Annotated in this window: 38 protein-coding genes (1 of these 38 only partly in view); 15 read left to right on the top strand and 23 right to left on the bottom strand. The window is 71.1% G+C overall.

Translation table 11 applies throughout. The features are described from left to right. Together glnII and ACWD04_RS15900 are read right to left on the bottom strand one after the other, a co-directional pair. Nucleotides 1-309: the 5' end (the start) of a glutamine synthetase gene (glnII, locus tag ACWD04_RS15895; RefSeq protein WP_451132174.1), read on the bottom strand. It extends 726 nt beyond the left edge of the window; 309 of the gene's 1,035 nt are visible here — the first part of the coding sequence; it begins with the start codon at nucleotides 307-309; its stop codon lies beyond the left edge, outside the window. 342 nt (nucleotides 310-651) lie between these two features. Next, nucleotides 652-1,011: an arsenate reductase family protein gene (locus ACWD04_RS15900; protein ID WP_451132176.1), complete on the bottom strand. Its 360-nt coding sequence runs from the start codon at nucleotides 1,009-1,011 to the stop codon at nucleotides 652-654. A gap of 119 nt (nucleotides 1,012-1,130) precedes the next feature. Between ACWD04_RS15900 and ACWD04_RS15905 the strand changes: the two genes are divergently transcribed. The 4 genes from ACWD04_RS15905 (at nucleotide 1,131) to ACWD04_RS15920 (ending at nucleotide 5,158) form a co-directional block, all read left to right on the top strand. Beyond that, nucleotides 1,131-1,400: a hypothetical protein gene (locus tag ACWD04_RS15905; RefSeq protein WP_451132178.1), complete on the top strand. Its 270-nt coding sequence runs from the start codon at nucleotides 1,131-1,133 to the stop codon at nucleotides 1,398-1,400. A 164-nt stretch (nucleotides 1,401-1,564) separates the two neighbouring features. Then, a complete protein-coding gene (locus ACWD04_RS15910) occupies nucleotides 1,565-2,434 on the top strand; it encodes a HalD/BesD family halogenase (RefSeq protein ID WP_451132180.1) in 870 nt (289 codons plus the stop codon). Nucleotides 2,435-2,487: 53 nt separating this feature from the next. After that, nucleotides 2,488-3,294, top strand: coding sequence for a class I SAM-dependent methyltransferase (locus tag ACWD04_RS15915; RefSeq protein ID WP_451132182.1), 807 nt, complete (start codon nucleotides 2,488-2,490; stop codon nucleotides 3,292-3,294). A 52-nt stretch (nucleotides 3,295-3,346) separates the two neighbouring features. After that, nucleotides 3,347-5,158, top strand: a complete 1,812-nt coding sequence (locus ACWD04_RS15920) for a choline/carnitine O-acyltransferase (RefSeq protein WP_451132184.1) — start codon at nucleotides 3,347-3,349, stop codon at nucleotides 5,156-5,158. Nucleotides 5,159-5,402: 244 nt separating this feature from the next. On the opposite strand, the gene glnA is transcribed toward ACWD04_RS15920, so the two are convergent. Further along, entirely contained in the window at nucleotides 5,403-6,812 is a 1,410-nt protein-coding gene (glnA, locus tag ACWD04_RS15925) for a type I glutamate--ammonia ligase (protein ID WP_307127376.1), read from the bottom strand. Nucleotides 6,813-7,034: 222 nt separating this feature from the next. Between glnA and ACWD04_RS15930 the strand changes: the two genes are divergently transcribed. Beyond that, nucleotides 7,035-7,502 (top strand): RDD family protein, encoded by a 468-nt coding sequence (locus ACWD04_RS15930; RefSeq protein WP_451132187.1) that lies wholly within the window; start codon nucleotides 7,035-7,037, stop codon nucleotides 7,500-7,502. 80 nt (nucleotides 7,503-7,582) lie between these two features. Here the strand turns inward: ACWD04_RS15930 and ACWD04_RS15935 are convergent, their stop codons facing one another. The 4 genes from ACWD04_RS15935 to lipB all read right to left on the bottom strand — a co-directional run bounded on the left by ACWD04_RS15935 (nucleotide 7,583) and on the right by lipB (nucleotide 10,680). Further along, nucleotides 7,583-8,290, bottom strand: a complete 708-nt coding sequence (locus ACWD04_RS15935) for a DUF4191 domain-containing protein (protein ID WP_451132189.1) — start codon at nucleotides 8,288-8,290, stop codon at nucleotides 7,583-7,585. A gap of 30 nt (nucleotides 8,291-8,320) precedes the next feature. Beyond that, on the bottom strand, nucleotides 8,321-8,521 hold the full coding sequence (locus tag ACWD04_RS15940; RefSeq protein ID WP_451132191.1) for an SCO2195 family GlnR-regulated protein: 201 nt from the start codon (nucleotides 8,519-8,521) through the stop codon (nucleotides 8,321-8,323). A gap of 269 nt (nucleotides 8,522-8,790) precedes the next feature. Continuing rightward, nucleotides 8,791-9,759: a lipoyl synthase gene (lipA, locus tag ACWD04_RS15945; protein WP_451132193.1), complete on the bottom strand. Its 969-nt coding sequence runs from the start codon at nucleotides 9,757-9,759 to the stop codon at nucleotides 8,791-8,793. A 111-nt stretch (nucleotides 9,760-9,870) separates the two neighbouring features. Continuing rightward, nucleotides 9,871-10,680 (bottom strand): lipoyl(octanoyl) transferase LipB, encoded by an 810-nt coding sequence (gene lipB, locus ACWD04_RS15950; protein ID WP_451132195.1) that lies wholly within the window; start codon nucleotides 10,678-10,680, stop codon nucleotides 9,871-9,873. A 314-nt stretch (nucleotides 10,681-10,994) separates the two neighbouring features. Between lipB and ACWD04_RS15955 the strand changes: the two genes are divergently transcribed. Next, nucleotides 10,995-12,623: a regulator gene (locus ACWD04_RS15955; protein WP_451132197.1), complete on the top strand. Its 1,629-nt coding sequence runs from the start codon at nucleotides 10,995-10,997 to the stop codon at nucleotides 12,621-12,623. Between the two features lie 11 nt (nucleotides 12,624-12,634). Here ACWD04_RS15955 and ACWD04_RS15960 read toward each other — a convergent pair whose 3' ends face one another. Further along, complete coding sequence (locus ACWD04_RS15960) at nucleotides 12,635-13,948, bottom strand: NAD(P)/FAD-dependent oxidoreductase (protein ID WP_451132199.1); 1,314 nt, start codon at nucleotides 13,946-13,948, stop codon at nucleotides 12,635-12,637. Between the two features lie 185 nt (nucleotides 13,949-14,133). Continuing rightward, on the bottom strand, nucleotides 14,134-15,033 hold the full coding sequence (locus ACWD04_RS15965) for a TIGR01777 family oxidoreductase (RefSeq protein ID WP_451132201.1): 900 nt from the start codon (nucleotides 15,031-15,033) through the stop codon (nucleotides 14,134-14,136). Nucleotides 15,034-15,086: 53 nt separating this feature from the next. Here ACWD04_RS15965 and ACWD04_RS15970 point away from each other — a divergent pair, with 53 nt between their 5' ends. Beyond that, the gene (locus ACWD04_RS15970) at nucleotides 15,087-15,605 is read left to right on the top strand and encodes an N-acetyltransferase family protein (protein ID WP_451132203.1); all 519 of its coding nucleotides are present in this window, start codon (nucleotides 15,087-15,089) and stop codon (nucleotides 15,603-15,605) included. Between the two features lie 35 nt (nucleotides 15,606-15,640). Here the strand turns inward: ACWD04_RS15970 and ACWD04_RS15975 are convergent, their stop codons facing one another. From ACWD04_RS15975 to ACWD04_RS16010, 8 genes are all read right to left on the bottom strand, one after another. Continuing rightward, a complete protein-coding gene (locus ACWD04_RS15975; protein WP_451132272.1) occupies nucleotides 15,641-16,162 on the bottom strand; it encodes a DUF4240 domain-containing protein in 522 nt (173 codons plus the stop codon). 83 nt (nucleotides 16,163-16,245) lie between these two features. After that, nucleotides 16,246-17,214 carry a helix-turn-helix transcriptional regulator gene (locus ACWD04_RS15980; RefSeq protein ID WP_451132205.1) on the bottom strand — a complete coding sequence of 323 codons (969 nt, stop codon included), beginning with the start codon at nucleotides 17,212-17,214 and terminating at the stop codon, nucleotides 16,246-16,248. A 76-nt stretch (nucleotides 17,215-17,290) separates the two neighbouring features. Next, complete coding sequence (aceE, locus tag ACWD04_RS15985) at nucleotides 17,291-19,960, bottom strand: pyruvate dehydrogenase (acetyl-transferring), homodimeric type (RefSeq protein WP_451132207.1); 2,670 nt, start codon at nucleotides 19,958-19,960, stop codon at nucleotides 17,291-17,293. 268 nt (nucleotides 19,961-20,228) lie between these two features. Continuing rightward, nucleotides 20,229-20,852, bottom strand: coding sequence for a GntR family transcriptional regulator (locus ACWD04_RS15990; RefSeq protein WP_451132209.1), 624 nt, complete (start codon nucleotides 20,850-20,852; stop codon nucleotides 20,229-20,231). Nucleotides 20,853-21,000: 148 nt separating this feature from the next. Continuing rightward, nucleotides 21,001-22,779 carry a 2-oxoglutarate dehydrogenase, E2 component, dihydrolipoamide succinyltransferase gene (gene sucB / locus ACWD04_RS15995; RefSeq protein WP_451132211.1) on the bottom strand — a complete coding sequence of 593 codons (1,779 nt, stop codon included), beginning with the start codon at nucleotides 22,777-22,779 and terminating at the stop codon, nucleotides 21,001-21,003. Between the two features lie 56 nt (nucleotides 22,780-22,835). After that, complete coding sequence (lpdA, locus tag ACWD04_RS16000) at nucleotides 22,836-24,224, bottom strand: dihydrolipoyl dehydrogenase (RefSeq protein ID WP_451132215.1); 1,389 nt, start codon at nucleotides 24,222-24,224, stop codon at nucleotides 22,836-22,838. Between the two features lie 341 nt (nucleotides 24,225-24,565). Then, nucleotides 24,566-26,116: a leucyl aminopeptidase gene (locus tag ACWD04_RS16005; RefSeq protein WP_451132218.1), complete on the bottom strand. Its 1,551-nt coding sequence runs from the start codon at nucleotides 26,114-26,116 to the stop codon at nucleotides 24,566-24,568. A gap of 184 nt (nucleotides 26,117-26,300) precedes the next feature. Then, complete coding sequence (locus ACWD04_RS16010; protein ID WP_451132220.1) at nucleotides 26,301-27,083, bottom strand: adenosylcobinamide-GDP ribazoletransferase; 783 nt, start codon at nucleotides 27,081-27,083, stop codon at nucleotides 26,301-26,303. Between the two features lie 87 nt (nucleotides 27,084-27,170). Here ACWD04_RS16010 and ACWD04_RS16015 point away from each other — a divergent pair, with 87 nt between their 5' ends. After that, the gene (locus ACWD04_RS16015) at nucleotides 27,171-27,944 is read left to right on the top strand and encodes a hypothetical protein (protein WP_451132222.1); all 774 of its coding nucleotides are present in this window, start codon (nucleotides 27,171-27,173) and stop codon (nucleotides 27,942-27,944) included. A gap of 39 nt (nucleotides 27,945-27,983) precedes the next feature. On the opposite strand, the gene cobT is transcribed toward ACWD04_RS16015, so the two are convergent. Together cobT and ACWD04_RS16025 are read right to left on the bottom strand one after the other, a co-directional pair. Further along, the gene (gene cobT, locus ACWD04_RS16020) at nucleotides 27,984-29,087 is read right to left on the bottom strand and encodes a nicotinate-nucleotide--dimethylbenzimidazole phosphoribosyltransferase (protein ID WP_451132224.1); all 1,104 of its coding nucleotides are present in this window, start codon (nucleotides 29,085-29,087) and stop codon (nucleotides 27,984-27,986) included. 117 nt (nucleotides 29,088-29,204) lie between these two features. Then, nucleotides 29,205-30,407: a bifunctional adenosylcobinamide kinase/adenosylcobinamide-phosphate guanylyltransferase gene (locus tag ACWD04_RS16025; RefSeq protein ID WP_451132226.1), complete on the bottom strand. Its 1,203-nt coding sequence runs from the start codon at nucleotides 30,405-30,407 to the stop codon at nucleotides 29,205-29,207. 86 nt (nucleotides 30,408-30,493) lie between these two features. On the opposite strand from ACWD04_RS16025, the gene ACWD04_RS16030 reads away from it, so the two are divergent. Then, nucleotides 30,494-30,697, top strand: coding sequence for a hypothetical protein (locus ACWD04_RS16030; RefSeq protein ID WP_099176312.1), 204 nt, complete (start codon nucleotides 30,494-30,496; stop codon nucleotides 30,695-30,697). A 115-nt stretch (nucleotides 30,698-30,812) separates the two neighbouring features. On the opposite strand, the gene ACWD04_RS16035 is transcribed toward ACWD04_RS16030, so the two are convergent. The 3 genes from ACWD04_RS16035 to ACWD04_RS16045 form a co-directional block, all read right to left on the bottom strand. Further along, the gene (locus ACWD04_RS16035) at nucleotides 30,813-31,886 is read right to left on the bottom strand and encodes a S1C family serine protease (RefSeq protein WP_451132229.1); all 1,074 of its coding nucleotides are present in this window, start codon (nucleotides 31,884-31,886) and stop codon (nucleotides 30,813-30,815) included. Nucleotides 31,887-31,960: 74 nt separating this feature from the next. Beyond that, on the bottom strand, nucleotides 31,961-32,695 hold the full coding sequence (locus ACWD04_RS16040) for a class I SAM-dependent methyltransferase (RefSeq protein WP_451132274.1): 735 nt from the start codon (nucleotides 32,693-32,695) through the stop codon (nucleotides 31,961-31,963). Between the two features lie 59 nt (nucleotides 32,696-32,754). Next, nucleotides 32,755-33,354 (bottom strand): DUF3043 domain-containing protein, encoded by a 600-nt coding sequence (locus tag ACWD04_RS16045; RefSeq protein WP_451132231.1) that lies wholly within the window; start codon nucleotides 33,352-33,354, stop codon nucleotides 32,755-32,757. A gap of 296 nt (nucleotides 33,355-33,650) precedes the next feature. Here ACWD04_RS16045 and ACWD04_RS16050 point away from each other — a divergent pair, with 296 nt between their 5' ends. The 5 genes from ACWD04_RS16050 to ACWD04_RS16070 all read left to right on the top strand — a co-directional run bounded on the left by ACWD04_RS16050 (nucleotide 33,651) and on the right by ACWD04_RS16070 (nucleotide 40,146). Then, nucleotides 33,651-34,433: a PspA/IM30 family protein gene (locus ACWD04_RS16050; RefSeq protein ID WP_014156668.1), complete on the top strand. Its 783-nt coding sequence runs from the start codon at nucleotides 33,651-33,653 to the stop codon at nucleotides 34,431-34,433. A 10-nt stretch (nucleotides 34,434-34,443) separates the two neighbouring features. Then, the gene (pspAA, locus tag ACWD04_RS16055; RefSeq protein WP_203185748.1) at nucleotides 34,444-34,722 is read left to right on the top strand and encodes a PspA-associated protein PspAA; all 279 of its coding nucleotides are present in this window, start codon (nucleotides 34,444-34,446) and stop codon (nucleotides 34,720-34,722) included. Between the two features lie 144 nt (nucleotides 34,723-34,866). Beyond that, complete coding sequence (locus ACWD04_RS16060) at nucleotides 34,867-36,132, top strand: histidine kinase (protein WP_451132234.1); 1,266 nt, start codon at nucleotides 34,867-34,869, stop codon at nucleotides 36,130-36,132. Then, on the top strand, nucleotides 36,123-36,818 hold the full coding sequence (locus tag ACWD04_RS16065; protein ID WP_451132236.1) for a response regulator: 696 nt from the start codon (nucleotides 36,123-36,125) through the stop codon (nucleotides 36,816-36,818). The genes ACWD04_RS16060 and ACWD04_RS16065 overlap by 10 nt, the downstream gene beginning before the upstream one ends. Before the next feature lie 184 nt (nucleotides 36,819-37,002). Beyond that, nucleotides 37,003-40,146: an efflux RND transporter permease subunit gene (locus ACWD04_RS16070; protein WP_451132238.1), complete on the top strand. Its 3,144-nt coding sequence runs from the start codon at nucleotides 37,003-37,005 to the stop codon at nucleotides 40,144-40,146. 106 nt (nucleotides 40,147-40,252) lie between these two features. Here the strand turns inward: ACWD04_RS16070 and nadA are convergent, their stop codons facing one another. Further along, on the bottom strand, nucleotides 40,253-41,452 hold the full coding sequence (nadA, locus tag ACWD04_RS16075; RefSeq protein WP_451132240.1) for a quinolinate synthase NadA: 1,200 nt from the start codon (nucleotides 41,450-41,452) through the stop codon (nucleotides 40,253-40,255). Between the two features lie 220 nt (nucleotides 41,453-41,672). On the opposite strand from nadA, the gene ACWD04_RS16080 reads away from it, so the two are divergent. After that, nucleotides 41,673-42,029, top strand: coding sequence for a HesB/IscA family protein (locus ACWD04_RS16080; protein WP_451132242.1), 357 nt, complete (start codon nucleotides 41,673-41,675; stop codon nucleotides 42,027-42,029). Nucleotides 42,030-42,124: the final 95 nt, after the last annotated feature.

Genomic DNA, 42,124 nt, shown 5'->3' on the forward strand with positions numbered 1-42,124 from the left:
CTGCTCGGCGACCGGACGCAGCGAGGCGCGGGTGTTGGACTCGTGCGGAGTCATGTCGATGTGGAAGACCTCGCACAGCACCAGGATGTCGTCACCGCCGCGGATCGGGTCCGGACACGCGAAGACCGGCTTCAGCACCCGGTCGGAGGCGTGGCCCTCGGCCTGGTTGGTGCTCGAACCGTCGAAGCCCCAGATGGGCAGATCCGCCACGTCCTGCGAGGGGCTCCCCGACATGATCTTCGTCTTGGAACGGAGCTTGGCGGTCGGCTCGGTGCCGTCGATCCAGATGTACTCAGCCTTGAACGTCACGGACGCCATCCTTTGCGGGTGCTGCGGTCTGTGGTGCGCAGCTTCGCAAGGCGCGATTTCCCGGCCGTTGCCCGAATGTGAACCGCGTGTTACCGAGGTTTCCCCAGGGTGTCGCACGGCAGTTCTCCGCCGCCCCGGGGCGTCTCACCCTGCGGCGTACTGGATACGTTCCGCGCCGCCCGCCCGGGCCCGGGCAGGCGGGCGGCATGAGCACACGCCGCATCCGCCGGACCGCTGCGGGCCGGGCTCGTCGGGGCGAAGACCGGACGGCGGGAACCCTGAGCGGCCCGCGTGCGCCCCGCCTCCCGGCCGGCGGTCCTCACTCGGCGACGGCCGCCGTGCTCACCGCCCCAACGCGTCGCGTACCGCCTCGTCCGACCGCGCCACGACGGCCGTCCCGTCCTGCGCGGTGATGATCGGGCGCTGGATCAGCTTCGGGTGATCCGCCAGCGCCGTGATCCACCGCTCGCGCGACGCGGCGTCCTTCGGCCAGTCCTTGAGACCGAGTTCCCCTGCCTCCGCCTCCTGGGTCCGCGTGATGTCCCACGGCTCCAGCCCGAGACGGCCGAGCACGGCCCGGATCTCCTCGGACGACGGCACGTCCTCCAGGTAGCGGCGGACGGTGTAGTCGGCGCCCTCCGCGTCGAGCAGACTCACCGCGCTGCGGCATTTGGAACAGGCGGGATTGATCCAGATCTCCATGGGGCCCAGGATACGGGAGGGATCCTCGAAAAGGCCTCTGGCCAGGGGCGATTGTCAGTGGTGGGCAGTAAAATAGAGGGAGTTCGTGAGGGTTCCACCACTGTGCCAGGAGGTTGCCGATGGCCGTTGCCACAGCCACGACCGAGCCGCTCCACAAGCCCCTGCGGAAGAAGCGCCTGCCCGCGGGCCGGCCCCGCGAGTGGTACGTCTCCCACAACCGCCGCCTGAAGGCCATGCGCCTGGCGATCGCCCTGCTCGACGCAGGCGTGTACCAGCCGTCGAGCGCCCGCAACGCCCGGATCCGCGCAGCGGCGGACCGCCTCGCCATCCACCCGCCGTCCGACACCACCTGCCGCATGGTCCGTGCCCTGATCCGCGACGGCCGCTGACCCCGGCTTGCCTGTGCCCCCGGAAGTCCGGGGGCACAGGTGTGGTTCCGCCTGCCCGCGCGTCAGGAAGTGTGACGAGTCACAGACAACGCAGCGGAGGCTGTGGGAACTTCAACTCTGTTACTCCTCAGTTGAGTTGCCGACGTGCGAGTGGAGAGGGTCGAATGAGCACTCTGCAAGCCATCACGCTCGACCAGGTGGTCGACACGGACCAGTACCCCCTGTCGCACCCCGAAGGCGCCGAAACCCGCGCCGTGGTGACGCGGGCGAGGCGCGAACTGGCCGAAGCGGGCTGCACCGTACTGCCGGACTTCATCCGGCCCTCGCACCACGAGACGCTGCGACAGGAGTGCGCCGCCCTCGCCCCGCAGGCGTACTTCGACGTCGAGACGGTCAACGTCTACAACACCGACGTGGACGCGAACCTGCCCGAGCACCACCCCGGCCGGCGCACCTTCGAGCGCGGCAACGCGTTCGTCGCCCGCGACCGCATCCCCGGGGACTCCCTCATCGGCAGGCTGTACGCCCACGAGTCCTTCCAACGACTCGTCGCCGACTGCTTCGGGCTGCCGCACCTGTACGAGCTCGCCGACCCCCTCTCCGGGCTCGTGCTCAACGTCGTACGGCCGGGCATGGAACACCCCTGGCACTTCGACACCAACGAGTACACGGTCAGCATGCTGACCCAGGAGGCGCGGGAGGGCGGCTCCTTCGAGTACTGCCCGAACATCAGGTCCGCCACCGACGAGCACTTCGACGACGTCCGGGACGTCCTGGACGGCCGCGGCGCACGGAAGCCGGAGCGCCTGCCCCTGCGCCCGGGCGACCTGCAGCTGTTCAAGGGCCGCTACTCGCTGCACCGGGTCAGCCCCGTTCGGGGCGACCGCGCACGCCACAGCGCGATCTTCGCCTACAGCGAGCGCCCCGGCGTCATAGGGAGCGTGGCGCGTACCCGACAGCTCTTCGGCCGCGTACTGCCCGAACACCTGGCCGCGGGAAGCCGGGCGGTACGGGGCGACCAGCTGCTGGACTGAGACGACGGCGAACGGTTCCAGGCACTGCCACGCGCCCCACCGAGGAGAAGCCCTTGCGTCTCGACGCGTCCGGAAAAGTCTCGCTGGACCACATCTACACCGCGCCCGACCCCCGCACGTACTTCCAGGTGCTCCGCCCGCTCGGCTACTGCGTCCCCCAACTCGCCAAGCCCCACTTCGACGAGATCCTCGAGGAGTACCGGGAGGCCGAACAGGTGGCCGTGCCCCGGGTGCTGGACATCGGCTGTTCGTACGGGATCAACGCCGCTCTGCTCAAGTACGACATCACGATGGACGAGCTGTACGCCCGCTACGACGGCAGCGGCCCCGGCACCCGTGCCGCGCTGCTGGAGCGGGACCGGGACCTCTCCCGCTCCCGGCGCCCGGCGCGCACCCTGCGCTTCACCGGCCTGGACGCCTCCGCCAACGCCCTGGCCTACGCACACGAAGCGGGATTCCTCGACGACACCGTCAACGCCGACCTCGAGACGAACGACCCCACCCCCGCGCAGCGCGCCCGGCTCGCCGGGACGGACCTGGTGATGTCGACGGGCTGCATCGGCTACGTCACCGAGCGCACCCTCACCCGCGTCGTCCGCGCGCAGGACGGCCGCCTCCCCTGGATGGCGCACTTCGTGCTGCGGATGTTCCCCTTCGGACCCGTCGAGGACGCCCTGGAAGAGCTGGGCTACCGGACGGTCCGGGCCGACGGGGTCTTCAAGCAGCGGCGGTTCGCAGGCCCGGAGGAACAGCGAGGCGTCCTCGACAGCCTGGCCGCGGCCGACGTGGACGCGAGCGGTCTGGAGGAGGACGGCTGGCTCTACGCTCAGCTCTACCTCTCCAGGCCGCAGCACCGGTAGACCACAGCACCGGTAGACCACCCCACCCCCACTCACCGAGAAGAGAGCCGCATTGAACGTCAGCCAGGAAGCAGCAGCCGGCACGACCTTCGCCCGTGAAGGCAGCCTTCCGCGCGTGCCGCTGCCCACGCTCGAGGCGAGCTGCGAGAGGTTCCTCGCCTGGTGCGCCCCTCTGCTGACCGCCGAGGAGCGGGCGGCGACGGAGGCCGAGGTCACCGCCTTCCTGCGGCCCGGTGGCCCCGGGCGGACCCTGCACGCGGCGCTGGAGGAGTACGACGGGACGGAGGGCGTGCACAGCTGGCTCGACACCTTCTGGCCGTACCGCTACCTCGGCCGCCGGGACCGCATCGCGCTCAACGCCAACTTCTTCTTCCTGTTCCAGGACACCGGCCAGGGGCAGCTCGAACGGGCGGCCGGGCTCGTCGCGGGGGCGCTCCACTACAAGCGACAGCTCGACGAAGGGCTGATCGCGCCGGTGGAGCAGCGCGGCGTGCCCCAGTCGATGGTGCAGAACACGTACCTCTTCTCCACGACACGGATTCCCGGGGTGCCGCTGGACACCGTGCGCGCCCCCTACAGCGAGCAGGCGCCCGGGCCGTCGACGGCCCGGCACATCGTGGTGTTCTTCCGGGGCACGATGTTCCGGCTGGACGTGCTCGGCCCCGACGGCGTCCCGCACGGTCTCGACGAGATCGAGGCCGGCCTGCGTGCTGTCACCAAGGCCGACGCCCACACGGCCGAGGAGGACCGGGCCGGTCACCTCACCACCATGGCGCGGGCGGAATGGGCGGCCACCCGGGCGTCCCTCGTCGAAGGCCACCCCGGCAACGCCCGGACGCTGGACGACATCGAGACCGCCCTCTTCTGCGTGTGCCTGGAGGACTTCGCGCCCGAGGACACCCAGACCGCGTGCGACGAGCTGCTGCGCGGAGACCGCGGCAACCGCTGGTTCGACAAGGCCGTCTCCTTCGTCGTCTTCGCGGACGGCCGGGCCGGCATCAACGTCGAGCACTGCGAGCTGGACGGGACGACCATCCTCAGCTTCACCGACGCCCTGCTCGGCACCCCGCCGGACGAGCACTCCCGCCGGTCCGGCGCACGGCAGCAAGGCGTGCCGGTCCCGCACCCGCTCACCTTCGAGCTGGACGAGCCCCTGCGGGCCCAGGTGCGCACCGCCGCCGAGGCGTTCGCGGCGTACGGGAACGACACCGCCACCCGCACCGTGTCGTTCGGCGACTTCGGCAGCACCGCCGCCAAAGCGCTCGGAGTGTCCCCGGACGCCTTCGTCCAGGCCGCCTACCAGCTGGCCCACCAGCGCGCCAAGGGCCACCTGGGAGCGACGTACGAGTCGATCGCCACCCGCCAGTTCCGTCACGGCCGCACCGAGGCGATGCGGGTCGTCACCCCCGAGATGCCCGTCTTCGTCACGGCGATGGACGACCCGGCGGCCGACCGCGACACCCGCCGGGCCGCGTTCCGGGCCGCCGCGGGGGCCCATGTGGCACGGGCGAAAGAATGCCAGGCGGGCGAGGCCCCCGAGCAGCACCTCTGGGAACTGGAACTGATCCAGCGCCGCCGAGGCGACGAACTCGGCGTGCGCGAGCAGCCCGCCCTGTACCGCTCCCCGGGCTGGATCACCATGCGGGACGACTACCTGAGCACGAGCTCGGCGCCGTCCGAGAACATCCAGTACTTCGGCTTCGGCTCCACGAGCAGCCGCTGTATCGGCGTCGCCTACGTCCTGCTGCCGGACCGCTTCAACCTCTACCTGAGCACCCCGCTCGCGGTGGCCGACCAGATGCACGCCTTCGCGGAACGGCTCCGCGAGGCGGTGGCGGAGCTGCGCGATCTGCTGACGGACTGACCTGATGTGCGGGGGAGGGGACGCCCGGTGAGGACCCCCTCCCCTCACCTCATCCGGCCTTGCGCGCTCTCACCGCCATGACGACCGGCGTAGGGGCTCCGTGCTCGGCGAACCGCTCGAGCGTCAGCCCCGCGTCGAGGAAGCCGTGGTCGGACCTGACGACGGATCCGGCCGGGCACGCCGAAGGGCCGCCGTGCGGGACGGCGGCCCTTCGGCTGCTGGGGAGCTCGGGCTCCCGGACCGGCTAGAGGTCGAAGTACAGCTCGAACTCGTGCGGGTGCGGCCGCAGCTGGATCGGCGCGATCTCGTTGGTGCGCTTGTAGTCGATCCACGTCTCGATCAGGTCCGGCGTGAAGACGCCGCCGGCCTGGAGGTACTCGTGGTCCTGCTCCAGGGCCTCGAGAACCGCCGGGAGCGAGGTCGGGACCTGCTGGACGCCCGCGTGCTCCTCGGGGGCCAGTTCGTAGAGGTCCTTGTCGATCGGCTCCGGGGGCTCGATCTTGTTCTTCACACCGTCCAGGCCGGCCATCAGCAGGGCCGAGAACGCCAGGTACGGGTTCGAGGACGGGTCGGGGGCGCGGAACTCGACGCGCTTGGCCTTCGGGTTGGACCCCGTGATCGGGATACGCATCGCGGCGGAGCGGTTGCGCTGCGAGTACACCATGTTGACCGGGGCCTCGAAGCCGGGGACCAGTCGGTGGTAGGAGTTCACCGTCGGGTTGGTGAAGGCCAGCAGCGACGGGGCGTGCTTGAGGATGCCGCCGATGTAGTAGCGGGCCATGTCCGAGAGGCCCGCGTAGCCCTGCTCGTCGTAGAAGAGCGGCGTGCCACCCTGCCACAGCGACTGGTGGACGTGCATGCCCGAGCCGTTGTCGCCGAAGATCGGCTTCGGCATGAAGGTCGCGGTCTTGCCGTTGCGCCAGGCGACGTTCTTCACGATGTACTTGAAGAGCATCAGGTCGTCGGCCGCGGCGAGCAGCGTGTTGAACTTGTAGTTGATCTCGGCCTGGCCGGCGGTGCCGACCTCGTGGTGCTGGCGCTCGACCTGGAGGCCGTTCTTGTCCAGCTCCATGGAGATCTCGGCACGCAGGTCGGCGAAGTGGTCGACCGGCGGGGTCGGGAAGTAGCCGCCCTTGTAGCGGACCTTGTAACCACGGTTGTTCTCGACCGCACCGGTGTTCCAGGCGCCGGCCTCGGAGTCGATGTGGTAGAAGCTCTCGTTCGCCGACGTCTGGAAGCGGACGTTGTCGAAGACGTAGAACTCCGCCTCGGGGCCGAAGTACGCGGTGTCGGCGACGCCGGTCGAGGCGAGGTAGGCCTCGGCCTTCTTCGCCACGTTCCGCGGGTCACGGCTGTACTGCTCGCCGGTGATCGGGTCGTGGATGAAGAAGTTGACGTTCACCGTCTTGTCGCGGCGGAAGGGGTCGACCCGGGCCGTCGACAGGTCGGCGCGGAGCGCCATGTCGGACTCGTGGATGGCCTGGAAGCCGCGGATCGAGGATCCGTCGAAAGCCAGTTCCTCGGCCGGGTCGAAGGTCGCTGCCGGAATCGTGAAGTGCTGCATCACGCCCGGCAGGTCGCAGAACCGGACGTCGATGAACTTGACGTCGTTGTCGGCGATGTACTTCTGGACTTCGTCGGCGTTCTGGAACATCCAACTCCTCCTACTCCCGACCCGGGAAAGGGCGGGGTTGCAGCTCGTCTGTGTGGCCAGTGCGGTGGCACACGCTGGCCCCGACCATAGGTAGCCAGGATTTCTCCAGCATGACCCATTTGTTTCGCTCAAGTTAACCAGCCCGGTTGTGAGCGGCACCTCAGCGACGTGTTCGGTGCCCCGCCCGGCCAGGTGCAAACAGTGGCGCAGTACCGTGGACGGGTGGACAACAGGCAAGCAATCGGATCGTGGCTCTCGGGGCCGCGCGCGGCGGCCGAGGAGATGGGCGCCGACTTCGGTTACCGGGGCGAGCGCCTCGGTCTGCCCCAGGAGGGCCCGGGGTCCGTGGCCCCGCTCGGCCGACGTTTCGGGGCTCTCTTCGTGGACTGGGCCCTGTGCATGCTGATCGCATACGGGCTGCTCGCTCGCGGTGACCAGCAGGCGGCGGGGAACTGGGCGCTCGGTGTCTTCCTCGTCATGAGCCTGCTGACGGTCGGAACCCTCGGTTCCACTCCCGGTAAGCGGATTCTCGGCCTGCGGGTCATCGGCGAGGACGGCGGACGGCTCGGCGTCGTGCGGGTCGTCGTCCGGAGCGTGCTGCTCCTCCTGGTGATCCCGGCCCTCGTCTGGGACCGCGACAGCCGCGGCCTCCACGACCGGCTGGCCCGCGCCGTCCAGGTCCGCATCTGAGACGTAGGCGAAAGGCGTGAGCAGAAGAGAGAGCGGCCCCGGACGAGCACGTCGTCCGGGGCCGCTCTCCTCACATCTGCTCAGCGCATCTTTCCGCCGCGCGGCATCCGCATGCCCTTCGGCATCGGGCCCTTCGGCAGCGGCATGTTGCTCATCAGGTCGCCCATCGCCCGGAGCCGGTCATTGGCCGCGGTCACCTGCGGGCCGGTCAGGACCCGGGGGAGCTTCAGCATCGTGGTGCGCACCTTCTTCAGCGGTACCTGGCCCTCGCCGTCGCCGACGATGATGTCGTGCACCGGTACGTCGATGACGATGCGGGCCATCCGCCTCTTCTCGGCCGCCAGCAGGCTCTTCACCCGGTTCGGGTTGCCCTCCGCCACCAGCACGATGCCCGCCTTCCCGACCGCCCGGTGGACGACGTCCTGGCTGCGGTTCATCGCCACGGCCGGGGTCGTGGTCCACCCGCGGCCCACCCGGTCCAGTACCGCCGCGGCTGCGCCGGGCTGGCCCTCCATCTGGCCGAAGGCCGCGCGCTCGGCACGGCGCCCGAAGATGATCGCCATCGCGAGGAATGCCAGTACGAAGCCCAGGATTCCCGCGTAGACCGGGTGACCGATCAGGAAACCGATGGCGAGGAGGACACCGAAGGTGACGATTCCCACACCCGCGACGACAAGACCCACCTTGGGGTCCGACCGCCTGGTCATCTTGTAGGTCAGGGCGATCTGCTTGAGCCGCCCCGCGTTCTCGGCGCTGTCCGCGCCGTCAGTGTTTGCCTTCCTCGCCATGTACCGAAGTTTACGTGGCGCGGGGGTGACCTAGGAACGGTGGTCGGCCACAGCCTTCAGCACATGCTCCGCCGCGACCCGGTCCTGAGCCCTGCGGCGGTCCTCCAGGACTGCCGTCCAGGCGTTGCGGCGGGCGGTGCGCTGGCCGCCGCTCATGAGCAGTGACTCGACCGCGCGGAGCGCGGTGGTGACAGTCGGGATGGCGTTGGCTCGTACCGGTGCGGCGTGCATCGTGGGTGTTCCCCTCGGAGCGGAGGCGCGCGCCCGGCGCGCACTGAGTAGCGGGAAGCAATGACGACGGTGGCTGCGGGAACCACCGCTCATGTACCTAGGGTCACTGCTCGGTGTTACCAGTGCATGACCGGTCGGTCAAACACCAATGAAACTCTGATTCCGGCGTCGCGCACGCCGACGCGGCCCATACGGGCCCCCAACCTGCGGAGGACGTACGGGCCGCGTCGTCGAGGCCATTACCGCTCAGTAGCGTCTTGTGTGCCGATTCACACGGTGGACGCGGTCGCGGCGGTCGCGCCGCGCCGTTCCATCGCCTGCTGGAAGAGACGTCCCGCGCGGTACGAAGAACGCACCAGCGGTCCCGACATGACGCCGGAGTAACCGATCGCGTCGGCCTCGTCCTTCAGCTCCACGAATTCCTGCGGCTTCACCCAGCGCTCGACGGGGTGGTGGCGTGCGGAGGGCCGGAGGTACTGCGTAATCGTGATGAGCTCGCAACCCGCGTCGTGCAGGTCCCGGAGCGCCTCGCTGACTTCCTCGCGGGTCTCGCCCATGCCGAGGATCAGGTTGGACTTCGTCACCAGACCGGCCTCGCGGGCCCGCGTGATGACGTCCAGGGAGCGCTCGTAACGGAAACCGGGCCGGATCCGCTTGAAGATCCGCGGCACCGTCTCGACGTTGTGCGCGAGCACCTGGGGGCGCGAGGAGAAGACCTCGGCGAGCTGTTCCGGCTCCGCGTTGAAGTCGGGGATGAGCAGCTCCACCTTCGTGGCGCCGCCCTCCCGCTCCGCGGTCAGTGCGTGGATCTGGCGTACGGTCTCCGCGTACAACCAGGCGCCGCCGTCGTCCAGGTCGTCGCGCGCGACGCCGGTGATCGTGGCGTAGTTCAGGTCCATCGTCACGACGGACTCGCCCACGCGGCGGGGCTCGTCACGGTCCAGCGCCTGCGGCTTCCCCGTGTCGATCTGGCAGAAGTCACAGCGCCGGGTGCACTGGTCGCCGCCGATGAGGAACGTCGCCTCGCGGTCTTCCCAGCATTCGTAGATGTTCGGACAGCCCGCCTCCTGGCACACCGTGTGCAGACCTTCGCCCTTCACGAGCGCCTGCATCTTCGTGTACTCGGGGCCCATCTTCGCCCGGGTTTTGATCCACTCGGGCTTGCGCTCGATGGGGGTCTGGCTGTTTCGGACCTCCAGGCGCAGCATCTTGCGCCCGTCGGGTGCGACACCGGACACTCCGGCACCCCTTTGCTTTCGCTGCATTGGATTCTTCGGCGAACACCAGGGTACGCCCGTGGTTAGAACGGCCTTGCGTCTGGCCAACCTGTGGCCGACAGGGCCTATTCCCTAAACCGAGGCGGCCGGCTCCTTCGGTGCGACGACTCGGGGTGCGAGCTCCGCGTTCTCCAGGACCTCTCTGAGGTGTCTCTCGGCGACCGGGAGGACCTCGGCGATGGTGATCTCGCGGCCCGTTTCGTACGAGAGCGAGGTCACGCCCGCGTCCCGGATGCCGCAGGGCACGATCCGGTCGAACCAGGTGTTGTCCGGGTTCACGTTCAGCGCGAAGCCGTGCATGGTCACGCCCTTGGCGACCCGGATGCCGATCGCGGCGAGCTTTCGGTCCTCGCGGCGCTGGCCCGCGTTGGACGGCGCGTACTCGGGGCCGTTCAGCCGGGGGTCGAACTCCTCGTCGTGCAGCCGCGGGTCGAAGTCCAGGGAGAGCCCGCCGAGCGCCGGGCGGTTCTCGACCGGGTCGCCGAGGACCCAGACACCGCTGCGGCCCTCGACCCGGCTGGTCTCCACACCGAACTCCGCGGCCGTGCGGATCAGCGCGTCCTCCAGGCGGCGCACATGGGCGACCACGTCCACCGGGCGGGGGAGCTTCAGGATCGGGTAGCCGACGAGCTGCCCCGGGCCGTGCCAGGTGATCTTCCCGCCACGGTCGACGTCGATGACGGGGGTGCCGTCCAGCGGGCGTTCGCTCTCCGTGGTGCGCCGCCCCGCCGTGTAGACGGGCGGGTGCTCGAGGAGCAGGCAGGTGTCGGGGACGGTGTCCTCGAACCGGGCGGCATGCACCTCGCGCTGCTTCTGCCAGGCCTCCTGGTAGACGACCGCTTCCTCGCCGAAGCCCAGACGGACGAAACGCAGCTCACTCACTCGGGTGCCTCCCTACTCGCGGTGCCGGAGGGCCGGGGGTGTCCCCGGAGCCACGTCACCATGCACTGATGTGCGCCCTGAGCCACTGTACGACCGGTCCGGAACACGGGGTCGGGCAGGTCACGGGCGGGGTCCTTCCCGTCAGCGATCCGGCAATCCTCACACGATCGGATGAACGTGCGGCGAAGGGCGTAGGCGCCGCCGCCGGGGCAGTTAAGTTCGCGCCGTTCCATAACGGGCTCGCCCGCTCCCACTCGTGGTGGAGCCCGTAAGGGCTGCCCGTCCGGCGCCGAAGGCAGGAGACCTCACAGCTGATGTCGGAACGACCTCCGCAGCGCACCCCGAACCGGCGGCTCGCTGCCCTCATCGCGGAGGCCGGGTTCTCCCACGCAGGCCTGGCCCGCAGGGTGGACCAGCTCGGCCTCGAACACGGGCTCGACCTGCGCTACGACAAGACCTCGGTGACCCGCTGGCTGCGCGGCCAGCAGCCCCGGGGCACCACCCCCGCGCTGATCGCCGAGGTCTTCACCAGGCGGCTGGGCCGCCGGCTCTCCGCCCAGGACCTGGGCCTGGACGCGTGCGCGCCGGTCTACGCCGGCCTGGAGTTCGCGGCCACGCCCGCCGAGGCCGTCGACATCGTCAGCGGGCTGTGGCGCAAGGACTCGGGCAGCCATGCGGAGTTGCGCAAGATCGCGTTCACGCCCGCCGGGCTGGTCGTTCCCAGCAGGGACTGGCTGATCGGGCGGGCCGACGACTGGATCGGTCGCGGCGAGCCGCCGAGCCGCGTGAACGGCGCCACCGGTCTGCCCGCCCCGCGTACGCCTGCCGAGGCCAACGGCGCCCGGGCCCCGCACGGGCTCCGCCAGGCCCACGGGACCGGCACCCCGCAGGCGCCCGGCGCCCCCGGTGTGAGGCACGCGGCGGGCGGCCACGGCGTACGGGCCGGAGGTTCCCGGGGCCCCGGTCCCTCCCGTCCGCCCGCGCCGGCGGCCCCGCCCCTGGGAGTCCCGCGCCAGCGGCGGACCGACCGCGGCGCGGGCGAGCGGGTCGGCAGCGGCGACGTCGCAGCCCTCCGCTCGGTGGGCGAGCTCTTCCGCGCACTGGACAACGCCTACGGAGGCGGACACGCCAGGCAGGCCCTCGTCCGGTATCTGGAACACGAGGCCGAGCCCATGCTCCGTGGGAGCTACGGCGAGGCGATGGGCCGCCGGCTGTTCTCCGCAGCGGCCGATCTGACCCGGCTGGCGGGGTGGACCTCGTACGACATCGGGGCGCACGGCCTTGCCCAGCGCTATTTCGTCCAGGCGCTGCGGCTCGCCCAGGCCGCCGGGGACCGGGTGTACGGCGCCTTCGTCCTGATCACGATGAGCCGGCAGGCGGTCCATCTGGGGCACGGAAGGGAAGCCGTCCAGCTCGCCCGCGTCGCCCAGCAGGGCATCGGCTCCTCCGCACCGATCGTCGTCCTGGCCCTGCTGCACGCGGTGGAGGCGCGCGGACACGGTGTCCTCGGCGAGACCAGGGCCTGTGTCGCCGCGCTCGTACGGGCGGAACGCGCGCTGGGGATCTCCCGGCCCGGGGACGATGTGCCGCCCTGGGCCCGCTACTTCGACGAGGCCCAGCTCGCCGACGAGTTCGGCCACTGCCACCGCGATCTGCAGCAGTACCGCGTCGCCGCCCAGCACGCCGAGCGGTCGCTCCAGCTGCGCGCACCGGCGTACGCCCGGAGCAGGCTGTTCTGCCGGGTGGTACTCGCCTCCGCGCGGCTCGGGCTCGGCGAGCTGGACCAGGCGTGCCTGCTGGGCGCCGAGGCGGCCCAGCAGGCCGCCGAGATGCGGTCGGTGCGCGCGACGGAGTACGTACGGGACTTCGAGCGCCACCTGGAGCCCTACCGGGACGCCGCCGCCGTACGCGGCTACCGCGACAGGGTCGCCGCGCTGGGCTGACCAGGCCCGGCCTACGCGGCGGCGGGCAGCTCCGACCCGTCCGCCGGCCCCCGGCGCACCCCCAGGTCCGTGAGGATCGCCGAGGCGGCGCGCCGGCCGGAGCGCAGAGCGCCCTGGACCGTGCTGGTATCGCGGTGGTCACCGCACACGTACAGCCCGGCGAGCAGCCGGACCGGCCGCCGCGGATCGTGCGGCGGTGGCATGGCGGGGACCGCCTCCGGATCGTGGCGGGCGGCCAGCAGCTCCCAGTCGTCGGTGGGTGTGCCGTACAGCCTGGCGAGGTGGGCCCGCACCTCGCGGTCGAGGTCCGGCGGCGGCGGGCCGAGCACCGTCGAGGTGATGAGGGCCCGGCCGTGCGGGGCGCGCGAGGGGTCGACCTCGCTCATCACGGCGGTGTGCGCGACGGGCCCGGAGCGGTCCGCTTCCAGCAGCAGGCGGCCCCCGGTCGGTGGTGCCTCGCCGGTGGTGTGGTGCAGCACGGTCACCGGGTGGAACGCGGGCATCCGCAGCCCCGGCAGCAGTTCGGCGGCGGCTCCCGCGCCGGTGGCCAGCAGGAGCGACCGGCAGCCGAGCTCGCCGTGCTCCTTGGTGCGTACGGAGGTGATGTCGGCAGCCGTCACATGCACCCCCGTGCGTACGGTCCCGGGCGGCAGGGCTGCCGCCAACAGCTCGGGCAGCGTCGCGGAACCGCCCGCGGGAACACAGAGCCGGCCGCGCGCGTAATCCCGGAGGGTGAGGTCGGCCATGCGGCTCGACGTGGAGAGCCCGGGGTCGCCGAGCAGCGCAGAGAGCAGAGGACGCAGGAATCCGCTGACGACACGGGGCGAGAGGCCGCGCGTCGAGAGCGCGTCGAGCACGGACCTGTCGGGCCGGGCCAGGATCCGGGACTCCGGAGCGGCGGCGAGACGGGCCAGCCAGGCACCGAGCCTGGCCTGTTCGATGGCCCCGCCCAGGGGCGCGCGAGGGGCGCTCGACCGGAAGCGCACGGCACGGAGTGCACCCCGCGCGCTCCGTACGTCCCCGGCACGGTACTGCCGCCCCCCGCTGTGGACGAGCACCCCTGGAGCGAAGTCCCGCAGCACCAGGCCGTCGAGCCCCGGGGTGGTGCTCAGCTCCGGATACGCGGAACTGAGCAAGGGCCCCAGATGGTCGAGCCGGAACCCGTCCACCTCATGCGTGGCCATCCGGCCGCCCACGTGCGCTGCGGCCTCCAGAACGCTGACGCCCATTCCCGCGCTGATCAGTTGGTGGGCTGCCGACAGGCCGGCGATCCCGGCCCCGATGATGACCACATCCGCGTGGTCTGCTGTGTGTGCCGTGAGCACGTGCCCCTCCCCGAGTCGGTGCGACTGGTGGGGGGGTATTGCCCCCACCAGGCCCCCGGAATGCCCGAGTTCGGGTCGAGGCTAGGCGTATGGCCGAGAGAGGTGCAGTCGCGCGCACCCCGGGCACCGGTGCACGGGGTCGCACGGCGGCCCGGCGCCCGGGCCCCGGGCGGGCTAGGCCGTGGTCAGCGCAGTGCGGAGCGGATGGCGTCGTCGATCCCGGGAAAGGCGAACGCGAAGCCGGAGTCGAGAAGTTGGCCGGGCAGCACCCGCTGGCTGGCCAGGACGTCCCCGGCGAACTCCCCGAGTGCGGCCTTCAGCGCGGGTGCCGGCGCGGTGACCAGGGTCGGACGCCGTAGTACCCGCCCCATGGCGGCCGTCACCTGACCGTTGGTGACGGGGGAGGGGCCCGTCAGATTCACCGGACCGGCCAGCGTCTCCGTGTCCAGGATGTGCCGCAGTGCCGCGATGTGATCGTGCAGCGCGATGAAACTCCAGTACTGCCGACCGTTGCCCATTCTCCCGCCGAGCCCCGCTTTGAACAGCGGGAAGAGGCGTCCCCAAGCCCCGCCCCGCCGGGAGACGACCAGTCCCGTCCGGGCGTGGACCGTGCGTACGCCCGTTTCCTCGGCGGGAGCCGTGGCCTCCTCCCACTCCACGCACACGGACGGCAGGAAGCCGTCGCCCGGCGGCGCGCTCTCGTCTACGGCACGGTCCCCGGTGTCGCCGTAGAAGCCGATGGCGGACCCGGACAGCAGCACCTTCGGCGGCGTGTCCAGGGAGGCCACCGCCTCGGCGACGGCGGCGGTGCCCAGCACCCGGCTGTCGCGGATCTCCCGCTTGTACGCCTCGGTCCACCGGTGGTCCCCCACCCCCGCGCCGGCGAGGTGGACGACCGCGTCGCAGCCGACCAGGCCCGCCACGTCGACGTACTGGCGCTTCGGGTCCCACTCCACCTCGTCGGCGGTGGCGGCCGGGCGGCGCACCAGGCGCACCACCTCATGCCCGTCGGCACGCAGCGAGCGCACGAGCGCCGCTCCGATCAGTCCGGACGATCCGCTGACGGCGATTCGGGAGGGCAGCATGGCCCCATCCTGCCCCATGGATCACGCGGAAGTCCGCGTGGCACAGTGGTGCCATGGTCCCGTTCTCATTGCGTCCCGTCCGCCGTGCCGTGCCCGGGGACGGCGACGCCCTCGGGGAGCTCGACAGGGCCACCTGGTCGACGCTGCACGCGGTGCAGCCGAGGCCGCAGCCGCCGTACGAACCCTTCTTCGACGAGCGGCACCGGCCCGAGGACGTGCTCGTAGCGGAGACGGACAGCCCGGACGAGGGGCCGCGCCTGGCCGGGTACATCCGGCTCGTCCCGCCGACCCCGCTGGCCTGCAACGCGCATGTGCGGCAGATACAGGGGCTGGCGGTGGCCGAGCCGGCGCGCGGGCTCGGCGTCGCGCGCACTTTGCTGCGGGCCTCGTTCGCCGAGGCACGGCGGCAGGGCGCGAACCGCATCACGCTGCGCGTGCTCGGGCACAACGCTCCGGCCCGCGCGCTGTACGCCGGTGAGGGGTTCGTGGTGGAGGGCGTCCTGAACGGTGAGTTCTTCCTGAACGGGCGTTACGCCGACGACGTTCTGATGGGCCGTCCGCTCACTCCTTGAACAGCCGCATGCCGCAGACTCCGACGACGGCGCGGTCAGACCGAGCCGAAGCGGTCCCAGAGCGAGGGGAAGCGCGCCGCCAGCACCGCGTCGTCCTCGAAGCCCACCGGGGTGCCCGCCGGCTCCGTGGGCTGGGGCGGCAGCCCCAGGTCGGGGGCGACCACCCCGGTGAGCTGCTCGTAGGCCTCGTCGGCGGCGTAGCCGAGGTCCTCGCCGTCCCCGTCGAGTTCCTCGTCGAAGTCGTCCAGCAGTTCGGCCAGACTGTCCGGGTCGTGCACCGCGCCCTCGAACACCTCCCGGCCCTGCCCGATCAGCCAGCAGCGGAAGTAGTCGAACGCGTCGTCGCTCGCCCCGCCCAGCAGCACGGCCGCCGCGCCCCACAGGTCCCAGCTGTACGCACGGTTGTAGCGGGCCTCGAAGTGCCTGGCGAAATCAAGCACGGAGTCGGGGTCGAGCCGCACCAGCCGTTCGACCAGCAGCTCGGCGTGGTCCTCGGGGTCGCCGCCGGCGGCCTCGCGGGTGCTGTCGACGATCTCCCAGAACTCCGTCTCGTCCATCACGCGTCCAGCATCTGCCCCGACGGCGGGCGACGCACGCCCAGACACCGAATTGCAGCCTTCGGCATCAATTCCGGGCCACTTCAGCGATAGAGCTCGCGCAGTCGTTCGGCGGTATCGGCAAAACGTTCACGCAGGGCGGCGGGTGCGAGGACCTCCACCTCGGGTCCCAGGGCGAGCAACTGGCTGTACGCCACCTCCTCGGACTCGACCGGCAGCACGACCGTGCGCAGGCCGTCCGCGTCCGCACCGGCGGCCCCGGCCAGTGCCTCCTCGACGGCGGCCCGGTCCACGAGGTGCGGGAGCCGCCGTACGCCTTCCTCCGACAGCCGTAGGGTCACCTCGGTACACAGGATCGACCGGGCGAACTGCGCGGCCCGTTCCTCCCAGAAGTGCGGCAGGTCGAAGTCCTGGTCCCGCACGAAGCGGGTCTCCGACACGGCGACGGCGGTGAACCGGTCGATGCGGTACACCCGGAAGTCGTCCCCGGCCCGGGCGCAGAGGTACCAGACCCCGGCTTTCAGGACGAGCCCGTGAGGGGCCAGCTCCCGCTCCACCTCGCCCGACGGCCGGCGGAGGTAGCGGGCCCGGACCAGCCGGTCGTCCCAGACGGCCTCCGCGACGGCGGGCAGCAGTTCGGGCGTCGCCGGATCGTGGTACCAGCCGGGGGCGTCCAGATGGAAGCGCTGAGCGGCGGTGTGTGAGGCGTCCCGGAGCGAGGGGAGCAGCGCGGCCGAGACCTTCAGCCGGGCGGCCGAAGCGGCGTCGTCGAGCCCCATCTCGCGCAGCGCGGAAGGCAGCCCGGACAGGAACAGTGCTTCGGCCTCATGGCGGGCCAGCCCGGTGAGCCGCGTCCGGTAGCCGCCCACGAGCCGGTAGCCACCGGCTCGGCCGCGGTCCGCGTACACGGGCACACCCGCCTCGGACAGAGCCTGGGCGTCCCGGGTCACGGTGCGCTCCGACACCTCCAGTTCCCGGGCCAGTTCGGCGGCGGTCATGGAGGGCCGGGACTGCAGGAGCAGCACCATCTTGATCAGCCGGGCAGCACGCATCCCACCATTGTGCGGCGGGCCCGGCGACACAGCGGGGGCGGGTACCCGGCGACCCGGTACCCGCCCCCGCGCGAACTCACATCCCGTACTTCTCCCGGGCCTCCTTGACCTTGGAGGCCGGGATCTCGCCGCGGCGGGCCAGCTGGGCCAGCGCCGCGACCGCGACGGACTCGGCGTCGACACCGAAGTGGCGCCGTGCACCCTCGCGGGTGTCGGAGAGGCCGAAACCGTCCGTGCCCAGCGAGGACCAGTCCTGCTCCACCCACTGGCTGATCTGGTCCGGGACCGCGCGCATCCAGTCGCTGACCGCGAGGACCGGGCCCGGCGCGCCGGAGAGCGCCTGGGTCACGTAGGGCACACGCTCCTCGCCGCGGAGCAGCGCCTCGTCGGACTCCAGCGCGTCGCGGCGCAGCTCGCCCCACGAGGTGGCGGACCAGACGTCCGCCGTGACACCCCAGTCGGAGGCCAACAGCTCCTGGGCCCGCAGGGCCCAGTGGATCGCCGTACCGGAGCCGATCAGCTGGAGGCGCGGCGCGTCCGCCGCGGCGGACGCGCCCTCCTTGAAGCGGTACAGACCCTTGACGATGCCCTCCTCGACGCCCTCGGGCATCGCGGGCTGCTGCTTCGGCTCGTTGTAGACCGTCAGGTAGTAGAAGATGTTCTCGGCGTCGGGGCCGTACATCCGCCGCAGACCGTCCTTGACGATCACCGCGATCTCGTACGCGAACGCCGGGTCGTAGTTGAGCGACGCCGGGTTCGTGGACGCGATCAGGTGCGAGTGGCCGTCCGCGTGCTGGAGCCCCTCACCCGTCAGGGTCGTGCGACCGGCCGTGGCGCCGACGATGAAGCCCTTGCCGAGCTGGTCGGCGAGCTGCCACATCTGGTCGCCGGTCCGCTGCCAGCCGAACATCGAGTAGAAGATGTAGAACGGGATCATCGTCTCGCCGTGCGTCGCGTACGACGTGGAGGCGGCGATGAAGTCGGCCATGGCCCCGGCCTCGGTGATCCCCTCGTTGAGGATCTGGCCGTCCTTGGCCTCCTTGTAGTACATCAGCTGGTCACGGTCGACCGGCTCGTACGTCTGGCCCATCGGCGAGTAGATGCCGGCTGAGGGGAACAGCGACTCCATACCGAAGGTACGGGCCTCGTCCGGGACGATCGGAACCCAGCGCCTACCGGTCTCCTTGTCCCGCATCAGGTCCTTCACCAGGCGGACGAACGCCATGGTGGTGGCCATCTCCTGTTTGCCGGACCCCTTGTACAGGGCCTTGAAGGCACGCTCCTCGGGCTGGGGCAGCGTGACGGCGTGCACCCGGCGGGCGGGGGCCGGGCCGCCGAGGGCGGCACGGCGCTCCTGGAGGTAGCGGACCTCGGGGGAGTCGGCGCCCGGGTGGCCGTAGGGAACCAGCCCGTCCTCGAAGGCGCTGTCCGGGATCGGGAGGCCGAGCAGCTCGCGCATGCCCTTGAACTCGTCGATCGACAGCTTCTTCATCTGGTGGTTGGCGTTCTTGGACTCGAAGCCCTTGCCGAGCGTGTAGCCCTTGACCGTCTGGGCCAGGATCACGGTCGGCGCGCCCTTGTGCTCGACGGCGGCACGGTAGGCCGCGTACACCTTGCGGGCCTCGTGGCCGCCGCGGGAGCTGTAGAAACACTCGGCGATCTTGGCGTCGCTCAGCAGCTTCGCCAGCTCGGCGAGCGCGGGCTCGGCGCCGAAGAAGTGCTCGCGGATGTAGGCCACGTCCCGGGTCGCGTACGTCTGGAACTGAGCGTCCGGGACCTCACGGAGCCTGCGGAGCAGCGCGCCGGTGGTGTCCAGCTGGAAGAGTTCGTCCCAGGCGTTGCCCCAGAGCGTCTTGATGACGTTCCAGCCGGCGCCGCGGAAGGCGCCCTCGAGCTCCTGGACCACGCGGAAGTTGGCGCGGACCGGGCCGTCGAGACGCTGCAGGTTGCAGTTGATCACGAAGGTCAGGTTGTCGAGCTGCTCACGGGCCGCGAGGGCGAGGGCTGCGGTCGACTCGGGCTCGTCCATCTCGCCGTCGCCCAGGAAGGCCCAGACGTGCGAGTTCGACGTGTCCTTGATCTTGCGGTTGGTCAGATAACGGTTGAAGCGCGCCTGGTAGATCGCCGACAGCGGGCCGAGGCCCATCGACACCGTGGGGAACTCCCACAGCCAGGGCAGCCGCCGAGGGTGCGGGTAGGACGGCAGACCGTCGCCCCCCGACTCCTGGCGGAAGTTGTCGAGCTGCTGCTCGCTGAGGCGGCCGTCGAGGAAGGCGCGGGCGTAGATGCCGGGCGAGGCGTGGCCCTGGATGTAGAGCTGGTCGCCGGAGCCGTCACCTTCCTTGCCGCGGAAGAAGTGGTTGAAGCCCGTCTCGTACAGCCAGGCCGCCGAGGCGAACGTGGCGATGTGGCCGCCGACGCCGTACCGGGCGCCCCGGGTGACCATCGCGGCCGCGTTCCAGCGGTTCCACGCGGTGATCTTCGATTCCATCTCCAGGTCGCCGCCGAACGAGGGCTCGGCGGAGGTGGGGATGGTGTTGACGTAATCGCTCTCCAGCAGTTTGGGCAGCGCGATGCCGGCGCCCTCAGCGTGCTGGAGCGAACGCCGCATCAGATACGCGGCGCGGTGCGGGCCCGCGGCCTTGGTGACGGCGTCCAGGGAGGCCGCCCATTCGGCGGTCTCCTCGGGGTCGCGGTCCGGGAGCTGGTCGAGCTCGCTCGGAAGCTTTGCTACGGGGTCGGTCATGATCGCCGCCTTCCGGAGTGGAGGGGGGTGGAGAAGGCCCTGGCTGGCAGGACAGGGCGATCGGGCCGGTGGGCCCGCCGATGAACTGTAAGTCGCCGATCGATGATCGATCAAAGGATGAAGGGTAAAACTTCTCGATATGAAGAAAAGTGGCATGCGGTGCCGTGAAAGGGGGCACGGAGTGACGGGATCAACCGGGTGAAACGGGCGCTGACCTGCACGGTAGAGCGCCTTGCGCCGCAGATGGGCACCTGCCTGTGGCCCGGTCTCAGGCGCGCGGCGCGCAGCCGAGGACGTGCTCCTTCACCAGCACGGCGATCTGCGGGTCCCGCCGCAGGAACGCCTCGATGAGCGCCTCGTGCTCCTCGGCGTACGACTTCTGCACGGTGCCCAGCCAGCGGATCGACAGGGCCGTGAACACCTCGATACCCAGCCCCTCCCAGGTGTGCAGCAGTACGGCGTTCCCGGCGGCCCGCACCATCTCCCGGTGGAAGGCCACGGTGTGCCGCACCTGCGCCTCGCCGTCGGCCAGCCGGTCCGCCTCGTACAGCGCCGCCACATGCGGGGTGAGCACCGAGCAGTCCTCGCCGAGCGCCGGGGCCGCCAGCTCCGCCGCGATCTGCTCGAGCCCGGCCCGTACCGGGTAGCTCTCCTCCAGATCGGCCGCGGTGAGATTGCGTACCCGGACGCCCTTGTTGGGCGCCGACTCGATCAGCCGCAGCGTCTCCAGCTCACGCAGCGCCTCGCGCACAGGCGTCTGGCTGACCTCCAGTTCGGTGGCGATACGGCGCTCCACGATCCGCTCACCCGGCTTCCAGCGCCCGCTGACTATCCCCTCCACGATGTGCTCGCGGATCTGTTCGCGCAGCGAGTGGACGACGGGCGGGGTCATGGGGGGCTCCTTCGGGGCGAACCGGTGCTGCCTGCGCCGGCACGGCGGCCGGAGATGACCGGCGACGTCTAGACAATACGGCGGCGCCCCCGTCCGGAAGGGTTCCGGACGGGGGCGCCGCTGGTGAGGCTGGTTACAGCTGCACGGTTCAGAGGCCGAGCTCGACCTCGAACTCGCCCGCCTCGAGGATCGCCTTGACCGTCGTCAGGTAACGGGCGGCGTCCGCGCCGTCCACCAGGCGGTGGTCGTAGGAGAGCGAGAGGTACGTCATGTCACGGACGCCGATGACGGTGCCCTCGGCGGTCTCGATGACCGCCGGACGCTTGACGGTGGCGCCGATGCCCAGGATGGCGGCCTGGTTCGGCGGCACGATGACCGTGTCGAACAGCGCACCGCGCGAACCGGTGTTGCTGACGGTGAAGGTGGCACCGGACATGTCGTCCGGGGTGAGGCCGCCACCGCGGGCCTTGCCGGCCAGCTCGGCGGTCTTCTTCGCGATACCGGCGATGTTCAGGTCGCCCGCACCCTTGATGACCGGGGTCATCAGACCCTTCTCGGCGTCCACGGCGATGCCGATGTTCTCCGAGTCGAAGTACGTGATGGTGCCCTCGTCCTCGTTGATCCGGGCGTTGACGACCGGGTGGGCCTTCAGCGCCTGGGCCGCCGCCTTCACGAAGAACGGCATCGGGGACAGCTTGACGCCCTCGCGGGCGGCGAAGGCCTCCTTGGCCTGGTTGCGCAGCTTCATCAGCTTGGTGATGTCGACCTCGAGAACCGTGGTCAGCTGGGCCTGCGAGTGCAGTGCCTTCATCATGTTGTCGCCGATGACCTTGCGCATGCGGGTCATCTTGACCGTCTGACCGCGCAGCGGGGACGCCTCGATCTTCGGCGCGGCCTTGGCCGCCGCAGGGGCGGCGGCAGCCGGAGCCGGAGCGGCAGCGGCGGCCTTGGCGGCCTCCGCGGCGGCGGCGACGTCCTGCTTGCGGATACGGCCACCGACGCCGGTGCCCTTGACCGCGCCCAGGTCGACGCCGTTCTCGGCGGCGAGCTTACGGACCAGCGGCGTGACGTACGCGCCGTCGTCACCGGAAGACGCGGCGGGAGCGGCCGGGGCGGCGGCAGCCGGTGCCGGGGGTGCGGCCGGAGCGGCGGGCGCGGCCTGAGCGGCCACCGGAGCGGCGGGTGCAGCCGGTGCCGGGGTGGCGGGCGCAGCCGGTGCCGGGGCGGCCGGAGCGGGAGCCGGGGCGGCGGGGGCGGGAGCCGCAGGGGCGGGAGCCGGGGCGGCCGGTGCCGGAGCCGCGGCCGGGGCAGCGCCCGGAGCACCGATGACGGCCAGCTTGGCGCCGACCTCGGCGGTCTCGTCCTCGCCGACGACGATCTCCAGCAGCACACCGGCGACCGGTGCGGGGATCTCGGTGTCGACCTTGTCCGTGGAGACCTCGAGCAGCGGCTCGTCCTCCGCGACCTCCTCGCCGACCTCCTTCAGCCAGCGGGTGACGGTGCCCTCGGTGACGCTCTCACCGAGCGCCGGAAGGGTGACGTCGGTGCCGGAGGCGCCACCGGCGGCGGGGGCCTCGGCGGCGGGCGCCGGAGCCTCCTCGGCCGGTGCGGCGGCGGGGGCCTCGGCCACGGGGGCCTCAGCGGCCGGGGCCTCGGCGGCCGGGGCCTCGGCGGCGGCGGGCGCGCCCGAGCCGTCGTCGATGATCGCCAGTTCGGCGCCGACCTCGACGGTCTCGTCCTCGGCGACCTTGATGGCCGCGAGCACGCCGGAGGCCGGCGCGGGGATCTCGGTGTCGACCTTGTCGGTCGAGACCTCGAGCAGCGGCTCGTCGGCCTCGACGCGCTCGCCCTCGGCCTTCAGCCAACGGGTGACAGTGCCCTCGGTGACGCTCTCGCCGAGCGCCGGAAGGGTTACGGAAACCGACATGGTTTCAGTTGCTCCTTACGAATGTGCGGAAGTGGTCGGTCGTCCCCGGGACTGGATCAGTCGTGGGAGTGGAGCGGCTTGCCGGCCAGGGCCAGGTGGGCCTCGCCCATCGCCTCGTTCTGCGTCGGGTGGGCATGGATGAGCTGCGCGACCTCGGCCGGCAGCGCCTCCCAGTTGTAGATCAGCTGGGCTTCGCCGACCTGCTCGCCCATACGGTCACCGACCATGTGGACGCCGACCACGGCACCGTCCTTGACCTGGACGAGCTTGATCTCGCCCGCGGTCTTCAGGATCTTGCTCTTGCCGTTGCCCGCGAGGTTGTACTTGAGGGCGACGACCTTGTCCGCACCGTAGATCTCCTTGGCCTTGGCCTCGGTGATACCGACGGAGGCGACCTCGGGGTGGCAGTACGTCACCTTCGGTACGCCGTCGTAGTCGACCGGAACGGTCTTGAGACCGGCCAGGCGCTCCGCCACCAGGATGCCCTCGGCGAAGCCGACGTGCGCGAGCTGGAGGGTCGGGACCAGGTCACCGACGGCCGAGACCGTCGGGACGTTGGTCTGCATGTACTCGTCGACGAGGACGTAGCCGCGGTCCATCGCGACCCCCGCCTCCTCGTAGCCCAGCCCCTGCGAGACCGGGCCGCGGCCGATCGCGACCAGCAGAACCTCCGCCTCGAAGGTCTTGCCGTCGGCGAGGGTCACCCGCACGCCGTCCTGCGTGTACTCGGCCTTGTCGAAGAAGGTGCCGAGGTTGAACTTGATGCCGCGCTTACGGAACGCGCGCTCAAGAAGCTTGGAGCTGTTCTCGTCCTCGACCGGGACCAGGTGCTTCAGACCCTCGACGACGGTGACGTCGGTGCCGAAGGACTTCCACGCCGAGGCGAACTCGACGCCGATGACGCCGCCGCCGAGAACGATCGCGGACTTCGGCACACGGTCCAGCTTCAGCGCGTGGTCCGAGGAGATGATCCGGTTGCCGTCGATCTCCAGGCCGGGCAGCGACTTCGGCACGGAGCCCGTCGCCAGCAGCACGTGGCGGCCCTGGACGCGCTGTCCGCCGACATCCACCGAGGTGGGCGACGAGAGCCGGCCCTCGCCCTCGATGTAGTGCACCTTGCGCGAGGCGATGAGACCCTGCAGACCCTTGTACAGGCCCGAGATCACGTCGTCCTTGTACTTGTGGACGGCCTCCATGTCGATGCCCTCGAAGGTGGCCTTCACGCCGAACTGCTCGGCCTCGCGGGCCTGATCGGCGATCTCGCCGGCGTGCAGCAGCGCCTTCGTGGGGATACAGCCGTTGTGCAGGCAGGTGCCGCCGACCTTGCCCTTCTCGATCAGTGCGACGTCCAGGCCCAGCTGAGCTCCGCGCAGGGCCGCGGCGTAACCGCCGCTGCCACCGCCGAGGATCACTAGGTCGAAAACGGTGCTGGCGTCGTTCGCCACGTCACGTCCTCCATGCATGTGCGCCGTATGCCGGGCCCCGTCGCTGGGGTGTGACCGGCCGGTCGGCTGGTGTTCGGCCGCTTGCGTATTCGGCCCTGTGGTGGGGGCCCTGTCCTGCCGAGAACCCATCTTCGCACTTGTTGCGGGCGAACGGGACGGGGCCCCCGCTCCGGGCCGGATGAACATCCGGGCCGGGTGATTACCGATGTGTGCAGATTTCCGGAAAAATACTGGTGGAACCACCGAGGTGAACGCCTACGGCCCCGGACACAGGCCCGGGGCCGTCCACGCCGCAGGAGAACCTTGCGCGAGGAGTCCACGCGTGGGCCCCGGCTCAGGACTCAGCCGAGGTCGCCGTCCGCGGTGCGCTCCGCCAGCCTCACCAGGGTGCGGACCGCGGAACCGGTGCCGCCCTTGGGCGTGTAGCCGTACGGCGCGCCCTCGTGGAAGGCCGGGCCCGCGATGTCCAGGTGCGCCCAGGCGATGCCCTCGCCCACGAACTCCTGCAGGAAGAGACCGGCCACCAGGCCGCCGCCCATCCGCTCGCCCATGTTGGCGATGTCGGCGGTCGGGGAGTCCATGCCCTTGCGCAGGTCGGCGGGGAGCGGCATCGGCCAGGAGGCCTCGCCGACCTCCTCGGCGATCTCGTGGATCGACGTACGGAAGGCGTCGTCGTTGGCCATCACACCGAAGGTGCGGTTGCCGAGGGCCAGGACCATCGCGCCCGTGAGGGTCGCCACGTCGACGATCGCGTCCGGCTTCTCCTCGGAGGCGCGGGTCAGCGCGTCGGCGAGGACCAGCCGGCCCTCGGCGTCGGTGTTGAGGACCTCGACGGTCTTGCCGCTGTACATGCGCAACACGTCGCCGGGGCGGGTGGCGTTGCCGGAGGGCATGTTCTCGGCGAGGGCCAGCCAGCCGGTGACGTTGACCCGGAGGCCGAGGCGGGAGGCCGAGACGACGGCGGCGAACACGGCGGCGGCGCCGCTCATGTCGCACTTCATCGTCTCGTTGTGCCCGGCCGGCTTGAGCGAGATGCCGCCCGAGTCGTAGGTGATGCCCTTGCCGACCAGGGCGAGCGTCTTCTCCGCCTTGGGGTGGGTGTAGGACAGCTTGACCAGGCGCGGGCCGTGCGTGGAGCCCTGACCGACGCCGAGCAGACCGCCGAAGCCGCCCTTGACGAGAGCCTTCTCGTCCAGGACCTGCACCTTGACGCCGTGCTCCTTGCCGACCGCGGTGGCCACGGCGGCGAAGGACTCGGGGTACAGGTCGTTCGGCGGGGTGTTGATCAGGTCACGGGCCCGGTTGATCTCCTCGGTGACCGCGACGGCGCGCTCGGCGGCAGCCTTGAAGGCCTTGTCACGCGGCTTGGCACCGAGCAGGGCGACCTCACCGAGCGGGAGCTTCGCGTCGGACTTGGCGCCCTTGGGGGCGAGCTTGTTCTCGCCGCCCTGGTACGCGGTGAAGGCGTACGCGCCCAGCAGGGCGCCTTCCGCGACGGCCCCGGCGTCCTCGACGGACTCCGTCGGCAGCGCGAAGCCGGCCTTCTTCGAACCCTTCAGCGCACGCGCGGCGCTGCCCGCGGCCCGGCGCAGCGCCTCGGCGTCGTACGCGGCGTCCTTCGCCGGGGCCGGGCCGAGCCCGACCGCGATGACGACGGGGGCCTTGAGGCCGGACGGGGCGGGGAGCTTGGTCACTTCGCCCTCGGCACCGGAGGCGCCCAGGGTCTCCAGGACGGTGGCGAGCTTGCCGTCGAACGCCTTGTCCACGGCCTCGGCTCCCGGTGCGACGACCAGGTTCCCAGCCTTGGATCCAGCGCCCTTGGCGATACCGACGACGAGTGCGTCGGCGCGCAGCGTCGCCGCACCTGAGGTGCTGAGAGTGAGAGCAGTCACGGTGGTGAATTCTCGCTTCCGTTGAGTTGTGTGCCGGTCTGTGCCGGCCGAGGGGTAGGCCGACCGTGCCCGGCGCATCGTAGATGCCGCCGCAATGCGCCGGTAACGAGCCTACGCGCGCCCGCGCTCCGGGCTCACGGGGGCGGGCCGTCCGGGTCCGGCCCCGGAGCCTCGGGCTTCGGCCCTAGCCCAGCGACAGCGCCAGCAGGGTCACCGTGCCGGCCGTCTCCTCCACTGCGCCGAACACATCGCCCGTCACCCCGCCGAAGCGCCGCACGCAGTGACGCAGCATCAGTTGCGCGGCTGCCAGGCCCGCCAGGGCGGCGAGGACGAGGTGCGGTGCGGAGCCGTAGCCGCCCAGCAGCGCGCCCGCCCCCGCGCAGCACACGACGACCGCACCGGCGACGGCTGCCGCGCGCCCGGGTGGGACAGTGCCCGCGACCGCCGCGCCGAGGCCCTCCGGCCGGGCGGGCGGGACACCGCGGCGCGAGGCCAGCGTGAGCGCGAGCCGGGCCGTGACTGCGGCGGCGACCGTGCCCAGGGCGCCGTCCGCCCAGCCGCGGCCGTACAGCTCGAAGAGCGCCGCGATCTGCGCCAGCAGCACGAACAGCAGGGTGATCACGCCGAACGGGCCGATGTCCGACTGCTTCATGATCCGCAGCGCGTCCTCGGCGGGTTTGGCGCTGCCGAGCCCGTCGGCGGTGTCCGCGAGCCCGTCCAGGTGCAGCCCACGGGTCAGGGCGGCGGGGAGCGCGACGGAGGCGACCGCCGCGATCAGGGGCCCCGACCCGCCGAGCAGGAACAGCACTCCGGAGACGGCGGCGAGCAGCCCCACGGCGAGCCCGGCGAGCGGGGCACACAGCATGCCGGTGCGGGCGGTCCCACGGTCCCAGCGGAAGACGCGGACGGGGAGCGCGGTCAGGGTGCCGAAGGCGAATCGCAGGCCGTGGCTGTTCAGGGAGGTCACCGCGCGCAGGCTAGCCGGTGCGGCAGCGCGCTAGATTGGGCAAAGTGACCCGAAAGCCGCGAAGGCGGGTCCTCGGGCGGAGGTGGCATGGGTCACTGGTTCCAGCAGAACATCGTCGAGCCGGGCAAACTCCCGCTGCTGCTCGCACTGAGTGCCTTCGTGCTGACCTTCGCCATCACCCGGACGATCACCCGGATGATCAGGGCCGGGAAGGGCCCCTTCCGCAACATCACGCCCGGCGGTGTGCACGTCCACCACGTGGTGCCCGGTGTCGTGCTCACGGTGGTCGGCGGCTTCGGGGCGGTCGCGAGCGGTCAGCGCGGTGTCGCCGCCGGGATCCTCGCGGTGGTCTTCGGTATGGGGGCCGGCCTGGTCCTCGACGAGTTCGCGCTGATCCTGCATCTCGACGACGTGTACTGGACCGAGGAGGGCCGCCAGAGCGTGGAGATCGTCGTCCTCACCGCCTCGCTCGTCCTGCTCGTGCTCGGCGGCTTCTCGCCGCTGGGCGTGGACGAGCTGAGCGGAGAGCAGCAGCAGAACCGGCTGAGGGCCGTCCTGACCTACGTCCTCAACTTCGGCTTCGTGCTGACCGCCCTGCTCAAGGGCAAGGCCCGGATGGCGGTGATCGGCACCCTCATCCCGCCCGTCGCGCTGATCGGCGCGCTTCGGCTGGCGCGGCCGGCCTCGCCGTGGGCGAAGCGCCTCTACCGCCGCCGCCACCGGGCCCGCGCCAAGGCGGTGCTGAGGGCGTATCACCACGATGTGCGCTGGGCGGGGCCGCGGCGCAGGTTCCAGGACCTGATCGGAGGGGCCCCGGACAGGACCCCGCTGCCGGGTCCCCGCCCGGGCGGCGGAACCTGAGGGACAGCTGCCGGGCCCCGGCAGCTGTCCCTCGGATGCTCAGGTGGTGGTGTCCGCGGGCGCAAGGTCCTCGGACGGCTCCTCCGCTTCCTTCTCGGCGGGCTCCGGCGCGCGCTCGGGCAGTTCCGCCGCCAGAGCGGCCGCGGCCTGGACGAGCGGCAGCGCCAGCAGAGCCCCGCTTCCCTCGCCCACCGTCACCCCGTGATCCAGCAGCGGGGTCAGCGCCATCCGGTCCAGCGCCTTCAGCTGCGCCGGCTCCCCGCTTAGCTGCCCCGCCAGCCACCAGTCCGGGGCCCGGAAAGCCGCCCGCTGGGCCACCAGGGCGCAGGCCGCCGAGACCACACCGTCCAGCACCACGGGCATCCGGCGCACCGCGCTCTGCAGCAGGAATCCCGTCATCGCCGCCATGTCCGCACCGCCCACGGCTGCCAGGAGCTCCAGCTGGTCACCGAGGACCGGCCGGGCCCGCCGCAGAGCGTCCCGGATCGCCGCGCACTTGCGCATCCACGCCAGGTCGTCGATGCCCGCACCGCCGCGCCCGGTCACCACCGAGGCGTCCGTACCGCACAAGGCCGCGATCAGCGTCGAGGCCGCCGTCGTACCGCCGACACTCAGATCACCCAGCACCACGAGATCAGTGCCGGAGTCGGCCTCCTCGTCGGCGATGCGCATCCCGAGCCGTACGGCCTGCTCGGCCTCCTCGGCCGTCAGCGCGTCCTCGATGTCGATCCGGCCGCTGCCGCGCCGCACCCGGTGCCGTACGACGGCGTCGGGCAGCAGCTCCGGGTCGCAGTCCAGGCCGGCGTCCACGATCCGCACGGGGACGGAGAAGCGGCGGGCCAGCACGGCGACGGGGCTCGCACCCTCCAGCGCCGCCCGCACCAACTCGTGCGCGGTCCCGGCAGTCCGGCCGGACACCTCCAGCTCCGCCACCCCGTGGTCACCGGCGAACAGCACGACGCGCGGCCGCTCGATCGCCTTGACGGGGACCGACTGCTGAGCGGCCGACAGCCATTCACCCAGCTCGTCGAGCCGGCCGAGCGCGCCGACGGGAACGGTGAGCCGCTCCCGGCGTTCCTCGGCATCACGCCTTACGCCCCCGTCGGGGCGTTCGATCAGGTCGGAGAAGTCGTCCAGATTCACGGGGGTCTGCCTCGCGGGTCGTCACAGGGTGGGCCGGGAACCCGCCGGGGGGCTCCTGTGCGGAAACAGTACCCGGCACCCTCACCCGCACCCCTGGCCCGCGCACCGGCTCACGACTCAGCCTCGCAGCACCAGCGCCTGCCCCGCCACGACCAGCAGCACCTGCTCGCACTCGGCGGCGAACGCGGCGTTCAGGCGGCCCAGTTCGTCCCGGAAGCGCCGCCCGGAGGCCGTCGCCGGGACCACGCCCGAGCCGGTCTCGTTGGTCACGGCGACGACCGTACGACGTGTACCGCGCACCGCGCGGACCAGCTCGGTGACCCGTCCGCGCAGCTTTTCCGCCCCGCCGTCCGCCCACCGGACGTCGTCCCACGCGCCGACCCGGTCCATCGCGTCCGTCAGCCACAGGGACAGGCAGTCGATCAGCAGCGGCGGGCCGTCCTCCTCCAGCAGGCCCGCCAGCTCACAGGACTCCTCGGTGCGCCACGCGGCAGGCCGTCGCTCCCGGTGCAGACCGATCCGGGCCGCCCACTCCGCGTCGCCTTCGCGGCGGCCGCCCGTGGCCACGTACACCACCTCGGGGAAGGTCTCCAGACGCTGTTCGGCCTCGACCGACTTCCCCGACCTGGCGCCGCCCGTGACCAGCGTGCGCCGGGGCACCTCGGGTACGGCGTGGTACGCGCCCACCGGCAGCGTCGTCCAGTCCGGCACGGCCCGCGCCCCGCCGGCCGCGAGCCGGCGGTCCAGCTCGGTGCCGGGCGGTGCGTCGTGGTCCAGATGGACGGCGATCACCTCGGTGGCGGGCCCGACGGCCTCGACGGCCCGCAGCCTGGCCACGGCGTCGGGCCGCGCGATCACATCGCACACGACCATGTCGTAGGGCTCCGCCACCCGGTCGGCCAGACCGGCGGGGGAGGCGCCGGGCGGCAGATAGAGCAGGCGCTGACCTTCCGGTGCGGTCACCTCGTAGCCGGTGCCCGGCGCGTCCATCGCCACGGCCCGGATCCGGTGCCCGCTGATCAGAGTCAGCTCCTGGCCGTCCGGGACACGCCCCGCCGGCGGGAGCGAGGCCGGCAGCTCCATCGCCGGCCCGTCATGGGGGTGGGTCAGCAGCACCTGCCGTACGGCGGCGAGGGAGCGGCCCGCGCGGGCGGCGGCGAACACGGCGCCCGGGGTGAGGTCCAGCAGCAGCGCGTCGTCCACGAGCAGCGCGGTCGCGGCGCGTGCCCCGTCACCGCGTGAGGACGCGCAGACGGCGCAGGGGCAGTCGGGCCGCGGCAGCCCGTCGGGGGCTCCGGTGCCGAGCAGTGTCAGTTCCACGCTCTGATCCTCCCGTGTCCATGTACCACCTGCGCGCCCGGGACACCCACTAGTCTTCGGGGAGCAACGTGACCCAGGAGGCGGACATGGCGTGGACGTGGCGGTTCGAGAAGTCCGACGGTACGGAGACGGAGCCGGCCCTGCAGCCGGAGGAGTTCACGACCCAGGGCGACGCGGAGTCCTGGATCGGTGAGTTCTGGAAGGAGCTCCTCGAAGGCGGCGCGGACCAGGTGACGCTCTTCGAGGACGCGACGAAGATCTACGGCCCGATGAGCCTCCAGGCCGACTGAGAGGCTGTCGGACGGCCCGGCAGTCGCCGAGGCCCGCAGGCCCGCCCGCGCCCTGGAGTCCGGGCGGGCCTCCTTCTCCGTTCGGCCATGTGCCCGTACGGTCCCTGACCGGCTCTCAGATCTCGCCCAGGGTGACCTCGGCGGTCTTCGCCGTGCCTCCCCGCGTGTACGCCACCCTTACTTCCTGGCCCGGCTTGTCGCCCGCCAAGGCCTCCGAGAGCGAGGTGATCGTCGTGATCCGGGTGTCGCCGATCCGGGTGATGATGTCTCCCGCGCGCAGGCCGGCCTTCTCCGCGGCCCCACCTTTCTCGACGCTGACGATCGCGACACCGGCCGGCTGGTACTCGTCGTCGACGACGGTGCGGCCCGTGATGTCCATCGCCGCCCGGCCCGAGTCGGTGACCCTTCCCGATTTGATGATCTGGTCGGCGACCGTCCGCACCGTGGAGACGGGGATGGCGAACCCGATCCCGGGTGCCGCGCTGCCGCCCAGCTGAGGGTCCGTCGCCGCGAGGGTCGGGATGCCGATCACCTCGCCTTCGAGGTTCACCAGGGCGCCACCGCTGTTGCCCGGGTTGATCGCCGCCGAGGTCTGCACCATGCCGGCGAGCGTCGCCCCGGTGCCGCCGCCCGAGCTGCTCTCGCTGACGGTCCGCCCCACGGCCGAGACGATGCCCTGGGTGACGCTGCTGGACAGGCCGAGCGGTGAGCCCATCGCCAGGACGATCTGCCCCACCTCGACCTCGTCGGTGTCCCCGAACTCCGCGGCCCGCAGCCCGTCGGGGAGGTCGTCGAGCTCGATGACGGCCAGGTCCTGCTCCGGATAGGAGGAGACCAGGGACGCCCTGAGCACCTTCTCGCCGGTGGCGACACTGACGGCGAAGCTCTTCTCGTCGCCCACGACATGGGCGTTCGTGACGATGTGGCCCTTGTGGTCGTAGACGATGCCCGAGCCGAGCCCGGCCCCGGCGCCGACCTGCACGACGGAGGGCAGCACGTCCTTGATGACGGCCTGGTACCGGTCCTGCAGGTCGCCGGCGGCCCGTGGCACCACCGCCTGCCGGGCCGGGGCCGCCGACGGGGTGGGGTCCGGCCCGGCGCAGCCGCCTGCCAGGGTGATCGCGCAGGCGCCGACGGCCAGGGACGTGAGTGAGCGGCGTACCCGGTTGCGGGAAGGGGTTGCTTCCATGCCCGGAGTATCGCCAGGGCGCGCCGCGTACGGCCTGCCCTGGTGGGCCGATCAGGCGTACGGCCGTGACGGCGTCAGCCGCGTACACCGCACAGATGCAGCAGCGCGGCCACCCCGCGGTACGGATCGGTCCGGCCCGCCCGGTCCTCGGCGGCGAACACCCGCGCCAGTTCCTCGGGGCCGGGCAGCTCCGCCTCGTTGCTCACGTTGTCCGTGAAGACCCGCACGCCGTACCAGGCGTGCAGCGGGGCGGCGATCCCGGCGAGGGTGGCCCGCAGTACCTCGATCCGGTCCGCCCGGACGTCGAGGCCGAGCCTGTTGGTGTACGTGTCCGTGTCGAACGCCGCGAGAGCGGCGCCGAAGTCCCCGGCCGTCCCCGGCCGCATCGCCAGGGCGTCCGCGTTCCGCACGAGCAGCGAGAGCAGCCCGCCGGGGGCCAGCATCCGCGCCAACCCGGCCAGCAGCGCGTCCGGCTCGGAGACATACATCAGCACGCCGTGACAGAGCACCACGTCGAAGCTGCCGGGCAGGAAGTGCACCCCGGTGTCACGGCCGTCGCCCTCGATGAGGCGCACCCGCTCGCGGATGCCCTCGGGCTCGCCCGCCAGGGACTCCCGAGCCGACCGCAGCATCTCGCCGTCGGACTCGAGACCCGTCACGGAGTGCCCGGCCCGCGCCAGACGCAGCGCCTGCGTGCCCTGGCCCATGCCGACATCGAGCACCCGCAGCCGCTGCCCCACGGGGAAGCGCGCGGCTATCTGCTCGTCGAGCTGCCGGGCGACGAGCTCCTGGCGGACCGTGTTGCGCAGTCCGCCGAGCCCGTCGAGCCACTGGGACGAAACCCCCGTGAAACCGGAGGTCTCCGTGCTCAGGGCCGCTCTCCCCGCTTGACCTGCGGCTTCGGAAGCCGCAGACGGCGCATCTGGAGCGTACGCATCAGGCCGTAGGCCACCGCGCCGCGCTTCGGGGTGTCCGGGAAGCGCTGGGCCAGCTGCTTCTTGAGGCGGAACCCGAGGCCGATGGAGTCCACGACGATCAGCACGATCACGCCGAGCCAGAGCAGCAGCGAGATGTTCTGGATGTTCTGGACCTGGATCACGCTGAGGATCAGGATGATCACCGCGAGCGGAAGGAAATACTCCGCGATGCAGAAGCGCGAGTCCACGAAGTCGCGGACGTAGCGGCGCACAGGCCCCTTGTCACGCGCGGGCAGGTAGCGCTCGTCGCCCGATGCGAGCGCCTCCCGCTGCCGGGCCATGTCCGCTCGACGCGCTTCGCGCTGGCGCTTCGCGGCCTCCTTGCGATCGGTCGGCGCACCGCTGGAGGCACGTCGGCGCTGCGTCTGGGCCTCGCTGCGCTTGGGGGTGGGGCGACCCTTGGGAGCCTGAGGGTCGCGGGGCTGCTTGGAGAGGTCCGCCGTCACCTTGCCGGTGGGGGCCTTCTCTTCCTTGGAACGGCTACGGAACACAAAACCCAAGGGTACGGGGTCGGCCGCGACTACCGGGGACCGGCCGGGAACGATCCGGCAACGGCCTGCGTCCCGAAAAGTGTCCCGACAGGGGCAGAACGGACGTCGCCGACGCTTTCCCTGATGTTCGTCTACTCCCTGGGCGGGAGCGGTCACGGGCCGCAGTCGTCCTTGGGTAGGAGCACATCCGCGGCCGAACAGTGCGGTAATGGAGACAGGGCCCGTACTGTGGGTTCTGTTGGAGTGCTGGAGCTCAGTTCGTCAGAAGGGGGCGCGCGAAGCCCATGAGCGGTGTCATGAAGCGTATGGGAATGATCTTCCGCGCGAAGGCAAACAAGGCCCTTGACCGGGCCGAGGATCCGCGCGAGACCCTCGATTACTCGTACCAGAAGCAGCTGGAGCTGCTTCAGAAGGTACGCCGCGGCGTCGCCGACGTGGCGACCTCGCGCAAGCGGCTGGAGTTGCAGCTGAATCAGCTGCAGGGGCAGTCGTCCAAGCTGGAGGACCAGGGCCGCAAGGCGCTCGCGCTCGGCCGCGAGGACCTGGCCCGCGAGGCGCTGTCGAGGCGCGCCGCCCTCCAGCAGCAGGTCACGGACCTGGAGACGCAGCACCAGACGCTGCAGGGTGAGGAGGAGAAGCTCACTCTCGCGGCCCAGCGCCTGCAGGCCAAGGTCGATGCCTTCCGTACGAAGAAGGAGACGATCAAGGCCACCTACACAGCGGCCCAGGCGCAGACCCGGATCGGCGAGGCCTTCTCCGGCATCTCGGAGGAGATGGGCGACGTCGGCCTGGCGATCCAGCGGGCCGAGGACAAGACCCAGCAGCTCCAGGCGCGTGCCGGAGCCATCGACGAACTGCTGGCCTCCGGGGCTCTCGACGACCCCTCCGGCACGGCGAAGGACGACATCGCCGCCGAGCTGGACCGGATCTCCGGTGGTACGGATGTAGAGCTGGAACTGCAGCGCATGAAGGCCGAGCTGGCCGGCGGTTCCGCCGGGCAGCAGCAGGCCATCGAGGGCGGCGCGGAGGACGCGGCACCGCAGTCGCAGCAGTCCCCGCACAAGTTCGACAAGCAGTGAGGGTGGCGTCATGATCGTACGGATCATGGGGGAGGGCCAGGTCGTACTGGCCGACAGTCATGTCACCGAGTTGAACAAGCTCGACGACATACTCCTCGCGGAGATGGAGAGCGGTGACGGGCCCGGCTTCCGCACCACGCTCCACGCGCTTCTGGACAAGGTGCGCGAGCTCGGCTCGCCGCTCCCCGACGACTCCCTGGAGCCGTCCGAACTGATCCTGCCGTCACCCGACGCCACGCTCGAAGAGGTGCGCTCCATGCTCCGTGACGACGGGCTGATCCCCGGCTGACCGGGCCGCCCGCTCCACGCTCCCGACGATGCCCCGCTCCGGTCCGGCCGGCGCGGGGCATCGTGCTGCGCACGCCGTGCCCTGCGGCGGTCCTGACGCCGTCCCGGACCGTACCGTCGACGACACGCCGTACCGTAGCTCGACGTGACCCCCCTCGGAACCGGGCTCGTGCGCCCCCGCCGCTGGCTGCGAGGCCATCCCCTCGCCTTCGACGGCGGCCTCGCGGTGGCCGTGCTCGCCTGCATGATCTGCGCGGCGTTCGCCGAGCCGAACCCGGGCCACGGGCCCGTCTTCGGAGTCCGGGTGCCCGAACCGTCGAGCGTGCTGCTGATGGTGCTCGGTGCCGGGGCGCTCGTCCTGCGCCGGCGCAGGCCCATGACCGTGCTCGCCGTGACCGGGCTGTTGTCGGTCGCCGAGTTCGTCCTGATTGACCCGCCCGCCCCTGTCGTGATGAGCGCGGTCATCGCCCTCTTCACCGTGGCGGCCAGCACCGACCGCCCCACCACCTGGCGGGTCGGTCTGCTGACCACGGGGGCGCTCGCCCTGGCCGCGATGGCGGACGGCTCGACGCCCTGGTACAGCCAGGAGAACCTCGGTGTCCTCGCCTGGACCGGCCTGGCCGGTGCTGCCGGCGACGCGGTACGCAGCAGACGCGCGTTCATCCACGCGATCAGGGAACGGGCCGAACGCGCGGAGCGTACCCGCGAGGAGGAGGCCCGCCGAAGGGTCGCCGAGGAGCGGCTTCGCATCGCCCGGGACCTGCACGACGTCGTCGCCCACCACATCGCCCTGGTCAACGTCCAGGCCGGGGTCGCGGCCCACGTCATGGACAAGCGCCCCGACCAGGCGAAGGAGGCGCTCGCCCACGTGCGGGAGGCCAGCCGCTCCGCCCTCAACGAACTGCGGACCACGGTCGGGCTGCTGCGCCAGTCCGGCGATCCGGAGGCGCCCACGGAACCGGCCCCGGGGCTCGCCGTCCTCGACACCCTGGTCGACACCTTCCGTAACGCCGGGCTCCCCGTCGAGGTGGCCTGCACCGACCCGGACAGCCCGCTGCCCGCGGCGGTCGACCTCGCGGCCTACCGGATCATTCAGGAGGCCCTGACCAACGTGCGCAAACACGCAGGCGCCGACGCGAAGGCCGAGGTGAGCGTCGTACGCGTCGGGGGAACCGCGGAGATCACCGTGCTCGACAACGGTGCGGCGACACATCCCGGCCCCGGGCCGGCCGACGGCGGCAGGCACGGCCTGATCGGCATGCGCGAGCGTGTCACCGCCCTCGGTGGCACCCTCACGGCGGGGCCCCGTTACGGAGGCGGATTCAGGGTTCATGCGATCCTGCCCGTCACGTCCCGCATACGCGCGCCGGAGGGGCCGGGCGCGGCGGAGACGACGGGGGGATGCGTGTGACGCCCATCAAGGTGCTGCTCGCCGACGACCAGGCACTACTGCGCAGCGCGTTCCGGGTGCTGGTCGACTCGGAGCCCGACATGCAGGTCGTCGGTGAGGCCGCCGACGGGGCGGAGGCCGTGGAACTGGCCCGCTCGACCCTCGCCGACGTCGTGCTGATGGACATCCGGATGCCGGGCACCGACGGACTCACCGCCACCCGGATGATCAGCGCGGACCCGGACCTGGCGGGCGTACGGATCGTCATGCTCACCACCTTCGAGGTGGACGAGTACGTGGTGCAGTCCCTGCGCGCCGGTGCCTCCGGTTTCCTGGGCAAGGGCGCTGAACCGGACGAACTGCTCAACGCCATCCGTGTCGCCGCGGCCGGTGAGGCGCTGCTCTCCCCTGTCGCGACCAAGGGTCTCATCGCCAGTTTCCTCGCCCAGAGCGGCAGCGCGGCCGAGGGCCCGGACGGCGCGGAGTACGCCACGCGGCTCGCCGCGCTCACAGGGCGCGAGCGCGAGGTGCTCGTCCTGGTCGCGGGCGGTCACTCCAACGACCAGATCGCCGGTCGGCTCGTCGTCAGCCCTCTCACCGTGAAGACCCATGTGAACCGGGCCATGGCGAAACTCGGCGCGCGGGACCGGGCACAATTGGTCGTCATTGCGTACGAATCGGGTTTGGTCCGTCCCAGGGTGGAGTGACGGGGTGTAGATCCGGCTACTCCAGCTGCGGTATGCCCGGGATGAGAAAGCAACCCGGGGGCCGACGATTCGGCTCGGGGAACGGGCGATCGTGTAGGTGGGCGGGCTGTGTCCCTGTGATCACCGAAGTGAGCGCCGAGCAGCCGCCCTCCTGCCGCGTACGCCACAGAAGAGAGACCCACCCATGTCCTGGCTGTCCAGATTCAGCCTCGCGCAACGGGCGCTGATCGGGCTGATCTCGATCGTCGCGCTCGTTTTCGGCGCGATCGCGATACCGCAGCTCAAGCAGCAACTGCTGCCCACCATCGAACTCCCGATGGTGTCGGTGCTGGCCCCCTACCAGGGTGCGTCCCCCGACGTGGTCGAGAAGCAGGTCGTCGAACCCCTCGAGAACGCCATCAAGGCCGTCGACGGCGTGGAGGGCGTCACCTCGACCGCCAGCGAGGGCAGCGCCGTCATCATGGCGAGCTTCGACTTCGGCGACGAAGGCACCAAGCAGCTCGTCGCCGACATCCAGCAGGCCGTGAACCGGGCAGGGAACCTGCTGCCCGAGGACGTCGACCCGCAGGTCATCGCCGGATCGACCGACGACATCCCGGCCGTCGTCCTCGCCGTCACCTCCGACAAGGACCAGCAGGCGCTGGCGGACCAGCTCGACCGCACGGTCGTCCCGGCGCTCGAGGGCATCGAAGGCGTCGGCCAGGTCGCCGTCGACGGCGTCAGGGACCTCCAGGTCTCCGTCGTCCCCGACGACAAGAAGCTCGCGGCGGCCGGGCTGAACCCCGTGTCGCTCTCCCAGGCCCTGCAGGCCGGCGGCGCCACCCTTCCGGCTGGCTCCTTCTCCGAGTCGGGCAAGAGCCGCACCATCCAGGTCGGCGGTGCCTTCAGCTCCCTCCAGCAGATCGAGGACCTGAAGGTTTCCGCGACGGGCACGGCCGGAAAGCCGGTGCGGGTCGGCGACATCGCCACGGTGAAGCAGGAGCCCGCCACCGCGGTCTCCCTCACCCGTACGAACGGCAAGCCGAGCCTCGCCGTGATGGCGACGATGGACCAGGACGGCAGCGCCGTCGCCATCTCGGACGCCGTCCAGGACAAGCTGCCTGACCTGCGCGAGGACCTCGGCGCCGGCGCCGAGCTGACCGTCGTCTCCGATCAGGGGCCCGCCGTCTCCAAGGCGATCTCCGGGCTGACCACGGAAGGCGCGCTCGGCCTGCTCTTCGCGGTCGTCGTGATCCTGGTCTTCCTCGCGTCGATCCGCTCGACGCTGGTCACCGCGGTCTCCATCCCGCTCTCCGTGGTCCTCGCGCTCATCGTGCTCTGGACCCGCGACCTGTCGCTGAACATGCTGACCCTCGGCGCGCTGACCATCGCGATCGGCCGGGTCGTCGACGACTCGATCGTGGTCCTGGAGAACATCAAGCGGCACCTCGGCTACGGCGAGGAGCGCCATTCGGCGATCATCACCGCGGTCAAGGAGGTGGCCGGCGCGGTCACCTCGTCCACCCTCACCACCGTCGCGGTCTTCCTGCCCATCGGCCTGGTCGGCGGCATGGTCGGCCAGCTCTTCGGCTCGTTCTCCCTCACCGTCACGGCGGCCCTGCTGGCCTCCCTGCTGGTCTCCCTGACCGTCGTCCCGGTCCTCTCGTACTGGTTCCTGCGCGCGCCCAAGGGCACCGCGGAGAACCCGGACGAGGCCCGCCGCGAGGCCGAGGAGAAGGAAGCCGCCAGCCGGCTCCAGCGCATCTACGTCCCGGTGCTGCGCTTCGCCACGAGGCGCCGCATCACCAGCATCGTCATCGCCTTCGTCATCCTGTTCGGCACGTTCGGCATGGCGCCCCTGCTGAAGACGAACTTCTTCGACGCGGGCGAGCAGGAGGTCCTCTCCGTCAGCCAGGAGCTGACCCCCGGCACCAGCCTCGAGGCGGCCGACGAGGCCGCGCAGAAGGTCGAGAAGGTGCTCGCCGCCGACGAGGGCGTCGAGGACTACCAGGTCACCGTCGGCTCCTCCGGCTTCATGGCGGCCTTCGGCGGCGGTTCGGGAGCCAACCAGGCCTCGTACCAGATCACCCTCAAGGACTCGGCGGACTACGAGGCCACCGAGAAGCGGATCGACGAGGCCCTCGGAAAGCTCGACGGCGTCGGCGACACGACGATCGCCGCGGGCGGCGGCTTCGGCAGCCAGGACCTCAGTGTCGTGGTCAAGGCCGCCGACGCGGGCGTCCTGCAGAAGGCGTCCGAAGCGGTACGCGGTGAGGTCGCCGAGCTCAAGGACGTCACCGATGTCCAGAGCGACCTGGCGCAGAGCGTCCCGCGCATCTCGGTCAAGGCCAACGACAAGGCGGCCGACGCCGGATTCAACGAGACCACTCTCGGCGCGGCGGTCGCCGGCGCGGTGCGCGGGACCCCGTCCGGCACGGCGATCATGGGCGACACCGAGCGTGACGTCCTGGTGAAGTCGGCCCAGCCGGCCACCACGATGGCCGAATTGAAGGCCCTTCGGCTCGGCCCGGTCACGCTCGGCCGGATCGCCGATGTGGAGCTGGTGCCCGGCCCGGTCACGATGACCCGGATCGACGGCCAGCGCGCCGCGACGATCACCGCCAAGCCGATCAGTGACAACACGGGTGCGGTCAGCACGTCGCTCCAGAAGAAGATCGACGCCCTGGACCTCCCGGGTGGGGCCACCGCGACCATCGGCGGTGTCTCCGAGGACCAGAACGACGCCTTCATGAAGCTGGGCCTGGCCATGCTGGCGGCCATCGCGATCGTCTTCATGCTGCTGGTGGCCACCTTCCGGTCGCTCATCCAGCCGCTGATCCTGCTGGTCTCCATCCCCTTCGCCGCGACGGGTGCCCTCGGCCTCCTCATCATCACCGGCACCCCGATGGGCGTCCCGGCGATGATCGGCATGCTGATGCTGATCGGCATCGTGGTGACCAACGCGATCGTGCTGATCGACCTGATCAACCAGTACAGGTCGCAGGGCATGGGCGTCGTCGAGGCAGTCATCGAGGGTGGCCGCCACCGTCTGCGTCCGATCCTGATGACCGCACTGGCGACGATCTTCGCCCTGCTCCCGATGGCGCTCGGCGTGACGGGCGAGGGCGGCTTCATCTCCCAGCCGCTGGCGGTCGTGGTGATCGGCGGCCTGATCACCTCCACGCTGCTGACCCTGCTCCTGGTGCCGACGCTCTACGCGATGGTCGAGCTCCGCAAGGAGCGCCGCGCCGAGAAGAAGGCGGCCAAGCGCGACGCGAAGCCCGGTGCGGCGGCCGCAGAGGCGGCGGAGGGATCCACCTCCGCGGAGCCGGAGCCGGCGAACGCCTGACGGCCCGCCGTAGCCACACAGGAAGGCCCCCGACGCCGCACAACGGCATCGGGGGCCTTACCCTTCCGGACCGGACCGACCGCCGGCGTACCCGCCTCGCCATCCGCTACGGCAGTGCCAGCATCCGCTCCAGCGCCAGCTTCGCGAACTTCTCCGTCTCCGCGTCGACCTGGATCCGGTTGACGAGGTTCCCCTCGGCCAGGGACTCCAGCGTCCACACGAGGTGTGGCAGGTCGATCCGGTTCATGGTCGAGCAGAAGCACACCGTCTTGTCGAGGAAGACGATCTCCTTGTCCTCCGCGGCGAAACGGTCCGCCAGCCGGCGCACCAGGTTCAGCTCCGTGCCTATCGCCCACTTGGAGCCGGCGGGCGCCGCCTCCAGGGCCTTGATGATGTACTCCGTCGAGCCCACGTAGTCCGCGGCCGCCACGACCTCGTGCTTGCACTCGGGGTGCACCAGCACGTTGACGCCCGGAATCCGCGCACGGACGTCGTTGACGGACTCCACCGAGAAGCGCCCGTGCACCGAGCAGTGGCCACGCCACAGGATCATCTTCGCGTCGCGCAGCTCCTGAGCGGTCAGGCCGCCGTTCGGCTTGTGCGGGTTGTAGAGGACGCAGTCCTCCAGGGTCATCCCCATGTCCCGCACGGCCGTGTTCCGGCCCAGGTGCTGGTCCGGGAGGAAAAGCACCTTGGCTGCCGAGGGTTCCCTCTGGTCGAAGGCCCACTCCAGGGCCCGCTTCGCGTTGGACGAGGTACAGATCGTGCCGCCGTGCCTGCCGGTGAAGGCCTTGATGTCGGCGGAGGAGTTCATGTACGAGACCGGCACGACCTGGTCGGCGACACCCGCCTCCGTCAGCACGTCCCAGCACTCGGCGACCTGCTCCGCAGTGGCCATGTCGGCCATCGAACAGCCGGCGGCCAGGTCCGGCAGGACGACCTTCTGGGCGTCGCCCGTCAGGATGTCCGCGGACTCGGCCATGAAGTGCACGCCACAGAAGACGATGTACTCCGCCTCGGGCCGCGCCGCCGCGTCCCGGGCGAGCTTGAAGGAGTCGCCGGTGACGTCCGCGAACTGGATGACCTCGTCGCGCTGGTAGTGGTGGCCGAGCACGAAGACCTTGTCCCCGAGCCTTTCCTTGGCGGCACGAGCCCGCTCCACCAGGTCCGGGTCGGACGGGGAGGGCAGGTCGCCGGGGCATTCGACCCCGCGCTCGCTCCGCGGGTCGGCCTCACGGCCGAGCAGCAGAAGGGCGAGGGGCGTCGGCTGGACATCCAGGGGCTGGGCGGTGGTCACGACACGCACCCTTTCTTTTCTGCGAAAGGCCTTTTCGTCTAATTGACGTTATTTATCATAACCGCTTCACGTCAGCTTGACGATGCCGATAGCGTCGATGTGACGCATCCCCCCGCGCAGGGGGTGTGCGAGCATGAAGGGAACAGACACGCGCCTGGCCCGGAATGAATCCGCGGCCCCGATGGTTGGACCGTCGGCAAGCAGTCCGTACAACCCGGGAGAGAAGCAGATGTCCGTATCGGACGAGACCACCACCGTGAGCGACGGCATCCTCCTGTCGGACGCCGCCGCAGCCAAGGTCAAAACCCTGCTGGAGCAGGAGGGCCGGGACGACCTCGCGCTGCGCGTCGCCGTTCAGCCCGGGGGCTGCTCGGGCCTGCGCTACCAGCTCTTCTTCGACGAGCGCTCGCTCGACGGGGACGTGGTGAAGGACTTCGGCGGCGTCAAGGTCGTCACCGACCGGATGAGCGCCCCGTACCTGGGCGGCGCCTCCGTCGACTTCGTGGACACCATCGAGAAGCAGGGCTTCACGATCGACAACCCGAACGCCACGGGCTCCTGCGCCTGCGGTGACTCCTTCAGCTGAAGGCGCTGGTGCAGCAGCGGCTGGTTCGCCTTGATCACAGCGATGTAGTGGGCCTTTTTGTCCTCCACGAGGAAGTGCGCGTGCGCGACCTGGGA

The organism is Streptomyces sp. NPDC002911, from assembly GCF_053591835.1.

Coding starts and splice junctions, on each gene's coding strand:
- ACWD04_RS15900 (WP_451132176.1), bottom strand. CDS start 1,011: ATGGAGATCTGGATCAATCCCGCCTGTTCCAAATGCCGCAGCGCGGTG.
- ACWD04_RS15905 (WP_451132178.1), top strand. CDS start 1,131: ATGGCCGTTGCCACAGCCACGACCGAGCCGCTCCACAAGCCCCTGCGG.
- ACWD04_RS15910 (WP_451132180.1), top strand. CDS start 1,565: ATGAGCACTCTGCAAGCCATCACGCTCGACCAGGTGGTCGACACGGAC.
- glnA (WP_307127376.1), bottom strand. CDS start 6,812: ATGTTCCAGAACGCCGACGAAGTCCAGAAGTACATCGCCGACAACGAC.
- ACWD04_RS15935 (WP_451132189.1), bottom strand. CDS start 8,290: ATGGCGAGGAAGGCAAACACTGACGGCGCGGACAGCGCCGAGAACGCG.
- ACWD04_RS15940 (WP_451132191.1), bottom strand. CDS start 8,521: ATGCACGCCGCACCGGTACGAGCCAACGCCATCCCGACTGTCACCACC.
- ACWD04_RS15955 (WP_451132197.1), top strand. CDS start 10,995: ATGTCGGAACGACCTCCGCAGCGCACCCCGAACCGGCGGCTCGCTGCC.
- ACWD04_RS15965 (WP_451132201.1), bottom strand. CDS start 15,033: ATGCTGCCCTCCCGAATCGCCGTCAGCGGATCGTCCGGACTGATCGGA.
- ACWD04_RS15970 (WP_451132203.1), top strand. CDS start 15,087: ATGGTCCCGTTCTCATTGCGTCCCGTCCGCCGTGCCGTGCCCGGGGAC.
- ACWD04_RS15975 (WP_451132272.1), bottom strand. CDS start 16,162: ATGGACGAGACGGAGTTCTGGGAGATCGTCGACAGCACCCGCGAGGCC.
- ACWD04_RS15980 (WP_451132205.1), bottom strand. CDS start 17,214: ATGCGTGCTGCCCGGCTGATCAAGATGGTGCTGCTCCTGCAGTCCCGG.
- aceE (WP_451132207.1), bottom strand. CDS start 19,960: ATGACCGACCCCGTAGCAAAGCTTCCGAGCGAGCTCGACCAGCTCCCG.
- ACWD04_RS15990 (WP_451132209.1), bottom strand. CDS start 20,852: ATGACCCCGCCCGTCGTCCACTCGCTGCGCGAACAGATCCGCGAGCAC.
- sucB (WP_451132211.1), bottom strand. CDS start 22,779: ATGTCGGTTTCCGTAACCCTTCCGGCGCTCGGCGAGAGCGTCACCGAG.
- ACWD04_RS16015 (WP_451132222.1), top strand. CDS start 27,171: ATGGGTCACTGGTTCCAGCAGAACATCGTCGAGCCGGGCAAACTCCCG.
- ACWD04_RS16030 (WP_099176312.1), top strand. CDS start 30,494: ATGGCGTGGACGTGGCGGTTCGAGAAGTCCGACGGTACGGAGACGGAG.
- ACWD04_RS16035 (WP_451132229.1), bottom strand. CDS start 31,886: ATGGAAGCAACCCCTTCCCGCAACCGGGTACGCCGCTCACTCACGTCC.
- ACWD04_RS16050 (WP_014156668.1), top strand. CDS start 33,651: ATGAAGCGTATGGGAATGATCTTCCGCGCGAAGGCAAACAAGGCCCTT.
- pspAA (WP_203185748.1), top strand. CDS start 34,444: ATGATCGTACGGATCATGGGGGAGGGCCAGGTCGTACTGGCCGACAGT.
- ACWD04_RS16065 (WP_451132236.1), top strand. CDS start 36,123: ATGCGTGTGACGCCCATCAAGGTGCTGCTCGCCGACGACCAGGCACTA.
- ACWD04_RS16070 (WP_451132238.1), top strand. CDS start 37,003: ATGTCCTGGCTGTCCAGATTCAGCCTCGCGCAACGGGCGCTGATCGGG.
- ACWD04_RS16080 (WP_451132242.1), top strand. CDS start 41,673: ATGTCCGTATCGGACGAGACCACCACCGTGAGCGACGGCATCCTCCTG.